We start from the raw sequence: 56,458 nt of genomic DNA, 5'->3' as shown, positions 1-56,458 counted from the left end.
CTCGAGAAGTCGTCGCTGAACGGCAAGCTCAACAAGGACATGGTCGAATCGCTGAAGGCCGCCGGCGGCGGGGACGACAAGCTGTACTCGATCCCGACCTCCGCGAACAACGGTGTGCTGTACTACCGCACCGATCTGTTCAAGAAGGCGGGGCTCGAAGAGCCCACGACGTGGGATCGGTTCTACAAGGCCGCTCAGAAGCTGACGAAATCGGGCAAGAACGAGTTCGGCTACACCATTCGCGGTGGTTCGGGTTCCATCGCCCAGGCGCTGGACGCCATGTACGGGCAGTCCGGCATCACGTCGTTCTGGGACTCCAGTGGTGAGAAGACCACGGTCAACGACCCCAAGAACGTGGCGGCGCTGGAGAAGTACGCGGCGCTGTACAAGAAGGTCACTCCGGCCGCCGACCTCAACAACGACTTCACGAAGATGGTCGCGCAGTGGGACTCCGGCACGATCGGGATGCTGAACCACAATCTCGGGTCGTACCAGGACCATGTGAAGGCGCTCGGGGTCGAGAAGTTCCGGGGCATTCCGCAACCGGTCGGCTCTTCCGGCAAGCGGGTGCAGGTGTCCAACCCGGTGGACGGGCTGGGGCTGTTCAAGAGCGGCAAGAACAAGGACGCCGCCTGGAAGTTCATCGAGTTCGCCACGTCCAAGGCGGAGAACTCCAAGTTCAACGAGGCGGCGGGGCAGGTGCCGTCGAACACGGACGCGGCGAAGGACGCGTGGATTTCGAAGGCCGAGCCCACGAAGCTGGCCGCTGACGCGTTGTCGGACGGGTCGACGACGATTGTGCAGCTGCCGTACTACCTGCCGGACTGGAACACGATTTCCAAGGCGGACAACGAGCCGAACTTCCAGAAGGTCCTGCTGGGGAAGATGAGCGCGAAGGAATTCCTGGACACGATGGCTGAGCAGTTGAACGCCGCGCAGGAGGAGTGGAACCAGCAGAACGGGTAGTTCTGGATTTCGCCGTGGGGCGGCCTGTGGTTCGCAGGCTGCGGGCCGTCCCGTGGCTTGTCGCGCCCACGCGGCGGAGCCGCATATCGATACAGCCCCGCGCCCCTGAGGTAGGACAAACACCGCCCCCTAGATAGGAACTTCGCGTGTCTCTGAGTCGTAGACAGGTTGCTGTAGCCGCGGCCACCGTGCCGTTGGCGTTCTCCATGGCCGGGACCGCTCACGCCACCGGCCGTCGTACGCCCACGCTCTACATCGCCGGTGATTCCACCGCCGCCCAGAAGTACAGGAACGCCGCGCCCGAGACCGGCTGGGGAATGGCTTTCCCCTTCTTTTTGCAGACCTCCCGGCTCGCCGTCTCCAATCACGCCGTGAACGGGCGGAGTTCGAAGAGTTTCGTCGACGAGGGGCGGCTGAAGGGGATTCTCTCCGTGATCCGGCCCGGGGACCTGCTTCTCGTGCAGTTCGCCCACAACGACGAGAAGGCGGAGGACCCCACCCGGTACACCGAGCCCTGGTCGACGTATCAGGAGTATCTGCGGATGTACCTCGACGGCGCCCGGGCCCGTGGGGCGCGGCCGGTGCTCGCCACCTCCGTGGAGCGCCGGCGGTTCGACGCCGCCGGGAAGGCCCTGCCGACGCACGGGGAGTACCCGGCGGCCATGCGGGCCCTCGCCGCCGAGGAGCGGGTCGCGCTGCTCGACGTCCAGGCGCTGTCGCTCGCCCTGTGGCAGCGGCTCGGCGTCGAGGAGACCAAGAAGTACTTCAACTGGACGGCGACCGAGCAGGACAACACGCACTTCAACCCGCCCGGGGCCATCGAGGTGGCCCGGCTCGTGGCGCGGGAGCTGCTGCGTACCCGGGTGCTCGGGCCGCGAGATGTGCGGCGGCTGGACGAGCGGATTCCCGAGTCCTGGATCACCTGGCCGGAGTCCGCCGCGTAACACCCCCCGACGAAGAAGGAAGAGAGCCGCACCATGAACGCACAGAAGTGTCATGATCATGCCATGGCGAGGGCCGCCGTGCTCATCGGCTGCACCGCGCTCGTGCTGTCCCTGAGCGGCACCGGCGCCCAGGCCCAGCCCCGGGACATCGCGCGCCAGACCCTCGGCGCCGGCGACGGATGGGGCTCCCACGGCACCGGCACCACCGGCGGAGCGAGCGCCGACGCGCAGCACGTCTACACCGTCACCACCTGGGAGCAGTTCCGGGCCGCCCTGAAGGACGGCGGGTCCGCGCCCAGGATCATCAAGGTCAAGGGCGTCATCGACGCCGTCTCCCAGGGCTGCGACGCGTTCGCGGCCGCGGGGTACGACTTCCAGAAGTACCTCGCCGCCTACGACCCCGCCGTCTGGGGCCACGACAAGCCGGTCAGCGGTGAACAGGAGGACCTGCGGGCCGCGTCGGCCGCCGCGCAGGACAAGACCATCAAGGCGAGCGTGCCCGCCAACACCACCATCGTGGGCGTGGGCAAGGGCTCCGGGATCCGCGGCGGCAGCCTGCAGATCAGGGGCGTGGACAACGTCATCGTCCGCAACCTCGCCTTCGAGGCCCCGATCGACTGCTTCCCGCAGTGGGACCCGACCGACGACAACAAGACCGGCGCCTGGAACAGCGAGTACGACGGGATCGTGGTGTACGGCTCCACCCACGTGTGGGTCGACCACAACACGCTGACCGACGGCCGCTACCCCGACAGCGCGCTGCCGTCCTACTTCGGCAAGACCTACCAGCAGCACGACGGGCTGCTCGACGTCGTGCGCGGCTCCGACCACGTCACCGTGTCCTGGAACTCGTTCAAGGACCACGACAAGACCATGCTGATCGGCAACAGCGACAGCGCCACCGCCGACGACACGGGGAAGCTGAAGGTCACGCTGCACCACAACCGCTTCGAGGGCATCGTCGAGCGGGCGCCGCGGGTGCGGTTCGGGCAGGTCGACTCGTACAACAACCACTTCGTGGTCACCAAGGGCCAGAAGTGGGGCTACGTCTACGGCATCGGCAAGGAGTCCCGGCTCGTCGCCGAGCACAACGCGTTCACGCTGGCCCAGGGCATCAGCCCGGCGAAGATCCTCAAGAAGTGGAACGAGGCGCCGGTCACCGCGGGTTCCAACCTCGTCAACGGCAAGGCGGTCGACCTGATCGCCGTGCACAACGCGGAGATCCCCGGGGAGACGCTCCAGTCGGGCGCCGGCTGGACGCCGACCCTGCGCGCGGACGTCGACCCGGCGAAGGCCGTCCCGGGCATCGTCGACGCACGGGCGGGCGCCGGCCGCCTCTGCTGACCCGACCAGCCCCGAACCGGCCGGGGCGGCCCGCATCGCACCCCCGCCCCGGGGTGCGCCCGCCCCGGCCACTTCCCCTCCGCACCCGCCCCACCGCGAAGGAGCGGCCGTATGCTCTCGCAGCCCGACCATTCCCCCCTCTCCCGCCGGGGGTTCCTCGCCGCGAGCGCCGCGGCGGGCACCCTCCTCGGCCTCGCCCCCGGCCCCGCGCGGGCCGGTACCCGGTCGCGGCCGTTCGGCCGGTACGGATCGCCCGCCGCGCGCCGCGATCCCCGGACCTTGTACGTCCACCCGGGCGGCGCCGGTGACTTCACCACCGTCCGCGATGCCGTGGCCGCCGCCGGAGGCAGCGGATACACGCTGGTCATCGCGCCGGGCACCTACCGGGAGACGGTCGCCGTCGACCGCGCCCGTACCGAGATGACCTGGATCGGGGCGAGCGAGAACCCCCGTGACGTCGTGATCGTGTACGACAACGCGGCCGGAACCCCCAAGCCCGGCGGCGGCACCCACGGCACCACCGGCTCGGCCACCACCACGGTGCAGGCCGACGGGTTCACCGCCCGCCGGATCACCTTCGCCAACGACTGGCTGCGGGCCGACCACCCCGACATCACCGGCACCCAGGCCGTCGCCCTCAAGGTCCAGGGCGACCGCTCCGCCTTCCACCACTGCCGCTTCCTCGGCCACCAGGACACCCTGTACGCCGACTCCATGGCCCTCGGCACCTTCGCCCGCCAGTACTTCGCCCACTGCTACGCGGAGGGTGACGTCGACTTCGTCTTCGGCCGGGCCACCGCCGTCTTCGAGCAGTGCCACTTCCGGACCCTGACGCGGACCGACGTGGCCGGCGCCCCCTACGGGTTCGTCTTCGCGCCGTCGACCGCCGGTGCCAATCCGCTCGGCTACTTGGTGACCCGCAGCCGCGTCGGCAGCGAGGCACCCGACGGCTACTACAAGCTGGCCCGGCCCTGGGTGCCCAGCTCCGACACCACCGCCCGACCCATGCTCGTCGTGCGGGACACCCGGCTCGGCCCGGGCATCGACGCGGTCGCGCCCTACGCCTCCATGTCGGACTCGTATCCCTGGCAGGAGCAGCGCTTCGCCGAGTACGGCAACACCGGCCCGGGGGCCACGATCACGGTCCCGGAGAACCGGCCCCAGCTCACCTCCCGGCAGGCCCGGTCCGCGACCCGCGCCGCCTGGCTCGGCGACTGGGAGCCGTGGAAGGAGGTGTGCTGAGTGCACCGGCGCACCCTGCTCACCGGAATCACCGCCGGGCTGGTCGCCGCGGGCGCCGCACCCGCCTTCGCCGCGGCAGGCCGCCGCGTCCTGCACGTCCGCCCCGGTGACTCCGTCCAGGCCGCCGTGGACGCCGTGGACGGCTCCGGCTGGACCGTAGTCGTGCACCCGGGGACGTACCGCGAGGTCGTCAGCGTCCCGGCGGGGAAGGAGGGGCTGACCCTCAGGGGCGCCACCCGGGACCCGCGTGACGCCGTCATCGTGTTCGGCAACGCCAATGGCACGCCCAGGCCGGACGGCTCGGGCACCTACGGCACGGCAGGCTCCGCGACCTTCACCTCCGCGGCCCCCGGGCTGACCGTCCGCGACCTGACCCTGGCCAACGACTGGCTGCGTGCCGACCACCCCGGCATCACCGGGACGCAGGCCGTCGCGGCGTACACGTACGGCGACCGGACCCTTTTCGAGAACGTCCGGCTCTTGGCCCATCAGGACACCCTCTTCGTCGAGACCGGCGCCCTGGACACCTTCGATCGGCAGTACTTCCGCGACTGCTACATCGAGGGCGACGTGGACTTCGTCTTCGGGCGGGCCACGGCCGTGTTCGAGCACTGTCACTTCCGCACGCTGGCGCGGGACGTGGACTTCACGCCCAAGGGCATGGTCTTCGCCCCCTCCACGGCCCGGGCGAACCCGCACGGCATCCTCGCCGTGCGCTGCCGGATCACCTCCGGCGCGGAGGACGCGGCGTACAAGCTGGCCCGGCCCTGGGTGCCGTCGTACGAGACCACGGCGTGGCCGTCGCTGGTCGTGCGGGAGACCCGGATCGGGCCCGGTATCGACGCGGTGGCCCCGTACACGAACATGCGGGAGGCCCACCCCTGGCAGAGCATGCGGTTCGCCGAGTACCGGAACACGGGGCCGGGCGCGGCGGTCCATGTCCCCGAGAACCGGCCCCGGCTGAGCGTCGCGCAGGCCCGGTCGCACACCAGGGAGACCTACCTCGGCGACTGGCGGCCGTATGCGTAGGGCCGCCGCGCTCCTCCTCGGCCTCTGCCTGCTCTGGCCGGCCGCACCGGCCTCCGCCGCCGAACGCGCCCCCACCGGCTGGGCCTCGACCGGCCCCGGCACCACCGGCGGGGCGGGCGGCCGGACCTGGACGGTGGACACACGCGTCGAGCTCAAGGCCGCGCTCGCGAACGACGGCGAGCCGAACGCGCCCAAGGTGATCCGGGTCGTCGGCGCCGTCGACGGCCACGAGAGCGACGACGGTTCCCTGCTCGGCGAGCAGGACTACGCGCCCGGATACGACCTCGGCCGCTACATGTCCTGCTTCGGCGAGGACGGATCCGCCTGGTCCGACACCCGATACGACCACTGCAGAAAGCAGCGGCAGCTGCGCCAGACCGGGTCGAACAACGAGAAGGCGCAGATCCAGCTCACCGTGCCGAGCAACACCACCCTCGTCGGCGTGGGCCGCGACGCCCGGCTGCTCGGGGTGTTCCTCACCGTCAACACCGGCAGCAACATCATCCTGCGCAACCTGCGTCTGGAGGCGCCCGTCGACCACTTCACCAGCTGGTCCCCGGACGACGGCACCCGGGGCAACTGGAACGCCCGTTTCGACGCGCTGACCGTGATCACCGGCCGGAACATCTGGATCGACCACTGCACCTTCACCGACGGCCGCTTCCCGGACCGCGCGGCTCCCCTCGGCTTCCACGGCGAGCGTGTGCAGCGGCACGACGGGCTGCTGGACATCGAGGACGGCTCCGACTTCGTCACCGTCTCCGACAGCCGGTTCGAGGATCACGACAAGGCGATCCTCGTCGGGTCGGGCGACGGGCGCGGCGACCGCGACCGGGGGCATCTCAAGGTGACCTTCGCCCGCAACCTGTTCACCGGCATCGCGCAGCGCGCCCCGCGGGTCCGCTTCGGGCAGGTGCACGTCGTCAACAACGTCCACCGGGGGCGGGCACCGTTGTACGCCCTGGGCGTCGGCGTGGAGTCCGCCGTCTTCTCCGAGCGCAACGTCTTCCGCCACCCCGGGGGAGAGCCGTCGCTCGCCGTCGCGGCCTACGGGGGCGAGGAGTTCCACGACACCGGCTCCTGGTTCAACGGCCGGCCCGCCCGCCTGAACGCCGTGGCGAGGGGCCTCGGTCTCGGGAACGACGTCGGCTGGGACCCCGCCGACGTGTACGACTACCGTGCCCTGACCTCCCCGGCGGCGGTCGAGCGGTACGTACTGCGGCACGCCGGAGCCGGGAGGCCGCATGGACGCGCATGAAGCGCTGGGGCGACGGACGTTCGTGGTCGGGGCGGGGACGGCGCTGCTGGGCGGGGGAGCGGTGAGCGGGGCGGAGGCGGCGGTCGTGGACGGCCCGCTGCCCGACTTCCACCCGGCGCTGAAGAACGCCCTGACCTTTCCGCTGGCCTGGGGGAAGTCCCCGATCCGTGACTTCCGCGCCTGGCGGCGTGCCGCCCGGGCCACGGTCGAGGAGCACCTCCTGGTCGAGCGGCAGGACGGGACACCGTACGCGCCGGAGTTCACCGGCCGGGCTCAAGAGCCCGACTTCACCCGCGAGTTGGTGACCGTCTCCCTCACCCGTTACGAACGGGTCCGCGGCGCCCTGCTCACCCCGCACGGCGACGGCCCCTTCCCCGCCGTGCTCCTCCTGCACGACCACGGTGCCAGGTTCGACATCGGCAAGGAGAAGCTCGTCCGGCCCTGGTACGACGACACGCGCCTCGCCTCCGCCCGGGCGTGGGCCGACACGTACTTCAGCGGGCGGTTCGTCGGCGACGAACTGGCCCGGCGCGGCTACGTGGTGCTGTGCCTGGACGCGCTCGGCTGGGGTGATCGCGGGCCGCTCGCCTACGAGCAGCAGCAGGCCCTCGCCTCCAACCTCTACCACCTCGGCTCCTCGCTCGCCGGGCTCATGGCCCGGGAGGACCAGCGGGCCGCCGCCTTCCTGGCGGGGCTCGACCGGGTGGACGCCAGGCGGGTAGCGGCCGTCGGCTTCTCCATGGGCGCCTACCGCGCCTGGCAGACCGCCGCCCTGGACGACCATGTCGCGGCCGCCGCGAGCGTGTGCTGGATGACCGGCCTGAAGGACATGATGGTGCCCGGCAACAACACGCTGCGCGGGCAGTCGGCGTACTACATGCTCCACCCGGGGCTCGCCCGGCATCTCGACATCCCCGACGTGGCGAGCATCGCCGCACCGAAACCGATGCTCTTCCTCAACGGCGGGCTCGACCGGCTGTTCCCCGCAGCAGGCGTACGCGTCGCCCACGACAAGCTGCGCGCCGTCTGGCGGTCCCGCCGCGCCGAGGACCGGCTGCGGCTGAGCACCTGGCCGGAGCTCGGCCACGTCTTCACCGAGCCCATGCAGGACGAGGTCTTCGGCTGGCTCGACTCCGTCCTGTGAACGACCCCCCCCGTACGAGAAAGGAACCGCTCTCCCATGTCTCGTCGTACCGCACTCGCCGCCCTGGCGGCCCTCACCCTGGGCACCGGCCTCGCCGTGCTCCCCACCCAGGCCCAGGCCGCCACCGTGGTCGTCAGCAACTCGACCGACCTGGCCAACGCGATCAAGAACGCCACACCGGGGACCGTCATCCAGGTGCGCGGTGGCACCTACTACCCGACGGCCACCCTCCAGACCACGGCCAACGGCACGTCCTCGTCGCCGGTCACGCTCACCGCGTACGGCTCGGAGACCGTCAAGATCGACGGCTCGAACCTGCCCGACGGCGACTGGATCTTCAAGCTCACCGCCGACTACTGGAACGTCTCGAAGATCACCTTCCAGAACTCCCCGGACAGCGCGGTCGTCTGCCAGTCCTGCACCGGCACCAACTGGAACAACATCAAGACCATCGACGGCGGCGACTCCGGCTTCACGCTCACCGGCGACGGCACCGTGAACAACACCGTGCGGAACATCGACTCCTACGGCCACTACGACGCGGCCACGCACGGCGAGAACGCGGACGGCATCGCCGTGAAGTTCGGCTCCGGCACAGGCAACCTCATCACCGGGGCCCGGCTGTACAACAACTCCGACGACGGCCTCGACTTCTGGTCGTTCTCCTCGCCGGTCACCGTCGAGCACACCTGGGCGTTCGGCAACGGCAAGAACCGCTGGAGCGACTCCGCCTTCACGGGCGACGGCAACGGCTACAAACTCGGCGGTGACGGGGAGGTGGTCGCCCACGTCCTCAACAACTCGGCCGCCTGGGACAACGCCGGCAACGGCTTCACGGAGAACAGCAACAAGGGCGCCATCGTCGTCAACCGGACCACGGCGTACGCCAACGCCAAGTGGGGCTACTACTTCGCGACCGGCTCGGCGCGGCTCGGCAAGAACCTCGCCGTGAGCAACGGCGGGGGATCGGTCAGCAAGGGCTCGTCGGTCGTGTCGGCCGGCAACAACTGGGACTCCGGGATCGCGACCCCGGCCTTCCGGTCCACCAACGCCTCGACGACCTACAACGCCCGCCAGTCCAGCGGCGCGCTGCCCGTGACCACGTTCCTGACCACGGGCAGCACCACCATCGGAGCGACGATGGACTGACGAACCCGGCCTGCGCTCTCAGCCGGGGCCCGGCGGTGTCACCGCCGTACCGGCTCGATCCCCTCCAGCGTCGGTGTCACCGGCAGGATCGTGCCGTCGGCCGCGAACTCCATGCGGTCGACGGTGGTCTCGCGGTGCATGCCGTCGCCGCCCGGCAGACCGGGGCCGTTGAGGGCGAAGCGGTGGTAGACGGCGTACCAGTCGTCGGTGCCGGGGGTGTTCACCACCGAGTGGTGGCCGGTGCCGAGGATGCCGTACTCGGGCCGCTTCTGAAGGATCGTCCCGCGCTTGGTCCACGGGCCGAGCGGGGACGGTCCCGTCGCGTACGCCACGTGGTAGTTCTCGCTGCGGGTGTCGTCCTCCGACCACATGAAGTAGTACGTGCCCTTCCGCTTGATCACGAAGGAGCCCTCGCGGAAGTTGTCCGGGGTGATGTCCTTCACCTTCGACGCGTCGAAGGACACCATGTCGTCGTTGAGCGGCACCACGTACCCGTGCCCGTTGCCCCAGTACAGGTAGGCCTGACCGTCGTCGTCCGTGAAGACCGCCGGGTCGATCATCTGGCCCTTCAGCGATCCGCCCTTGGCGACCAGCGGCTTGCCGAGCGCGTCCTTGAAGGGGCCTGCGGGGGAGTCCGCAACGGCCACGCCGATCTGCTGCTCGGCGCAGAAGTAGAAGTAGTACTTGCCGTTTCGCTCGGCGATCGCGGGCGCCCAGGCGTTCTTGTCGGCCCAGCTCACGTCCGGCCCGAGGTCGACGATGACGCCGTGGTCCTTCCAGTGGACCAGGTCCTTCGACGAGTACGCCTTGAACTTGGTGCCGCTCCAGCCCTGGAAGCCGTCCGTCGTCGGATAGATCCAGTACCGGCCGTTCAGGTAGTGCACGTCGGGGTCGGCGTTCAGGCCCGGCAGGAGCGGGCTGCGCGTGCGGACCGCCTCGACCGTCCAGGTGCGCTTCGTCCCGTCGGCGGCCGTCACCGTGTACTTCTGCGGCTTGCGGAAGTCACGGCGGGTGCCGGACTTCGGGCTCAGCTTCGCGCCCTCGCCCACCCACAGCTTCGGGGCGAGGTCCCGCAGATCGGCGTCCGGCTGCATGGGCAGGACGACCTTCGAGGCACTGTCCGTGACGATCGACCAGCCCTTCTGGTGCTTCGCCGTCGCGTCCACGACCGAGGTGGAGCCGGCCGGGTAGGCGGCCAGCAGGCGGTCGTACTCCTTCTGGGTCACCGGCAGGACGGTGCCGTGCCGGGGGCTCGCCGGGAGCTGGTAGTTCACCGACGGGGTCCACTTGCCGGAGGCGAGGTCGGTGGTCTCGAAGGGCACGTAGCCGCGGCCGCCGTACTCGTCGATGAACAGGTACCACTTCTTCTCGGTGTTCGACTTGAACACCGTCGGGCCCTCACCGCGGTCCATCGCGCCCTTGCCGATGCAGTCGGCCACGAGGTCGTACTTCGTCGAGGTCAGGGAGGTGGACTTCTCCCCGGTGATGAACTTCGAGCACGGGCTGGAGGAGCTGGGGTCCCGCTCGTCCTTGGTGTAGCGGTAGTACTCGTCCTTGTACTGCACGACCGTGGAGTCGATGACCGAGTAGCCGGGGTCGTTCCAGACCTTCGGCTCGCTGAAGGTCCGGAAGTCCTTGGTGGTCGCGTACATCATCTTGTTGTACGTGTCGCCCTTGTGGTCCGGGTCGTCGTCGGCGTACAGCTTCGACGCCCAGAAGACGACGTACTCTCCGAGCTTGTCGTCCCAGTAGGCCTCCGGGGCCCAGGTGTTGCCCGCGCTGTCCGGGGAGACCTTCACCAGGCGCTGGTCGGTCCAGTGGACCAGGTCGGTGGACTCCCAGACCATGATCGACTTGCTGCCGTGCCGCTGGACGTCGTCCCAGCTGCCGCTGGAGTTCTGGTACATCCTCAGGTCGGTGGCGATCAGGTAGAACTTGTCGCCCTTCGGGGAGCGGATCACGAACGGGTCGCGCAGCCCCTTCTCGCCGATCGTCGACGTCAGGACCGGCTTGCCGGCGTTCAGCTCACGCCAGTGCAGCGCGTTGTTGCCCCGGCTGAGGGCGTAGCGGATCTGCTCGCCGTCGGCGGTTCCCTCGCCGGTGAAGTAGGCGAAGAGGTAGCCGGCGTACTTGCTCTGCTTCACGGGTGGGGCTCCGGGGTCTGCGGTGCTGGGCGGTGCGGTGAGGAGGGCCAGAAGGAGGCCGGTCAGGGCCAGGAAGGGGAGCAGGAGCGTGCGGGCGATGCGGGGGCGCATGACACTTCCTGTCGGAGTGTGGGGGATTCTGTTGGATGAGGCCTTCGGAGTTTCACCGGAGGGGCGCAGGGCGTCAACGGGTCCGCGTGAGGCCGGTGGTTCCGAAACTTTCGGAACATCGAGATCTCCGGCGCACGTCACAGCGGCAACCCTTTCCGGCGCGGCGGCGACTGGTGGACGGAAACGGGCCGGAGCGGGCCCCTCCGAGCCGTTTCCGTCATCGATCCCCTAGGAAAGGAACGCTCCGTGCTGCCGAGCACCGGACGTCATCGCAGGACCCGTACGCTCTCCATCGCCGCAGCCGTGGCCTGTGCCGCGGGGGCCGGCGGCGTCTACCTCGGACTGTCGAGCGGCGGCGCGCAGGCCGCCTCGACCACGGTCACCGTCTCCACCGCCGCCCAGCTCGAAGAGGCCGTGAAGAAGGCCACCGCCGGCACCACGATCCAGGTCCGCGGCGGCACCTACCATCCGTCCGCCACCCTCAAGTCCACCGCGAACGGCACCAGTTCCGCGCCCATCACCCTGCGGGCGTACGCCGGTGAGAAGGTGCGCATCGACGGGTCCAAGCTGCCCGCCGGCTCCTGGCTGGCCGGGATCCACGGCGACCACTGGACCGTCCAGGACCTGGCCTTCGTCAACTCCCCGGCCCAGGGTTTCGTCGCCACGTCCTCCGTCGGCGGCATCTTCAGGAACCTCGTCACCGCGGACAACGGCGACTCCGGCTTCACCCTGCGCGGCGACGGCACCACCGGCAACCTCGTGGAGAACCTGGACAGTCACGGCAACTACGACCCGGCCGGGCACGGCCAGAACGCCGACGGCATCGCCGTCAAGTTCGGCTCGGGGACCGGGAACAGGATCATCGGAGCCCGGCTGTACAACAACTCCGACGACGGCCTCGACCTGTGGCAGTTCTCCTCGCCGGTCACCATCGAGCACTCCTGGGCCTTCGGCAACGGCGAGAACCGCTGGAACGACGCGGCCTTCGAGGGCAACGGCAACGGCTTCAAGCTGGGCGGCGGGGGCGCGTCCGTCGCCCACGTCGTCAACAACAACGCGGCCTGGGACAACACGCTGCACGGGTTCACCGAGAACTCCAACTCCGGCGCCATCGCCCTGAACCGCAACACCGCGTACGCCAACGCCGAGAGCGGGTTCTACTTCGCGACCGGCACGGCCCGCCTCGGCAGGAACCTCGCCGTCGGCGACAAGGGCGGAGCGGTCAAGCGCGGCTCCGCGACGGTCTCAGCCGGCAACAACTGGGACAGCGGTATCGCCACGCCGCCCTTCAGATCGACGGACGCGACCGGCGCGTACGGAGCCCGCCGGGCGGACGGCTCCCTGCCCGCGACGACGTTCCTGACGACCGGCTCCACGACCATCGGCTCGACGATGGACTAGGGCCTGCCCAGGGCGGAAAGGCGACGCCCCCGCCGGTGCGAAACGGCGGGGGCGTCTTGCCGACCGGCCGAGGGGGGCTCGGCCGGTACCGTCCGGCCGTCCGGAGGGGGGCTCCGGAGGGCCGAGGTGCCGGGACGTCCGACTGGGGGGCCGGACATCCGGCGTCCGGCCGGCCCAAGGGGGGACCAGGGCCAACCGGAGTCACAGGGGGGCAGGGCCTACTGGTAGCTGATGTCGGAGGCCTTGAACTTGCAGCTCTTGCCGTCCGGACCGGGCGGCGTCAGCTCCTTGGGCTCCTTGCCGGTGTTGTTGCCCTCGAAGCGCACACACGTCTTGATCTTCTTCTTGCTGTCGCCGTGGATGCGGATCTTCGACAGCGTCGCCGTGTCGCCGAGGTTGGCGTTCACGCCGACGATCGAGTTCATCGGCGCCGTCACGTCGATGTCGCTGAGCACGATCGTGCGCTTGTGCTGCGTCTTGCAGTTGCCGCAGGAGCGGACCAGCTTGCCGGCGTTCTGCACCTGGAAGCCCGACACGTTCAGCGTGCCGGCGCCGTTGAACTGCAGCACCTTGTCGTCGGCGTTCTTCGCGCCGCCGCCGATCACCTTGTACACGGCGGACGAGGACTTGCCCTTGAAGCTGGCCGCGTCCTCGCCGACGTCCGTCCACCAGACGTTCTGCAGCGTGCAGCTGCCCTTGCAGTGCACGCCGTCCGCCGCCGGGGTGCCGATGATGACGTTCTTGAGGACCGCGCCGTCGGCCAGCTCGAAGAGCGGGGCCTGCCCCTCGTCCTGGCTGCCGCCGCCGAGCGCGCCGGCGCCGTAGAACATCTTCATCCCGCCGTCGCGCACCCCGGAGACCGGGATGGTCTTCGACACGGGCGTCTTGCCCTTGTCCGTGGGCCAGGAGGACGCCGCGCCCGCCGTCGACAGCATCGACGTGGTGACGATCGCCGCACCCGTGATCCCGAACGCGGACACCGCGGCGATCACCGCCCGCCGCTTGGTGACGCTGCGGCGGTGACGGACGCGCTGTTCTGCTGGTGCAGTCATGTACCGATTCCTCAGATGGGGGGTGGTTCTTGCGCTTAGTGGTCGCCACCGATGAGGAAAGGGTTGCCGCCTCTTCAGAAATTTTTCACGAGTCGCCGTCGCCGTCGTCGACCGCCGCGAAATCGCCGCCCACCGACAGCTGCCGCGAACCGGCGGTGGCCGTCACCTCGTAGCGGTCCTCGCCCGCGTCGCGGCCGCCGCGGGCATGGTCGAACTGCCCGGCGAACACCCACTCGCCCGCCGGGACCGTACGGCCCGCCTTGAGGGTCCAGGTGTAGACGAGGAAGCCGTCCTGCTCGGCGACCGTGAGGGTGAAGTCGTTCTCGGGCAGGGAGCGCCAGGCGCCCGAGTCGGAGACCCCGCCGCTCTGGACGACCTTCAGCCGCACGGTCAGCGCGGTCAGTTGCTCGCGGGTCTTGAGGGTGACGTTGCTCTGCGCCCAGAACTCGTTGCTGTGCGGGTCGACCGAGCCGTCCGACCACAACGGCCCGTCCTCGGTGGCGGGCGGCCGCCCGGCGGCCGGGGCGCTCGGCGTCCCCGAGGGCGGGGGGCTGGACTCGCGGCGCTCCGGCGACCGGCTCGGTGCCGGCTCCACCGGAGGCGGAGGCACGGGGGCCCGGCTCGTCGCGTCCGGGGACGGCGTGGGCGTCGGCGACGTCGCCACTTCCTGCTGCTGAGGTGCGGCTTCGTCCTTCACCGCGGACGCCACCGCGTAACCGCCCACCGCCAGAACGCCGGCGACCGCGGCCGTCGCACCGGCCACCCGCATCCAGCCGAACACCGGCGGACGCGTCGCCCGGTGGCCGGAACCGGCCGGCCCGGCCATGCCGCGCTCGAGCCGGGCCAGCATGCGCTCCCGGTCGGGCTCGTGCGCCCCGGCCGCCTCGTGCAGCCGTGTGCGCAGCTCCTCGTGCACGTCCCGCCGCATGGTCATCGGTCCCTCCCTCCGCCCTCACCGGTGCGCACGCCCTCCACGGCGGGCGAGCAGCGGGGAGCGCCCAGCGCCGCGTGCATCCGCTGCGGCACTCCCTGCACCCCCAGCAACCGCTGGAGTTCGGCCATTCCCTTCGAGGTCTGGCTCTTCACCGTACCCACCGACACGCCCAGCGCCAGGGCGGTGTCCTTCTCCGACAGGTCGAACGCGTGCCGCAGCACCACACAGGCCCGCTTGCGGAACGGCAGCCTGCGCAGCGCCTCCTGCACGTCGACCACGCCCGCGACGTCCGGGTTCTCGGTGTTCTCCTCGCGCTGCGACCAGAACAGGGCGATGCGCCGCCGCTCGCGCACCGCGCTGCGGATGCGGGTACGGGCCAGATTGGCGACCACCCCGCGCGCGTACGCCGCCGGATGGTCGGCCGCGCGCACCCGGTCCCAGCGGTGCCACAGCGCCAGCAACGCGTCCGCCGCCAGATCGTCGGCGGCGTCCGACTCGCCCGTCAGCAGGTAGGCGAGGCGGGACAGTTCGGCGTAGTGGCGCTCGAAGAAGGCGTGGAACTCCACGGAGGCGGCGTCGTCGACGACTGTGCCCACGGGGCGACCTCTCCTCGCAGCGGCTACGGGCGCTCCCGGCCGGGGCGCCCTGTGGCTGTCATGTAGATGACATGTGATTGTCCGGGGGAGGCCCGGACGAGATCGGGAAGCGTAGCAGCGATCGTCGAACGGTTCGTACGGGGCTTCGAACGGCGTATGGCAGGCCGGACTCTGATTCCGTAACACGGAGAAAACCTGAACAGGGTTCGCGGCAGGCACAATCCGGCCAGCATCCGCACACCGATCACCCAGACATCCAGGAGCACGCGCCATGTCCGAACCGCAGCAGGCCACCGACCGGCCTCCCGTCAAGGAGCCCCCGGCGAACAGCGTCGACCGGTTCTTCCGGATCTCCGAGCGGGGCTCCACCTTCGGCCGGGAGATTCGCGGCGGCTTCGCCACGTTCTTCACGATGGCCTACATCCTTGTCCTGAATCCCATCATCCTGGGCAGCGCCAGGGACAAGTTCGGGCACCAGCTGGACGCCGTCCAGCTCACCACCGCCACCGCCCTGGTGGCCGCGGTCATGACGATCATCATGGGCGTGGGCGGCAACCTGCCCCTCGCGCTGGCCGCCGGACTCGGCCTGAACGCCGTGGTCGCCTTCCAGATCGCCCCGCTGATGAGCTGGGACGACGCGATGGGCCTGATCGTCCTCGAAGGCCTGCTGATCTGCGTGCTGGTGGTGACCGGTCTGCGCGAGGCCGTCATGCACGCGATACCCCAGCCGCTCAAGCAGGCGATCAGCGTCGGCATCGGCCTGTTCATCGCCTTCATCGGCTTCGTCGACGCCGGCTTCGTCAGCCGCATCCCGGACGCCGCGAACACCACCGTGCCCGTTCAGCTGGGCGGCACCGGCACCCTCGTCGGCTGGCCGATGCTCGTCTTCTGCCTCGGCGTGCTGCTGACGATCGGGCTGCTCGCCCGCAAGGTCAAGGGCGCCATCCTGATCAGCATCGTCACCATGACCGCGCTGGCGATCGTGATCAACTCCACAGCCGACATCAAGAGCTGGGGCCTGACCACACCGTCCTGGCCGGACCAGCTCGTCGACGCCCCCGACTTCGGGCTCATCGGCGACTTCGACCTGTTCGGCGCCTTCAGCGCCCCCGGCGTCGGCGTCATCACCGTCGTCCTGCTGATCTTCACGCTGATCCTGTCCGACTTCTTCGACACCATGGGCACCGTCGTCGGCATCAGCGCCGAGGCCGGCCTGCTGGACGAGGACGGCAAGGTCCCCAACCTCGGCCGGGTGCTGCTCATCGACGGTGCCGCCGCCGTCGCGGGCGGCGCCGCCTCCGCCTCCTCCGCGACCTCCTACATCGAGTCCGCGGCCGGTGTCGGCGAGGGCTCGCGCACCGGCTTCTCCAACCTCGTCACCGGTGGCCTGTTCGGCCTCGCGCTGTTCCTGACCCCGCTGCTCACCATCGTCCCGCTCCAGGCCGCCGCCCCGGCCCTGGTCGCCGTCGGCTTCCTGATGATGACCCAGGTCAAGCACATCGACTGGGACCGCTACGACATCGCCATCCCCGCGTTCCTCACCATCGCCGTGATGCCGTTCACCTACTCCATCACCAACGGCATCGGGGCCGGCTTCCTCGCCTACGTCGTCATCAAGACCGTGCTCGGCCGGGCGAAGGAGGTCCACTGGCTGCTGTGGGGGACCTCGGCGCTGTTCCTCGTGTACTTCGCGATCGACCCGATCGAGCAGCTCCTGGGAGCGAAGTGACACCGGGCGTGCGGTGACACGAGGACGGGCCGCCCCCGGGGGGAAGGGGGCGGCCCGTCTCGTCTGTACAGACGGATTGTCGGCGGCTGAGGTTCAGTCCTTGAGCGCGGCTTGCATCATGGCCTTGGCGACCGGCGCCGCCAGGCCGTTGCCGCTGACCTCCGAGCGGGCGGCGTTCGACTGCTCGACCATGACCGCCACGGCGACCTCCTTGCCCGACGAGTCGGACTTGCCGTACGAGGTGAACCAGGCGTACGGCACCTGGCTGTTGTTCTCGCCGTGCTGGGCCGTACCCGTCTTGCCGCCCACGGTGGCGCCGGGGACCTGGGCGTTCGTGCCCGTGCCCTTGTTCACGACCGTCTCCATCGCCGACTGCAGCTGCTCGGCGGTCGAGGAGCTGACGATCTCCTTCGTGCCCGCCTGGTCGTCGTAGTCCTCCAGCACATCACCGCCGTTGTCGGTGACCTGCGAGACCATGTGAGGCGACACCAGCTTGCCGCCGTTGGCGATGGCCGCCGACACCATGGCCATCTGCAGCGGCGTCGCGGTGACGTCGAACTGGCCGATGCCCGTCAGGGCCGTCTGCGACGGGTCCATGTCCGACGGGTACGCGCTGGTGTAGGCCCGGACCGGCACGTCCAGCTTGTCGTCGTTGAAGCCGAACTTCTCGGCCATCGCCTTCACCTTGTCCTGGCCCAGCTTCACGGCCATCTTCGCGAAGACGTTGTTGCACGAGTACTCCAGCGCCGTGCGGATGGTCGCGTTCGTGCAGGGCGCGTTCGGGTTCTCGTTCGTCAGGTCCCGGCTGGTGCCCGGCAGCGTGTACGGGTCCGGGCTGTCCGTCTTCTCGTCCACCGACGAGTACAGCCCGTCCTCCAGCGCGGCCGCCGCCACGACCAGCTTGAACGTCGAACCGGGCGGCAGCGGCTGCCGCAGCGCACGGTTGACCAGCGGCTTCTCCGGGTCGGACGTGAGCTTCTGCCAGGCCGCCCCCGCGGTGTTGGCGTCGGTCAGCGAGGAGGGGTTGTACGACGGCGTCGACACGACCGCGAGGATCTTCCCGGTCTTCGGGTCGACGGCGACGGCACCGCCCTTCTTGTCGCCGAGCGCCTCGTAGGCCGCCTTCTGCACGTCCGGGTCGATGGTCGTGACCACGTTGCCCGGCTCGGCCCGCTGGTTGGTGAGCGTGTCCATCACGGACTTCAGCCGGCTGTCCGTGCCGTTGAGCAGGTCGGTGTAGATGCCCTCCAACTGGGTCGGGGCGTACGCCTGCGACGCGTAACCCGTCACCGCCGCGTACAACGCGCCGTCGGTGTACGTCCGCTTGTACCTGAGGTCGCCCGTCTTCGTCGGCGCCGAGCCGGTGACCGACCGGCCGCCCACGATGATGTTGCCGAGCGGCGCCGAGTACGTCTCGATCGCGTTCCGCCGGTTGTCCTTGTCGTCTGCCAGCGCCCGGCCCTCGTAGAACTGCACCCAGGTCGCCCTGACCAGCAGAGCCAACACCAGGAGCAGCGCGAAGACCGAGGCGCGCCTGATCGTCTTGTTCATTCCGCACAGGAGGACGAACCACGGCGGGCGGATCGTTCCCGTCCGTCCGTATTCTCATCCGGCGTTCAGAAAGCCCGCTTCGTACGCGGCGATCACCGCCTGCGTACGGTCCCGGGTGCCCGTCTTGGCCAGGACCGCCGCGACGTGCGATTTCACCGTGGCCGGGCCGACCTCCATCCGGCGGGCGATCTCCGCGTTGGTCAGCCCCTGCGCCATGAGCCGCAGCACCTCCCGCTCGCGGCCCGTGAGCTTCGCCACCCACGCGGGCGGCGCCGGGCGGGCCCGGGCGTGCTCGGTCGCGAGGGTGCGGACGGCCGCGGGGAACAGCAGGCTGTCGCTGCGCGCCACCAGCCGCACCGCCTGCACGAGCGCGTCGGCGTCCGACCGCTTCAGCAGGAACCCGGCGGCTCCGGCCCGCAGCGCGTCGTACACGTAGGAGTCGTTCTCGAACGTCGTCACGACGACGATCCGCGGCGGCTCGTCCAGCGTGGCGAGGATCTGCTCGGTGGCACGGATCCCGTCGGTCTCCGGCATCCGGACGTCCATGAGGACGACGTCCGGCCGCAGCTCCCGCACGACCGACACCGCCTCGGCACCGGTGGCCGCCTCGCCCACCACCTCCAGGTCCGGCTCGGCGGAGAGGATGGCGCGCAGTGCGGTGCGCACCATGCGCTCGTCGTCGGCGAGGACGACACGGATCGGGGCCGGGCGGGTCATGCGGGTCCTCTCATCGGCAGGCGTGCGTGCAGCCGCCAGGTCTGTGCCGCGGTCGGGCCCGCCGTCGCGGTCCCGCCCAGCAGCCTGGCCCGGTCCGCGATGCCCCGCAGTCCGTGGCCGCCACCGGTGCGGGAGGGAGCGGGGCCGGTCACCGGATTCTCCACGGTGATCTCCAGCTCCCCGCCCGTCACCGCGATCCGCACCTCCACGGCCGCCCGCTCACCGGCGTGCTTGAGGGCGTTGCTCAGCCCCTCCTGCACGATGCGGTAGGCCTCGCGGGACAGCAGCGGGGGCAGCGCCTCGGGGTCGGCCTCCACGGTGGCCCGCACGCGCTGTCCGCCCGCCCGGGTGCGCCTCAGCAGTGCGTCGAGGTCGGCGGCGAGGGTGGGCGCCGGCGCCGTGCCCGGGGCGTCGCCCTCGCGCAGCACGCCCAGGACGGCGTCGAGTTCACCGACCGTGCGCCGGGTCGTGTCCTCGATCGCCGCGAGGGCCTCGCGGACGAACTCCGGGTCGGAGTCGAGGACCCGGCGGGCCGCACTCGCCTGCAGCGTGACCGCGCTCAGGGCGTGGCCGACCGAGTCGTGCAGCTCCCGCGCCAGCCGGTTGCGCACGGCCAGGTCGGCTGCGCGGGCCTCGGCTGCGGCGAGCCGCTCCCGGGGCGTGGGGCCGAGCAGCGGGGGCGCCCAGCGGGCCAGCAGCGCACCGCAGCCGGCCGCACAGCCGGCGAGGGCGACGAGCGACGCCACGCCCGCGAACGGGGCGAGCGCCAGAACCCAGGTGTGGTCGAAGGCTTCGGGCAGACCGAGTCGGCCGCCGCGCAGCCCCGCGAGGAGCGGCAGCACGATCAGCGCGGCGGCGAACGGCGGCAGCGCCAGCGACATCCCCGCGATGATCCCGCCGAACCCGAGATGCAGCGTGAACCAGGCAGCCGTACGGCCCTTCTCGCCCCGCGTCCGTGCGGGCCCGAGGGCGAGCCGGTCCGCCTCCACACCGCACAGCCAGCGCACGGCGGCCGATTCCAGCGGCCGGGTCAGCGGGAACAGCGAGGTGACGGCCGCGAGCGGCAGACCCACGCCGAACGAGGCGAGCTGGAGGGGGAAGGAGCCGAAGACGTCCGCCGAGCCGGTGACCGGGCCGATCACCACCGAACCGACCAGGACGTACGGCATGGCCAGCGCACCACCGAGGATCAGATGGATCCAGCGCAGGCGCGCCCGACGGCCGAACAGCGACCGGGCGACCGTGCTCACGCCGCCCGCCGCGCGGCCCTGGCCGAGCGCTCCGCGAAGAAGTAGGCGCAGAGGGCGGCGACGAGCAGGCCGACGAGCATCTGCCCAGCGTAGGCGAGGTGCATCGGCGGCGTGGGGCGGTCGGCGAGGTCCGCCACCCCGCCGGCGGAGGCCAGCGACAGCCAGCCGCCCCAGCAGGCCACGGCACCCGAGCCGACCCAGGCGAGAGAGAGCGGGACCGACACGGGCAGGGCCCGGCCGCGCCGGAAGGCCAGCAGCACGGCACCGGCGACCGCCGCGAGGAGGAACACGACGAACAGGGCCTCCAGGACGTAGAACTCACCGCCCCGGTCCGCCGCCCGGCCCTCGCTGAGTCCGGCGGAGACGCCGCAGGCCCAGAGGGCGTGGAGCGTGAGCGGCGGCAGGGCGAGCACGGCGGCGGCCACGGCGAGGGCCCGGTGGGCCGGGCCGACGGCACCGACGGGCAGGTCCCACACCCGCCCGCGCCACAGGTGCCCCCAGCGGTCCCGCGCGTAGAGCACGAAGAGGCCGCCCAGGGCGAGCCCTTGGGCGATGAACCCGGTGTACACGACGGCGAACACCCACTCGTCCAGGAAGGCCTCCCGGCCCGCGGACGAGGCGCCGCCTCCGCCGAACGCCCTCACCACCAGCTGCGCCGGGAACCCGGCCATGATGGGCGCGAGCAGCCCGGTCGCGACCCACACCGGGAACGCCGGCAGCCACGCGGGCACCCGCAGCCCCCACGGCCGGGTCAGCACCAGCGCCAGCACGATCACCGCGCTGTCCAGCAGCATCGACAGACCGTTGACCACGGCCATCGTGAGGCGGTCGTCGAGCAGCGAGCTGCCCTCGGGTATCCCGACGTGACTCCCGGCGACCCAGGCGGCCTTGAGGGCGAGGTACGGCACGCAGGAGACGACGGCGACGGCACGGAGGATCCGCCGCGTGCGGCCGGCACGGACGGCGGGGCCGGGAGCGGCGGGGGGAGCAATCGACTGCGTCATGCGATCAGGCTCCCGCGGGGGAGGCCGCCGGCACCTCCTGCCCGGCGACGATCCGCCTCCGCCGGGCGGGGGAGAGGCCCCTCAGTCCTCCAGGATGAGCACCGTCTCGTCGATCTCGGCACCCCGGGCCGGGGCATATCCCCGGGCCGCCGCCGCCACGCGGAACCCGCACTTCTCCAGCACGCGCAGCGACCCCGTGTTGTCCGACGCCGCACGCGCGTACAGCGGGCGCTCGGGCACCTCGGCGAGCAGCGCCCGCAGCGCCTGCGTGGCGATGCCCTTGCCCCAGTACGCGCGGTCGACCCAGTACGTCACCTCGCGCTCGCCCGGCACCCCGTACACCCCCGCGCTGCCGACCACGTCGCCGTCGGCCAGGACCGTACGGACGACGACATCGGGCGAGGAGCGCATCCGGGACCAGCGGGTGTCGAAGGCGGCCCGGTCGGCCGGATCCTCCGGGGTGAAGGCCGCCATGCTCAAGGACTCGGGGTCGTTCATCTGCCGGAAGAAGACCGGCAGATCACTGTCGTGGACCTGGCGCAGCTCGACGTTCATGCCTCAGAGCCTACGAGTCGCCAGTGTCAGCCGGTCCCGCGCGTCGAAGAGCGCGTCCTTCACCAGCTGTTCGTGCGCCGGGGTCAGCCGGGCCACCGGCACTGAGCAGCTGATCGCGTCCCGCGCCGGGGTGCGGTACGGGATCGCCACGCCGAAGCAGCGCAGCCCCAGCGTGTTCTCCTCGCGGTCCACGGCGAAGCCCTGCTCCCGCACCTGGCGCAGCTCCTCGATGAGCTTCTCCCGGTCGGTGATGGTGTGCTCGGTCAGCGCGGGCAGCGTCTCCGGGAGCATCTTGCGGACCTGCTCGTCCGAGTAAGTGCTCAGCAGCGCCTTGCCGAGGGACGTGGAGTGCGCGGGCAGCCGGCGGCCGACCCGGGTGAAGGGGCGCAGGTAGTGCTGCGACTGGCGGGTGGCCAGGTAGACGACGTTCGTGCCGTCGAGGCGGGCGAGGTGGATGGTCTCGGTCGTGTCGTCCGAGAGCCGGTCCAGGGTCGGGCGGGCCGCCGCGACGACCTCGTCGCCGTCGATGTACGACGTGCCGACCAGCAGGGCCCGCACCCCGATGCCGTACCGCGTGCCCGTCGCGTCCGTCTCCACCCAGCCCAGCTCGACCAGGGTGCGCAGCAGCATGTAGAGGCTGGACTTGGGATACCCGACGGCCTCCTGGACCGCCGCGAGGGAGTGCATGCCGGGGCGTCCGGCGAAGTATTCGAGCAGTTCAACCGTTCGCACCGCGGACTTGACCTGCGCCCCGCCGCCCGTCTCGCCAGCCGACATCGCCCTTGACCCCTTCGTTGGACGCGAAATAGTCTCCACAGCATATTCATCATCAGAGACAGCGTTCAGTATATCGAACGCCCCTGGTGGATGACCCAGTACTGCGGCATTACATGTGTGGAGGGACCCGCGGTGGCAGCAGCACCAGTCTGGAGTGTCGACCCCCGAACCGGGAAGCAGCGCGAGCAGGTTGCGGTGGAGGCCACAGCCCAGGAGGTGGACGTCGCCGTCCGCGCCGCGCACGAGTCGCGCGGCGCCCTCGCCGACCGCGCGGTCCGCGCGGCCTTCCTGCGCACCGTCGCGGACGAGCTGGAGGCGGCCAGGGACGGTCTCGTCGACGCCGCCGACGCGGAGACCGCGCTCGGCCCGGTCCGGCTGACCGGCGAGCTCGCCCGCACCTGCTACCAGCTGCGCGCCTTCGCGGACATCGTCGACGAGGGCGCCTTCCTCGACGTCGTCATCAACCACCCCGACGACACCGCGACCCCGCCGATCCCGGACCTGCGCCGCTACAAGGTGCCGCTCGGCGTCGTCGCCGTCTACTCGGCGTCGAACTTCCCGTTCGCCTTCTCGGTCGCGGGCGGCGACACCGCGAGCGCCCTCGCGGCCGGCTGCCCCGTCGTCGTCAAGTCCCACCCGGACCACCCGGCGCTGTCCGAGTACGTCGCCAAGGTGCTGCGCCGCGCCGCCGCCCGGCACGACATCCCCGAGGGCGTCGTGGGCCTGGTCCACGGCTTCGAGGCGGGCGTCGAGCTGATCAAGCACCCGCTGGTCGCGGCGGCCGGCTTCACCGGTTCCGTGCGCGGTGGCCGTGCCCTCTTCGACGCGGCGGCGGCCCGCCCCGTCCCGATCCCCTTCCACGGCGAGCTGGGCTCCCTGAACCCGGTCGTCGTCACCGAGGCCGCGGCCGCCGAGCGGGCCGAGGCGATCGGCGCGGGTCTCGCCGGTTCGATGACGCTGGGCGTCGGCCAGTTCTGTGTGAAGCCGGGCCTCGTCCTCGCGCCGGCCGGTGCCGCCGGTGACGCCCTGCTGAAGTCCCTGACCGACGCCGTCAGCGACACCGACGCCGGGGTCCTGCTCGACCACCGCATGCGCGACAACTTCGTCGCCGGGGTCGCCGAGCGGGCCGAGCTGCCCGACGTCGAGTCCCCGGTCACCCCGGGCGCGGGCGGCGAGCACACGGTCAGCGCGGGCTTCCTCACGGTGCCGGCGAGCAGGCTGGCCGCCGAGGGCGAGCACGACCTGCTCCTGGAGGAGTGCTTCGGGCCGGTCACCGTGGTGGCCCGCTACGAGGACGAGACCGAGGTGAAGTCGGTGCTGTCGCGACTGCCGGGCAACCTCACGGCGACGGTGCAACTGTCCGAGGAGGAGGCGGCGGGCGAGGGCCGCGGCGCGGAGATCCTCGCGGAGCTGACGCCGCTGGCCGGGCGGGTGCTGGTGAACGGCTGGCCGACGGGTGTCGCCGTCGCGCCGGCTCAGCACCACGGCGGGCCGTACCCGGCCACGACGTCGACGTCCACGTCGGTGGGCGGGACGGCGATCGAGCGGTGGATGCGGCCGGTCGCTTATCAGAACGCCCCCGAGGCGTTGCTGCCGCAGGAGCTGCGGGACGAGAACCCCTTGGGGCTGCCTCGTAGGTTCAACGGGCGTTTGGAGCGCTGAGCGCCGTAGGGGCGTGGTGGGTTGCCGACTCGCGGTTCGCTGTGGCTTGTCGCGCAGTTCCCCGCGCCCCCGAGGGGCGGACCTGAAAGACTTGGTCGAATGGATCTCGAACTTCCCGAACTTCCTTTCGGTCTGCGCACATATGGCCCCGAAGCCCATTGGTCCTACGAGGACGGTGTGCTCACCGCTTGGGCCGGGGCGCGGCAGGATCGGTTCGTGCCGCCCACCGGGGAAGGGCTGGACCCCGCTTCCGACGCGCCCCGGCTGCTCGGGGCGCCCGAAGGGGACTTCCAGCTGATCGCCAAGGTCACCGTCGGGTTCGGCGCGGCCTTCGACGCCGGGGTGCTCTACGTCCACGTGGGGGAGCGGGCCTGGGCCAAGCTCTGCCTGGAGTACTCCCCGGACGTCCCCACCGTCTGCACCGTGGTAACCCGGGGCCACTCCGACGACACCAACTCCTTCACGGTGGACGGCAGTTCGGTCTGGCTCCGGGTCAGCCGCACCGGCCGCGCCTTCGCCTTCCACGCCTCCCGCGACGGCGAACGCTGGACCTTCGTCCGCCTGTTCACCCTCGGCGACGAGAAGGAGACCGGCGCGGCCCTGGTCGGCTTCATGGCCCAGTCCCCGATGGGCGAGGGCTGCGTGGTGACGTACGACCACGTCGAGTTCAGGCCGAGCTGGCCGGACGATCTGCGCGACGGCAGCTGAGGGCGGGCCGGGAACCGCGTCCCGGCCCGGTCTCGTCCTCCGTTCCATGATCAGCAACCGAGTGATTCCGGGCCGTGTGATCCGTACCGTCCTGCCCGCCGAGGTGGCGGACGTCGTCGCGCTGCACGCGCGGGCCAGGGCGACGTACTACCCCGACGGGCTGCCGCAGGACGGCACGGACTGGACCGCCTCCTGGCGCGGCGCCCTCGCCCGGCCGGACGGCCGTGTGCTGTGCGTCGTGGAGGCGGGCCGCATCATCGGCCTCGCCTCCTTCCGCACCCCTGAGGGCGCCCCGGCGGACTCGGTGAAGCTGTTCCAGTTCCACGTCGACCCCGAGCACTGGCGTCGCGGTGTCGGCGCCGCCCTGCACACCGCGTGCGTGGAGGAGTGGCAGGCCGACGGCAGGCGTACGGCCGTCCTCGACGTGCACGTCGACAACCGGCGGGCACAGGCGTTCTACCGGCGGCAGGGCTGGGTCCCGGAGCCGGCCGCGCCGGGGGATCACCATCTGCGCATGCGGCTCGCCCTGGCCGGGGAATGAAGACCGCTGCTTGAACGTTCATGCACTCGGCGGAGGGAGTCTCCGCACCCGTACGACCTGGAGAGAGCCGAGACATGCGCGTCGAGATCTGGAGCGACATCGCCTGCCCCTGGTGCTACGTGGGCAAGGCCCGCTTCGAGAAGGCGCTGCGGGACTTCCCGCACCGCGACGAGGTCGAGGTGGTGCACCGCTCCTTCGAGCTGGACCCGGGCCGCGCCAAGGACGACATCCAGCCCGTGATCACGATGCTCACCAAGAAGTACGGGATGAGTGCAGCGCAGGCCGAGGCCGGGGAGGACAACCTCGGGGCCCAGGCCGCCGCCGAGGGGCTCGACTACCGCACCCGGGGCCGCGACCACGGCAGCACCTTCGACATGCACCGCCTGCTGCACTTCGCCAAGGAGCAGGGCCGCCAGGAGCAGCTGCTCGACCTGCTCTACCGGGCCAACTTCGCCGAGGAGCGGTCCGTCTTCAACGACGACGAGCGGCTGGTGGAGCTCGCCTCGGCCGCAGGTCTCGACACGGAGGCCGTGCGCGCGGTGCTCGCCGACCCGGGAGCGTATGCCGATGACGTACGCGCCGACGAGCGCGAGGCCGCACAGCTCGGGGCGAACGGCGTGCCGTTCTTCGTCCTCGACCGCAAGTACGGCGTCTCCGGCGCCCAGCCCGCCGAGGTCTTCGCCCAGGCCCTCACCCAGGCGTACGGCGAGGCCTCGCCCCTGAAGATCGTCGACAGCGGCGACGGCGCGGACGCCTGCGGCCCGGACGGCTGCGCCGTGCCCCAGCACTGAAACGCCCAGGTCGGTGCGCACCCATAAGCGCTCCTTAGCGACATCACGCAGAAAGCGGCAATGGACGGGGAGATCCCGGGGACGCAGAGTGGTTCCATGGAGACCTTCGAGAACCTCGTCCGTGCCGAGTTCACCCCGAAGCACACCTACCTCAACACCGCGAGCAACGGGCTCCTGCCCGCCCGCACCGTCAGCGCCGTGCAGCAGGCGGTGCGGATGCGCGCCGAGGGCACGCCCCTGGGTCCCCTGTACGAGGACGTGGAGGCCGCCCGTGCCTCCTTCGCCCGGCTGGCCGGCGTTCCGGCCGAGCGCGTCGCGACCGGAGCCTCGGTCGCCGAGTACGGCGGGCTGATCGCCGCCTCGCTGCCCGCCGGTGCCGAAGTCCTCACGGCGGAGGGCGACTTCTCCTCGCTGGTGAACCCGTTCCACGCGCGCGGCGACCTCAAGGTGCGCGCCGTGCCCCTGGAGCGGCTCGCCGAGTCCGTCCGTCCCGGCACCGCGCTGGTCGCGGTCAGCGCCGCCCAGTCCGCCGACGGCCGCCTCGCCGACCTGCCCGCCGTGCGCGAGGCGGCCCGGGCCCACGGCGCCCGTACCTACGTCGACGCCTCGCAGTCCGCAGGCTGGCTGCCGATGGAGGCCGCCGCGGACGACTTCCTCGCCGCCGTCGGATTCAAGTGGCTGCTGGGCCCGCACGGGGCCTCGTTCTTCGTCGCCCCGCAGGACTTCGGCGGACTCACGCCGCTGCTCGCGGGCTGGGTCGCCGGGGAACGCCCCTGGGACAGCTGCTACGGCCCCGTCGAGGAACTCGCCCACTCCGCACGGCGGTTCGACGTCAGCCCGGCCCTCTTCACCTACGCCGGGCTGCGCGCCTCACTGGAACTGCTGGAGGAGATCGGCGTCGACGTGGTGCACGCCCACGACGTCGGCCTCGCGGACCGCTTCCGTGCCGGGCTCGCCGCGCTGGGCCACGAGCCGGTGCCCGCGCCCGGCTCGGCGATCGTGTCGGTGCCGGGGCTCGGCGACCGGCAGGGCGAACTTAGCCGGGCGGGCATCGAGGTCTCCGACCGGGCCGGGAACCTGCGGGCCGCGTTCCACCTCTACAACACGCCCGCGGACGTGGACCGGCTCCTCGAGGTCCTGGCGGCATGACACAACCGGGTGGGGCCTCCCGTCCCACACGAGGAGGCCCCACCCGGCAGCTCTGTCACACGGTCACTTCACCGCTGACCAGCGGTCACCTCACGGGCGTGAAGTCCCGCGCACCGATGAACTCCGGCCGCCGCACCGGCGCCGCGAACGGTTCCACCGCCGTGTTCTCCACGCTGTTGAACACGATGAACACGTTGCTGCGCGGGAACGGCGTGATGTTGTCGCCGGAACCGTGCATGGCGTTGCAGTCGAACCAGGTCGCCGAACCGGCCTTGCCGGTGAACAACCTGATGCCGTGCTGCGTGGCCATCTGGGTCAGCGCCTCGTCGGACGGCGTGCCCGCGTCCTGCATCTGCAGCGACTTCTTGTAGTTGTCCTTCGGGGTTTCCCCCGCGCACCCGAGGAACGTCTTGTGCGACCCCGGCATGATCATGAGTCCGCCGTTGGTGTCGAAGTTCTCGGTCAGCGCGATCGAGACCGACACCGTGCGCATCCGCGGCAGACCGTCCTCGGCGTGCCACGTCTCGAAGTCCGAGTGCCAGTAGAAACCACTGGCGCCGAACCCCGGCTTGACGTTGATCCGCGACTGGTGGACGTACACGTCCGAGCCGAGGATCTGCCGCGCCCGTCCGACGACCCGCTCGTCGCGGACCAGCCGGGCGAACACCTCGCTGATCTTGTGCACCTCGAAGACCGTGCGGATCTCCTTGGACTTCGGCTCGACGATCGACCGCTCGTCGGCACGCATGTCCGGGTCGTGCACCAGCCGGTTCAGCTCGTTCCGGTAGACCGCGACCTCGTCCGCGCTGATGAGCTCGTCGATGGCCAGGAAGCCGTCACGCTCGAAGGACAGCAGATCGGCCGGCGCGACCGGGCCCGGGGCGTCGGGCGCGCCCCAGACGACCGGGTCCTGGCGCGGGGTGAGCACCTCGGCGGCGCCGCGACTGGGATAGAGGTCGGGGATACCGGTGGTGGTCTCGGTGGTGGCGGTCATGGAAACGTCACACCTCCTCGGTGAGCAGCGGGTATACGCCGTTCTCGTCGTGGTCCTCCCGTCCGGTCACGGGCGGGTTGAACACGCAGAGGCAGCGGAAGTCCTGCTTGACCCGCAGCGTGTGCCTCTCGTGCCCGTCCAGGAGGTACATGGTGCCGGGCGTGATCGTGTGGGTCAGCCCGGTCTCGTGGTCGGTCAGCTCGGCCTCGCCCTCCACACAGACGACGGCCTCGATGTGGTTCGCGTACCACATCGACGTCTCCGTACCCGCGTAGAGGACCGTCTCGTGCAGGGAGAAACCGACTTTCTCCTTGGCGAGGACGATGCGCTTGCTCTCCCACGTACCGGACGCCGCCTTCACGTGCCGGTCGGTACCTTCGATCTCCTTGAACGAACGGACAATCACGGTGCTGCGATGCCTCCTAGATGAGTGATGCTCGGTTGGTCAGGCGGTCTCTCGGACGGCGCGCGCCAGCGTCGACAGGCCCTCGTCCAGTTCCTCGGGGGTGATGGTGAGCGCCGGGAGCAGCTTCACGACCTCGCTCTCCGGGCCGGACGTCTCGATGAGCAGTCCGAGCTCGAAGGCACGCTTGGCGACCTTGCCGGCACGCTCCTTGTCGTGGAACTCCAGGCCCCAGACCAGGCCGCGGCCCCGGTACTCCTTGACGTCGGCCAGGTTCTCCTCGGTGATGGAGATCATGGCCTGCTCGACCTGCTCGCCGCGCTTGCGGGTCTGCTTCTCCATCGCGGAACCGTCGGCCCAGTACGTCTCCAGGGTCGCGGTGGCCGTGACGAAGGCGGGGTTGTTGCCGCGGAAGGTGCCGTTGTGCTCGCCGGGCTCCCAGACGTCGAGCTCGGGCTTGAACAGGCACAGCGACATGGGCATGCCGTAACCGCTGATCGACTTCGAGACGGTGACGATGTCCGGCACGATGCCCGCCTCCTCGAAGGAGAAGAACGCGCCGGTGCGGCCGCAGCCCATCTGGATGTCGTCGACGATCAGCAGCATGTCCTGCCGCTCGCACAGCTCGGACAGGGCGCGCAGCCACTCGGGCCGGGCCACGTTGATGCCGCCCTCGCCCTGCACGGTCTCGACGATCACGGCGGCCGGCTTGTTCAGGCCGGAGCCCTGGTCCTCCAGCAGCCGCTCGAACCACAGGAAGTCCTCGACGGTGCCGTCGAAGTAGTTGTCGAACGGCATCGGGGTGCCGTGCACCAGCGGGATACCGGCGCCGGCCCGCTTGAAGGCGTTGCCGGTCACGGCCAGCGAGCCCAGCGACATGCCGTGGAAGGCGTTGGTGAACGACACGATCGACTCGCGCCCCTTCACCTTCCGCGCCAGCTTCAGCGCGGCCTCCACGGCGTTGGTGCCGGTCGGGCCGGGGAACATGACCTTGTACGGCAGGTCGCGCGGGCGCAGCAGCAGGTTCTGGAAGGCCTCCAGGAACGTGCGCTTGGCGGTGGTCGACATGTCGAGCCCGTGCGTGACGCCGTCGCGCTCCAGGTAGTCGATGAGCGCGCGTTTCAGGACGGGGTTGTTGTGCCCGTAGTTCAGTGACCCCGCTCCGGCGAAGAAGTCGAGGTACTCATGGCCGTCCTCGTCGTACATGCGGCTGCCCACCGCACGGTCGAAGACGGTGGGCCAGCCGCGGCAGTAGCTGCGTACCTCGGACTCGACGGTCTCGAAGACACTCAGGTCGGGCTGGGTGATGGTCACGACGAATCGCTCCTCGGTGCGTGGGGGAAGTCTGCGGGAGTCGGGCGGGAACCCGGAAAGTCAGTGGGGCAGGGGGCCGATGCGGTACAGCACCTCTGCGTCGTGCGGCCCGTCGGGGAACAGGCCCGTGTCGAACAGCACCTCGCGCTCCAGCCGAGCGCCGTGACGCTCGGCGAACGACGTGAACAGGCGCTCCGAGGCCGTGTTGCCCGGGGTGATGGTGGTCTCCACCGTCGTCACCCCGCGCTCGGCCACGGTTCGCGCGACGAGGCCGTCGAGCAGGGCGGCGGCCAGTCCGCGCCCGCGGTGGGCCTCGTCCACCGCCACCTGCCAGACCAGCAGGGTGCGCGGGCTGTCCGGCCGCGCGTACCCGGTGATGAAACCCATCGGCTCGCCGTGCTCGTCACGGGCGACGGCCGAGGTGGCGGCGAAGTCCCGGCACCACAGCAGATAGCTGTAGGACGAGTTCAGGTCGAGAACCTTCGAGTCCTTCGCCATCCGCCAGAGTGCGGCTCCGTCAGCCACCGTGGGGCGGTCGATTTGCGGATCTGCTTGTACGGCAGTCATGGAAATCGAACTTACCCAGCGAAATTCAAAATTGCATCGCCGAGCGGGGTTACATATGGAACCCGTCTGTGTTATCGCGCGGGCGCGCAGATTCACGTATCAAGGTACCAGGATGCCCGATATTGTCCGGTAATTACCGGACAAAACGATCACGATGTGTAACGCGTCACAGCCATGTAAGCCTCACGAAACCCCCCAGAAATTCCCCTCCAGGTGTCCTCAAAATCTGCGTGTTTAGGACCGGGAAAAGCGGGCAGAAGAATAGGGCTGGCTGTTTTTGAAAGAATTCAATTCCTAATTGTGTGCCACCTTACATGTGAGATGTCTCGGATAGCACGTGGAATTCAGGCCCCGGTCACTCCGTCGATGCGTTCCCGCAGGAGATCGGCATGACCGTTGTGCCGTGCGTACTCCTCGATCATGTGGATGAGCACCCAGCGCAGGCTGACCTCCATCCCGGGCATCGGCCCCTCGGCGACCCGCCCGATGTGGTCCAGCGGGAGCCCGGCGCACAGCTCCCGCCCCCGGGCGATCTCCCGCCGCCAGATCCCGAGCGACTCGTCCAGCCCGCGCGCCGGCTCCAGCGCGTAGCCGGTGGCGTCCTCGAACACGGGCGGTACGGCGAGCCCGCCGGCCACCCGCTGGAACCAGTTCCGCTCGACCTCGGCGAGGTGCTGCACGAGCCCGAGCAGGGTCAGCGAGGACGGCTCGGCCGCCGCGATCCGCACCTGCGCGTCGTCCAGCCCGGCGCACTTCAGCTCCAGCGTGGCCCGGTGGAAGTCCAGCCAGCTCTCGAGCATGGCCCGCTCGTCGCCCGTGAGGTGCGGGACGGGGCGGCCGTCGGGGAGGGTGGGAGTGTCGGAAGATGTGTTGGCGGTCATACGGGGAGCATGGCAGGGGGCACTGACAGCGGTGCCCCGGTGCGTCCTGGCCGAGAACTACCGCCACGCCTCCTCGGCGGCCCGCAGCGCGCCCTCCACATCCACGGACAGCCCCTGCTCGGAGAGCGCCGCCCCCAGTGCCGCCAGACTCGCCCGCACCGCACCCGGCGTCGCCTCCGCGCCGTAGTGGTTGACCCGGATCATCTCCTTGGCCAGCGCGCCCCCGCCGGCGGCGACCGGCACCGCCGGATCGGCCTCCAGTGCCCGCCGGACCAGCTCCGACGCGACCACCCCGGACGGTGCCCGCAGCGTCGTGGCGACGGGCGCCGCGTCCCGCGCCTCGTACACGTACGGCTCCAGTCCGCCACCGAGCGCGACCGCCCCGGCCCGGGTCGCCGCCGCGGCGGACGCGTGCCGGGCCATCACGGCCTCCAGCCCCGCCGACTCGATCCGCTCCACACACGCCTCCAGCGCCAGCATCTCCAGCTGCGCGGGCGCATGCAGCAGCGCCTTGCGGCCGCCGTCGATCCAACGCTCCTTCCAGTCGAGGAGCGACAGGTACGACCGGCGGGGCGCCTTCGGGTTCGCCGCCATGCGGGCCCAGGCCCGCTCGCTCACCGACACCGCGGACACCCCGGCCGGACCGCCCATCGCCTTCTGCGCCCCGATCACGCACAGGTCCACGCCCCACGCGTCCGGCAGCACCGGCTCGGCCCCGATCGACGCCACGGCGTCCAGATAGAACAGCGCCCCGTGCGCCCGCACGACCTCGCCGATCTCGGCGACCGGGTTGGTGTTGCCGGTCGCCGCCTCCGCGTGCACCAGGGACACGAAGTCGATCTCCGGGTGGTCGGTGAAGGCCTGGCGGACCTCCCCGGCCGTGACCGCCGTGTGGAAGGGCACCGCCAGGTCGATCACCGTGGCACCGCAGTCCCGCAGCCAGTCGCCGAAGGTCTGCCCGTACGGCCCCGTGATGACGTTCAGCGCCGTCGTGCCCGGACCGGCCGCGGCGCGGATCGCGCCCTCCAGCGGCAGCAGCGCCTCGCCCTGCATGATCACGACGTCCTGCTCGGTGCTCAGCAGCCGGGCCACACGGTCCTCGATCGCGGCGAAGCGGTCCGCGCCGAGCGGGGCCAGGTCCAGAAACGGATGCGTCACGGCAAAGCTCTCTTCACTCACAGCAGGTTCGATCGCATCGAGGGTAACCGGCGGCCCTCACCCCCCTGCGCGCCGAGTCCCGCGCACACCGGCCCCCTTCGATTCCCGCCGGGCGGCTCATTAAGGTGCGGTGCATGAGCGATCGCACGGTGCTGCACGTGAAGGGACGGGTGCTCGTCGGGCCCGAGGATGTCCGGGACGAGCTGTGGGTGGTCGACGGCCGCATCTCCTACGACCGTCCCGCCGGCGCCCGCGACATCCGCACGGTCGCCGGCTGGGCCCTGCCCGGCCTCGTCGACGCGCACTGCCACGTGGGACTCGACCGGCACGGCCCGGTCCCCGAGGACGTCGCCGAGAAGCAGGCCCTGACCGACCGGGACGCCGGCACGCTGCTCATCCGCGACGCCGGCTCGCCCTCGGACACCCGCTGGATCGACGACCGCGAGGACCTGCCGAAGATCATCCGCGCCGGGCGGCACATCGCCCGCACCCGCCGCTACATCCGCAACTACGCCTGGGAGATCGAGCCGGAGGACCTGGTCGCCTACGTCGCCCAGGAGGCCCGCCGCGGTGACGGCTGGGTCAAGCTGGTCGGCGACTGGATCGACCGCGACCTCGGCGACCTGTCGGCCTGCTGGCCCCGCGAGGCCGTCGAGGCGGCGATCGCCGAGGCCCACCGCCTGGGCGCCCGCGTGACCGCGCACTGCTTCTCCGAGGACTCCCTCCAGGACCTCGTCGAGGCGGGGATCGACTGCATCGAACACGCGACGGGCCTGACCGAGGACCTCATCCCGCTGTTCGCCGAACGCGGCGTCGCCATCGTCCCGACCCTGGTCAACATCGCCACCTTCCCGCAGCTCGCGGACGGCGGCGAAGCCCGCTTCCCGCGCTGGTCGGCCCATATGCGCAGGCTCCACGAACGCCGCTACGACACCGTGCGGGGCGCCTACGACGCCGGGATCCCCGTCTTCGTCGGCACCGACGCCGGCGGCGGCCTCGCCCACGGCCTGGCCGCGGCCGAGGTGGGCGAACTCGTCACCGCCGGCATCCCGCCCGTCGAGGCCCTCGCCGCGGGCACCTGGACGGCCCGCGCCTGGCTCGGCCGCCCCGGCCTCGACGAGGGCGCCCCGGCCGACCTCCTCGTCTACGACGAGGACCCGCGGGCCGACGTACGGGTGCTGGCGTCGCCGCGCCGGGTGGTGCTGAACGGGCGCGTGGTCGGGTAGCCGCGAGGGTGACGGCGGGGAACGACTGTGCCGGTGGATTCGAATGGATCCACGGTCTCGCCACGTTGGAGTGAAGCGGCGTCAGATCGCTGACGCCGTATGCGCGGTGCGGCGATTCTTTCCGGGTCCCGAGCCTGTCTCTCCTGGAGTCCCCACCGTGAACAGCCCTGCCTTCCGCATGTCCGCACGCCGTCTGGCGACCGTCGCGACCGCCACGGCCCTCGCCACCGGGCCCGTGGCACTCACCGGCGTGAGCCCGGCGCACGCCACCGGCGACCACGGCCGCGCGAGCGCCGTCGTCCTGCGCACCGGCCTGGACGTCTCCCTGCTGAACAAGTCGGTGAACGTCCCCCTCGCCGTCTCCCTCAACGACGTCCGGGCCCCGCGGAGCGCCGGGAAGACCACGCTGACGGCCACCCTCGACGCGGTGGACGGCGGCCGGCCCTTCAGCGTGCTGCGCGCGGAGGCGGCCGAGGCGAGAGCCACGGCCACCGCCACGAAGGCCGAGGGGGCCACCACCCTGGCCCACGCCCGCCTCCATGTCCCCGGCCTGCCGCTGCTGCCGCTGATCGAGGTCGAGAAGGTCACGGCCAGGGCCACTTGCGAGGTCGGGAAGAAGCCGTTCGCCACGACCGGCCTGCCCGGCTCGGTGACGGTGCTCGGCAAGCGCGTGGCGCTGACCGCGGGCGGCCCGACGGACGTCAAGGTGCCGGGCGTCGGCGAGGTGCGCCTGGACCTCTCCAGCACCCGGACCACCGCCCGGACGGCCGCCGCCACCGCCCTCGAACTCAAGGTGTCCGTCAACCCGTTGAAGCTGAACGTCGCCGAGGTCGACGGCACCGTCACGCTGGCCGAGGCGACCTGCAGGACACCCCGGCCCGCAGCCGCGGCACAGCCCCCGGCCGAGCAGTCCACCCCGCCCGCCGACGTCAAGCCGCAGGGCGGACCCGCGGAGGCGGGCCTGGCCGAGACGGGCGGCGGCTCGACCACGCCGTACCTCATGGGCGCCGCGATCGTCCTGCTCGCGGCAGGCGCGGGAGCGGTGGTCCTGGCACGCCGCAAGGGCTGACCCCCCGGCGGTCTCAGTCCGTCAGCGCCCGCTCCAGCGCCCGCAGAAACCCGTCGGTCGTCCTGCGGTCCCGCACCGCCAGCCGCAGCCACTCCTCGTCCAACCCGGGGAACGTGTCCCCGCGGCGCACGGCGTAGCCGAGGTCGCGCAGGCGCCGGCGGACGGCGGACGCCCCCGGCAGGCGGACCAGGACGAACGGGCCCTGCGCGGGCCCGGCCACCCGCAGCCCGGCCGGGGCGAAGCGGGCGAGGCCGGCCGACAGGTGGGCGCGGTCCGCCGCGATGCGGTGCGCCGCGTGGGCCGCCTCCGCCAGCGCCCGCGGCCCCACGCACGCCTCGGCGGCGGCCAGCGCCGGGGTCGACACCGGCCACAGCGGCTGCGCCCGCTGGAGGTCCTCGATCGTCTCGGGCGCCGCCAGCACGTAGCCGATCCGCAGCCCGGCCAGCCCCCACGTCTTCGTCAGGCTGCGCAGTACCACGAGACCCGGCACGTCGACACGGCCCGCCAGGGCCTCGCGCTCGCCCGGCACCGCGTCCATGAACGCCTCGTCCACCACCAGCACCCGCCCGGGCCGGGCGAGTCCGGCGATCGCGTCCGCCGGGTGCAGCACCGACGTCGGGTTCGTCGGGTTGCCGATCACCACCAGGTCCGCGTCCTCGGGAACGGCCGCCGGGTCCAGCCGGAAACCGTCCTCCTCCCGCAGCAGCACCCGGCCGACCGCGTGCCCCGCGTCCCGCAGCGCCGCCTCCGGCTCCGTGAACTGGGGATGCACGACGACCGGCCGCCGCACCTTCAGCGCCCGCGCCAGCAGCACGAACGCCTCCGCCGCTCCCGCCGTCAGCAGCACCCGCTCCACCGGCAGCCCGTGCCGCGCGGCCACCGCCGCCCGCGCGGCACGCCCGTCCGGGTAGGCCGCGAGCCCGCCGAGCGACGCGGCGATGTGCTCCCGCAGCCAGACCGGCGGCGTGTCCGCGCGGACGTTCACGGCCAGGTCGACGAGCGAACCGCCGTCGTCCCGGACCTCCGCGTCCCCGTGGTGACGCAGATCGTGCCCGCTCTCAGTGCGCATGCGAATGAGCGCCGTGGTGGTGCCCGTGACCGTGCCCGTGGTGATGGTCGTCGTCGTCCGGGTGGAAGTGCGGCTGCTGCGGCATGCCCACCTTGTCCTCGAAGCCCGGCAGCGCGATGCGGTACACGCACGAGTCGCAGTTCATCCGCAGATCACCCTTGACGGCCTCCTCGTACCGCTCCCACACCAGGTCCAGCAGCTCCGGCTCCGGCCCGATGACGTCCGCCGACAACACCTCGACCTCCGGGTGCGCGGCGGCCCAGCCCTCCGTCTGGTGCCGCACCCGGTCCGGCAGGATGCCCGTGAACAGGAAGTAGGGCAGGACCACGATCCGGCGGGCGCCCAGCCGCACACAGCGGTCGAGCCCGCTCGGCACGTCCGGCGCGGCCAGCGACACGAACGCCGTCTCGACACCCGCGTACCCGCGCCCCTCCCACAGCAGCCGGGCCGCCTTGTGCACCTCGGCGTTGGCGTCCGGGTCCGTCGAGCCGCGCCCGACCAGCAGCACCGTCACGTCGGCCCGGTCCCCGGGCGTGCGGCCCGCCGACCCCAGGGCCTCGTCCAGCCGCCGCTCCAGCACGTTCAGCAGCGCCGGATGCGGGCCGAGCGGACGCCCGTACGTGTACGAGATGCCCGGGTGCCGCTCCTTCTCGCGGGCCAGGGCCGCCGGGATGTCGCCCTTGGCGTGCCCGGCGGACACCAGCATCAGCGGGACGGCGGCGAACCGACGCACGCCCTGCTCCACCAGCTCGGTGACGGCCTCGCCCAGCGGCGGCGGGGACAGCTCGATGAAGCCGCCCGCGACGGGCAGTTCGGGGTGCCGGGCCCCCAGCCGCCGTACGAAGTCGCGGAACGCCTCGGCTCCGGCGTCGTCCCGGGTGCCGTGGCCGGCGATGAGCAGGGCGGGCGGGGTGGTCACAGTTTCTCCTCGGCGGAAGTGGGGTGGTACAGCAGGGCGTTGAGCGCGGCGGCGGCGACCGCCGACCCGCCCTTCTCGGACACGTTGCTCACGGCGGGCAGTCCGCTCTCGCGCAGCGCGGCCTTCGACTCGACGGCTCCGACGAAACCGACGGGCAGTCCGATGACGAGCGCGGGGCGCGCGTCGAGTGTCAGCAGCTCCTCCAGCGCGGTCGGCGCGTTGCCGATCACCCAGAGGGCACCGGGGCCGACCTGCTCGTGGGCGAGCCGGATCGCGTGCGCGGAACGGGTCAGCCCGGGCCCGGACTCGGCGTCCCTGAGGCGGCAGACGGTCTCGCGCCGGGTGATACCGGCGCCCACCATCTCCACGTCCACGACCACGGGCGCCCCGGCGTGCAGCGCCGCGTGCGCCTTCTCCAGGTCGGCCTCGTCCATGACGAGGTCGGAGGCGTAGTCGAGGTCGGCGGCGGAGTGGACGACCCGCTCCACGACCGCCCGGGTCAGCGGCGGGAAGTGTGAGGTGTCCAGCCGGGCGCGCATGCGCCGGTACGACTCCACCTCGATGGGATGGACGACACGGTTCACTCGGAGCCCTCCTGCGCCGACTGCCAGCGGTAGCCGCGCGGCGTCACCATGCGCCCCGCGATGTCCCGGGTCGCCGTGTTGCCCACGGTCACGACCGTCATCATGTCGACCGTCGCCGGGTCGAGAGCACCCAGCGTCGTGAGCCGGCTGGACTCGTCCGGCCGCGAGGCGTTGCGTACGACACCGACCGGCGTCGCCGGTGTCCGGTGCTCGGCGAGGATGCCCAGCGCCTTGGGGAGCTGCCAGTCGCGGCCGCGCGAGCGCGGGTTGTAGAAGGTGACCACGAGGTCCGCCTCGGCCGCCGCCCGCACCCGCCGCTCGATGACCTCCCACGGCGTGTGCAGGTCGGACAGGCTGATCGACACGTGGTCGTGGCCCAGCGGGGCGCCCAGGATCGCACCGGCCGCGAGCGCCGCCGTCACGCCGGGCACACCGACCACGTCGATGTCGTCGGAGGCCTCGGCCAGCGCGGGGGAGGCCATGGCGTAGACGCCCGCGTCCCCGCTGCCGATCAGCGCGACGGCCTGCCCCTTGCGGGCCTCCTCGACGGCCGTGCGCGCCCGCTCCTCCTCGGCCCCGAGCCCCGATTCCAGGATCCGGGTGCCGGGCCGCAGCAGATCACGGATCTGGTCGACGTACTGGTCGAGTCCGACGAGCACGGAAGCCCGCCGCAGTTCGGCCTTGGCACGCGGCGTCAGCAGGTCCCGCGCGCCGGGCCCCAGCCCGACCACCGCGAGACGCCCGCGCCCCGGCCGCCGTACGACGGCACAGGTCGCCATCGCCGGGCTCGCGTCCGACTTGCGCTTGGGGACGAGCAGTTCGCCCCCGCCGACGAGCGCGGCGGCCTCCGCCACCGACGGGGTCCCGACGGCCGCGAGCGGCGCGTCGGACGGATTGGGCACGTCGACCCCGGCCAACTCCCCGGCGGAGTACGTCACCAGGGGCACGCCGAGCCGCCGGGCGGCCTCGACGATGCCGGGTTCGCCGGCCTTGGCGTCGACGGTGGCCAGTTCGGCGACGGACGCGACGGACAGCCCGGCCTCGCGCAGGGCGTCCTCGACGAGCCCGAGGACCTCCTCCACGGGGGCACCCTTCGACGCCCCGACCCCGACGACCAGCGTCGGCGGCCTCAGCACCACCTCGCGCCCGGCCGCCTCCACGAGCCGGTCGGTGAGCCGGATCGTGTACGCCCCCTCGTCCGCCGACGGCAGCGGCGGCAGCGGCCAGGCCACCTCGGCCCGCAGCGCCACGGCCTCGCCGTCCAGCAGGGCCCGCGACACCCCGGCGACGTCGCCCTCCACGGGCAGGCCGAGGGTGTCCAGGCCCGGCAGGTCCACGGCGTCCGTGGCCGTCGTCACGACCGGCTCGGCGCCCAGCAGGTCACCCACCTCGCGGGCCAGATCGTTGGCGCCGCCCCCGTGCCCGCCCAGCAGCGACACGGCGAACCGCCCGCCCTCGTCGACGCACACCACGCCCGGGTCCTCGGTCTTGCCGGACAGCAGCGGTGCCACCAGCCGTACCACCGCCCCCGTAGCCAGGAAGCACACGAGCTGCTCGCACTGCGCGAACGCGGTCCGTACGGCGTCCCCGACGGGACCCTCGTACACACGCGTGCGGTCCGGCCACGCGGCGGCCAGCCGGTCCCGCGCAGCCGCTCCCGCCGCGGTGGCGGAAATGAGGCCGATCACTGAGCAACTCCTTCATCGACAGCTGCCGGAGGCCGGACGCCCCACAGCAGGAAAACGGGGTTGGTCGCCGCGAGCCGGGTCACGTCCCCGGGCAGCGGCGCGAGCCGCGACGACTGCAGGAGCACGCCGTCGCAGGTGAGACCGGCGCTCGTCAGGGCCTCGCGCGCGGCCGGCACCCGGTCGAGCGCCGCCATGGCGACGACCACCGTGCGCCGGGCACGCCGCGCACACGCGGCGACGATGGCGGGCAGTTCGCGCCCGCCGCCCCCCACGAACACGGCGTCCGGGGTCTCGGCGAGCTCCGCCAGCGCGTCCGGTGCCGCGCCCCGCACCACCCGCACGTCCACACCGTGCGCGGCGGCGTTGGCGCGGACCCGCTGCACGCCGTCCGCGGTCTTCTCCACGGCGGTGACGGCCGCACCGAGCCGCGCACACTCCACGGCCACGGACCCCGACCCGGCGCCCACGTCCCACACCAGGTCGCCCGGGCGCGGCCCCAGCCGGGCCAGGGCCAGCGCCCGCACCTCGAACTTGGTGATCATCGAGTCCCGGTGGGTGAACTCCGCCTCCTCCAGGGCCCAGCCGGCGGGCCGCTCACCGGGCCCCGCGACCGTCCGTACAGGGCCGAGCGCACGCGCCTCGTCCAGGCACAGCACCACGTTCACCGCCGTACCCCAGTCCCGGGCGGCGGCCTCGGCGGGCGTCACCCGCTCCACGCGCTCCGCGTCCGAGCCGAGCCCGGACGCGACGACCAGCACCCGCGCCGCGTCCCGCAACGCCGCGCCCAGCTCCGCCGGACCCGCGCCCGGGCCGGTCAGCACGGCCGTCTTCGCCTGCGCCCGGCACACGTTGACGGCCGTCCGCAGCTCCCGCCCGTGGGCGCTCACCACCACGGCGTCGTCCCACGGCAGCCCGATCCGCGCGAACGCGGCGGCGACCGACGACACCCCGGGCCGCACATCCAGCCGCTCCGGCCCGAACCGCTCGGCCAGCACCCGCACGATCCCGAAGAACCCCGGATCCCCGGACGCCAGCACGACGACCCGGCCACCCTCGCCGACCTGCCGTTCGACGGCGTCGAGCGCGGGCGCCAGCGGCCCGAGCACGATCCGCTCGGCCGTCTCCGGCAGCCGTACGGCGTCCAGATGCCGCCGCCCGCCGACGACCAGCCCGGCCCCGGCCAGGACGTCCTCGCCCACCGGAACCCCCGTGCCGGTCCCGACCACGGTGATCATGTACTGGCACCCCGCTCACGCAGGGCTCTGCGGGCCTCCGGGTCGGCCTTGCGGTAGCCGTGGAAGTGACCCGGGTGATACAGGTGCGAGCGCGTGCCGTGCGCGTCGAGCGCCGGACCGACCAGGAACAGGGTGTGCTTCCAGAGCTTGTGCTCCTTGACCGTCTCCTCCAGCGTGCCGATCGTGCACTTCACGATCAGCTCCTCCGGCCAGGTCGCCTGGTACGCCACCACGACCGGGGTCGTCGTCGGGTAGCCGCCCTCCAGCAGCTCCCGCACGAGCTGCCCGCTGCGGGCGGCGGACAGGAACACCGCCATGGTGGTGCCGTGCTTGGCGAACTCCCGGACCTCCTCCCCGGGCGGCATGGGCGTCTTGCCGCCGCCGAGCCGGGTCAGCACGACCGACTGCGCGACCTCGGGGATGGTCAACTCGCGCTGCGCCAGGGCCGCCACGGCCGAGAAGGAGGAGACACCGGGCACGATCTCGGTGGCGATGCCGAGGTCGGCACACCGGTCGACCTGCTCCTGCGTACCGCCCCACAGGGCCGGGTCACCGGAATGAATACGGGCGACCTTGAGCCCCTCACCGCGGGCCCGCTCGTACACGGCGACGACGTCCTCCAGGGACATGGTCGCCGAGTCGAGGATCTCCGCGTCCTCGCGGGCGTGCTCGAGGACCTCCTCCTGGACCAGGCTGGCCGCCCAGATCACGACGTCGGCCTCGGCGATGGCGCGTGCGGCGCGGAACGTCAGCAGGTCGGCGGCGCCGGGGCCGGCACCGACGAAGGTCACTTTGCCGGCGGGGGCGTCGGCCATGGGATGGGTCCTCTCGTACAGGGGGTGGAACGGGGGCGGGGTGAGGGGCGGACGCGTCAGAGCTTTCCGCCCCGTCCGCCGTCGCGCCGGGCGGGTGCGATGAGCGTCGACAGATAGGGCAGGGGCGTGTCGTCGAGCTCGGCGGCCGGACGCACGGACTCCTCCGGCAGTCCGAGCGCCGACCCCCACACGGCGTCGGCGAGCCGCCCGGTCTCCCGCAGCGCCTCGGCGACCTCGTGCGCCTGCCGCCCGAACTTGTAGGCGACCACGGTCCCGGGCCCGGCCAGGGCGTCCTTCAGCACGGCCGCCCCGGCGGTGACGGGCACGAGCGTGAGCGGCTCGGTGCCTTCGGTCAGCACGGCACCCGACCGGGCGGCGAGGTCCTGCATGGCGGTGATCCCGGGCACGGTCTCGACGACGGTCCCCGGCACCAGCTCGGTGATGGTCTGCGCGAGGTAGGTGAACGTCGAGTAGACGTTGGGGTCCCCGATGGTCGCGAAGGCCACCGACGGGTGCCGCCGCAGCAGCGCGGCGACCCGCTCCCCGGCCGCGTCCCAGGCGGCCTCGCGCCGCCCCCGGTCGCTGCGCTCGTTCAGCGCGAACACCACCCGGACGACCTTCTCCTCGGGCACGTAGTGCAACACCGTCGCCTCGGCCCGGCCGCGCTCCCCGCTGTCCATCACGGGGACCACCACGACATCGGCTTCCCGCAGGGCGTTCACGCCCTTGACGGTCACCAGCTCCGGATCCCCGGGCCCCACCCCGACTCCGACCAGCCTGCTGCTCATGACGTCCGGCACCTCTCCACGAACCGATGGGCGACACCGGGCTCGGACGCCCAGTGCGTGTGCAGATAGCTCGCGTGCACACCACGCTGTACGAAACCTTCGACCCGCGGCCGGGGGCTGCGGACCCCCCAGGCGGGCTCCGTCCCCGAGCCGGGCTCCACGACGGTCCGGTGGAACTCGTGCCCCCGCATCCGGGTCCCGGCCTCCGCGAGCACACTGTCGCTCACGGCCACGGCGTCCCGGTAGCCCAGAGTGAGCCGCTCGGTCATCCGCGCCCCGGCGTCCAGCACCCCGCACATCGGCAGCCCGTCCAACTCCCGGCACAGATACAGCAGCCCGGCACACTCGGCGGCGACGGGAGCGCCGCTCTCCGCCAGCTCGGCGACGGCCTTGCGCAGGGGTTCGTTGGCGGACAGCTCGGAGGCGTACACCTCGGGGAACCCGCCCCCGATCACCAACCCGGCGGTGCCGTCGGGCAGTTCCTCGTCCCGCAGGGGGTCGAAGGTGACGACCTCGGCCCCGGCGGCGGCGAGCAGTTCGGTGTGCTCGGCGTAGGAGAAGGTGAAGGCGGCCCCACCGGCAACGGCGACGACGGGCGCGCGCTGCTCGTCCGACAGAGCCGGGCCGGAGGGGGGCGTCAGCCTTTCGTCCGACCGAGTCGGGTGGTGGGCGGGCGAGGCGGGGGTCCAGGGGGCGGAGCCCCCCGGTACGGCTCCGGCAGCACGCGCCAGTGCCTCCAACGCCCCGAGGTCACACCCGTCGGAGACCTGCGCGGCCATCGCCGCCACGGCCTCCACCGCGGCGGCGTGCCGCTCGGCAACCGGCACCAGCCCCAGATGCCGCGACGGCGTGTCCACCTGCGGAGCCCGCCGCAGCACCCCGAGCACCGGCACCCCCGCCTGCTCCAGGGCCTCCCGCAGCAACTCCTCGTGCCGGTCCGAGGCGACCTTGTTCAGGATCACGCCCCCGACCCGCACCTCGGGATCCCATGACGCGAACCCGTGCACCAGAGCCGCCACCGACCGCGACTGCGACGACGCGTCGACGACCAGCACCACCGGCGCCCGCAGCAGTTTCGCGACATGCGCCGTGGACGCGAGTTCACCCTCGCCCGCGGCCCCGTCGTACAGCCCCATCACGCCCTCGACGACGGCGATGTCGCACCCCCGCGCCCCGTGCAGGAACAGCGGCCCGACCAGCTCCGGCCCGCACAGGTACGCGTCGAGGTTCCGTCCCACCCGCCCGGTCGCGAGCGCGTGGTACCCGGGGTCGATGTAGTCCGGCCCGACCTTGTGCGGAGACACGGCGAGCCCCCGCGCGGCGAACGCGGCCATCAACCCCGTGGCAACGGTGGTCTTGCCGCTGCCCGACGAGGGCGCGGCGATGACCAGCCGAGGGACGGAAGCACTCACCACTCGATGCCCCTCTGGCCCTTCTGGCCCGCGTCCATCGGATGCTTGACCTTGGACATGTCGGTCACGAGATCGGCGAAGTCCACGAGCTTCTCGGGCGCGTTCCGCCCGGTGATGACGACATGCTGGGTCCCGGGCCGGTCCCGCAGCACGGAGATCACCTCGTCCGTGTCCACCCACCCCCAGTGCATCGGGTAGGCGAACTCGTCGAGCACGTACAGCTTGTACGTCTCGGCCGCCAGGTCCCGCTTGACCTGCTCCCAGCCCTCGCGGGCCTTCTCCTCGTTGTCCATCTGCTGATCACGCTGGACCCAGGACCAGCCCTCGCCCATCTTGTGCCAGTCGACGGACCCGCCCTCGCCGGAGGCGCCGAGCACCCGCAGCGCGTTCTCCTCGCCGACCTTCCACTTCGCCGACTTGACGAACTGGAACACCCCGATCGGCCATCCCTGGTTCCAGGCCCGCAGCGCGAGCCCGAAGGCGGCGGTGGACTTGCCCTTGCCGACGCCCGTGTGGACGACGACCAGCGGCCGGTTCCGGCGCTGCCTCGTGGTCAGTCCGTCGTCCGGCACCACACTCGGCTGTCCCTGCGGCATTACGCGGCCCTCCTCTGCACGTCCTTCACGAGCCCGGCGATGCTGTCCGCCCGCAGCTCGTCCAATGTCACGGCCGTACCGCCCAGCTCACCCGCGAGCTGCCCGGCGAGCCCCAGCCGCACCGGCCCCGACTCGCAGTCCACGACGACCGAGGCGACCCCGTCGGCCGCGAACAGCCGCGCCGCACGCCCGGCCAGGGCGACCGGCTCCGGGCCACCGGTGGCCCGACCGTCCGTCACCAGCACGACCAGCGGCCGCCGCGCGGGATCGCGCAGCCGCTCCACGCGCAGCACGTCGTGCGCGCGCAGCAGCCCCGCGGCGAGCGGCGTGCGCCCGCCGGTCGGCAGCGTCTCCAGCCGGGCCGCCGCCGCGTCCACCGACGAGGTCGGCGGCAGCGCGACGTCCGCGCCGGTGCCCCGGAAGGTCACCAGGCCCACCTTGTCCCGCCGCTGGTAGGCGTCCAGCAGCAGCGACAGCACGGCGCCCTTCACGGCGCTCATCCGCTGCCGTGCCGCCATCGACCCGGACGCGTCCACGACGAACAGCACGAGATTGCCCTCGCGCCCCTCGCGGGTGGCCTGCCGCAGGTCGTCCCGGCGCACGACCAGGCCCGGCCCGGACCGTCCGCGCGCCCGCTGGTGCGGCGCCGCCGCCTGCACGGTCGCCGCCAGGTGCAGCTTGGTGAGCGCGCCCCGGGGCCGCCGGGCCCCGGTCGTCCGCCCGTGCTCGGTCCGCGCCCGCGAACGCCGCCCGGCGGCACCCTCGCCGATCCCGGGCACGCTCAGCACCTTGGTGCGGAACGGCTCGGAAGCCCGTACGGCCGACTGCTCGCCGGCCCCCGAGGGCTGCGGCTGCCCGTCCTCACCGGCCTCGGGCCGGGCCGCGGTGTCGTCGCCGCCCTCGGGCGCGTCGTCGGGTTCCGGCTGTCCGCCGCCCCCGCCGGGCCCGCCCGGGCCGGGGTCCGGATCCGGGTCGTCGTCGTCCGAACCGCCGAACTCCTCCAGGGTCTCGTCCAGCTTGTCCTCGTCCAGCCCCGGCGCGTCGAAGGGGTTGCGCCGCCGCCGGTGCGGCAGCGCGAGCAGCGCCGCCTGCCGGACGTCCTCCGCGAGCACGTCCGTGCGCCCGGCCCAGGCCGCCAGCGCGGTGGCGGTCCTCGCCATCACGATGTCGGCGCGCATGCCGTCGACCTCGAAGGCCGCACAGGTCGCCGCGATCTGCCGCAGCGCCCCGTCGCCCAGCCGCACCGACGGCAGCAGCTCCCGCGCGGCGATGATCCGCGCCCGTACGTCGGCCTCCTCCTCGGCCCAGCGCGCGGCGAACCCGGCCGGGTCGTCGTCGTAGGCCAGCCGCCGCCGGACGACCTCCACCCGCTGGTCCGGCTCCCGCGAGGCCGCGACCTCCACGGTCAGCCCGAACCGGTCGAGCAACTGCGGCCGCAGCTCGCCCTCTTCGGGGTTCATGGTGCCGACGAGCAGGAACCGCGCGGCGTGCCGGACGGAGACGCCCTCGCGTTCGACGTACGAGGCGCCCATCGCGGCGGCGTCCAGCAGCAGGTCGACCAGGTGGTCGTGGAGGAGGTTGACCTCGTCGACGTAGAGGATCCCGCGGTGCGCGGCGGCCAGCAGGCCCGGCTCGAAGGCCTTCACGCCCTCCGAGAGGGCCCGCTCGATGTCCAGTGCGCCCACGAGCCGGTCCTCGGAGGCGCCGACGGGCAGTTCGACCATGCGCGCGGCCCGGGTCTCGAACGCGCCCGGCTCGTGCGGCCCGTCCGGGCAGCCGGGGTCGGGGGAGCCGGGGTCGCAGGAGAAGCGGCAGCCGGAGACGGCGTCCAGCGTGGGCATGAGCGCCGACAGCGCCCGCACCGCGGTCGACTTGGCCGTGCCCTTCTCGCCGCGCACCAGCACACCGCCGACCGCGGGTGACACCGCGTTCAGCAGCAACGCGAGCCGCAGGTCGTCCTGGCCCACGACGGCCGTGAACGGAAAGGGGGTGGTCACTTCTCGTCGCCCTCCAAGTCGCCTTCGAGCTCCAGATAGGTGGCCCGCAGCCGTTCCAGCGTCTCCGCGTCCGGCTCGGCCCACAGTCCGCGGTCGGCGGCCTCCAGCAGCCGCTCGGTGATGCCGCGCAGCGCCCAGGGGTTGGACTTCTTCATGAAGTCCCGGTTCTCCGGGTCGAAGACGTACTCGGCGCTGAGCTTCTCGTACATCCAGTCGTCCACGACCCCGGCCGTGGCGTCGTACCCGAACAGGTAGTCCACGGTCGCCGCCATCTCGAAGGCGCCCTTGTAGCCGTGCCGCCGCATCGCCGCCATCCAGCGCGGGTTGACCACCCGGGCGCGGAAGACGCGGTGCGTCTCCTCGCCGAGCGTGCGGGTCTTCACCTGGTCCGGGGTGGCCGAGTCGCCGACGTACGCCTCGGGGCTCGCGCCCGTCAGGTGCCGCACCATGGCGACCATGCCGCCGTGGTACTGGAAGTAGTCGTCGGCGTCGACGAGGTCGTGCTCACGGGTGTCGACGTTCTTCGCGGCGACGGCGATCCGCTTGAACGCCGTCTCCATGTCCCCGCGTGCGGCCCGCCCGTCGAGGCCCCGGCCGTAGGCGTAGCCGCCCCACACCGCGTACACCTCGGCGAGGTCCGCGTCGGAGCGCCAGTTGCGGGCGTCGATCAGCGGCAGCAGACCGGCCCCGTAGGCCCCCGGCTTGGAGCCGAAGATGCGGGCCGTGGCCCGGCGGCGGTCGCCGTGCTCGGCGGTGTCCTGGTCGGCGTGGGCCCGGACGTAGTTGGACTCCGCCGGCTCGTCCAGCTCGGCGACTGTGCGCACGGCGTCGTCGATCAGCCCCACCACGTGCGGGAACGCGTCCCGGAAGAAGCCCGAGATGCGGACCGTGACGTCGATGCGCGGCCGGCCGAGTTCGGCCAGGGGGATCACCTCGAACCCGGTCACGCGCCGCGAGGCGTCGTCCCACACCGGCCGGCAGCCCAGCAGCGCCAGGATCTCGGCGATGTCGTCGCCCTGGGTGCGCATCGCCGAGGTGCCCCACACCGTCAGGCCGACGGACGTGGGGTACTCGCCGGTGTCCTGCAGATACCGCTGCACCAGCGAGTCCGCGAGCGACTGCCCGACCTCCCAGCTCAGCCGGGACGGAATGGCCTTGGGGTCGACGGAGTAGAAGTTCCGGCCCGTAGGCAGGACGTTGACGAGACCGCGGGTCGGCGAGCCGGACGGACCGGCCGGGACGTAGCCGCCGTTCAGCGCCCGCAGGATGTGCCCGATCTCGTCGGTGGTCTTCTCCAGCCGGGGCACGACCTCGGTGCAGGCGAACTCCAGCACGGCGACGGCGTCGGGCAGTTCGGTGCCGAGGACCTCCCGGACCAGCGGCGCGCTCTCGGCGACCGCCCAGCCGCGCTCCTCCATGCCCTCCGCGAGCCGCCGGCACAGCTGCTCCAGCAGGTCGATCGCGTCGGCGGCGCTGCGCGACGGGCCGTCCACCAGGTCCGTCAGCTCGACGGGCACCTTCACCGGAGCGCCCGGCTCGGCCAGCAGCTCCTTCTCGACCAGCCCGAAGTGCTGCGCCAGCGACGCCCTGAGGCCCGGCAGCGCGTTGGCCTGCCCGCCCCACACCTGCGAGGCGCGCAGCACGGCCAGCACGAGGTTGACGCGCGGCTCGGCGACCGGCCCGCCGCCCAGGATGTGCAGGCCGTCGCGGATCTGCACGTCCTTGATCTCGCACAGATAGCCGTCGATGTGCATGACGAACTCGTCGAACGCCTCGTCGTCCGGCTGCTCGTCGACGTGCAGGTCGTGGTGGAGTTCGGCCGCCTTGACCAGCGTCCAGATCTGGGCGCGCACGGTCGGGGCCTTCGTCGGGTCCAGGTCCGAGACGAGCGCGTACTCGTCGAGGAGCTGCTCCAGCTTGGCCAGGTCGCCGTAGGTGTCGGCGCGGGCCATCGGCGGCACGAGGTGGTCGACGACCGTGGCATGCCCGCGCCGCTTGGCCTGGGTGCCCTCGCCCGGGTCGTTGACGATGAACGGGTAGATCAGCGGCAGGTCCCCGAGGACCGCGTCCGGGGCGCAGCCCCCGCTGAGCCCGAGGCCCTTGCCCGGCAGCCACTCCATGGTGCCGTGCTTGCCCATGTGGACGATGGCGTCGGCGCCGAAACTGTTCTCCAGCCAGCGGTAGGCCGCCATGTAGTGGTGGGACGGCGGCATGTCCGGGTCGTGGTAGATCGCGATCGGGTTCTCGCCGAAGCCGCGCGGCGGCTGGATCATCACGACGACGTTCCCGAACTGCAGGGAGGCCAGCACGATGTCGTCCCCGTCGACGTACAACGAGCCAGGCGGCTCGCCCCACGCCTCGGTCATGGCGTCCTTCAGCTCCGGGTCGAGCTTCTCGAACCACGCCCGGTAGTCCGCCAGCGGCACCCGCGCGGGCGCGGCGGCCAACTGCTCCTCCGTCAGCCACTCCACGTCGTGCCCGCCGGCGTTGATGAGCCGGTGGATCAGCTCGTCACCCTCGTCCGGGTGCCCCTCGACGACGTACCCGGCGTCCCGCAGTGCGTCCAGCACCCGCACCGCCGAGGCCGGGGTGTCGAGCCCGACCGCGTTGCCGACCCGCGAGTGCTTGGTCGGGTACGCGGTGAAGACCAGCGCGAGCTTCTTGTCGGCGTTCTCCTTGTGCTTCAGCCGCGCGTGCCGTACGGCGATGCCGGCGACGCGTGAGGCACGCTCCGGGTCCGCGACGTAGACGGGCACGTCGTCGGGGCCCTGCTCCTTGAAGGAGAACGGCACGGTGATCAGCCGCCCGTCGAACTCCGGGATCGCCACCTGCATCGCGGCGTCCATGGGGGAGAGGGCGGCGTCCGAGTCCTCCCAGGCCTGCCGCGACGACGTCAGGCACAGGCCCTGCAGCACGGGGATGTCCAGCTCGGCGAGGGCGCCGATGTCCCAGGCCTCCTCGTCGCCGCCCGCCGAGGCCTGCGAGGCGTGCGTGCCGCCGGCGGCGAGGACGGTGGCGACCAGGGTGTCCGCCTGCCCGAGGATCTCGTACAGCCCCGCGTCCGCCCCGCGCAGCGAACCGCAGTACACGGGCAGCGCGTTGGCGCCCCGCGCCTCGATCGCGTCGCACAGGGTGTCGACGAAGGCGGTGTTGCCGCTGAGGTGGTGGGCCCGGTAGAAGAGCACGCCGACGGTCGGACGGCCCTCCACACGGGCGCGTTCGCCGTGGACGCCGTACTCCGGCATCTTGCGCGGCTCGACGAACCCCTCGCCCGTCAGCAGCACGGTGTCGGAGAGGAACCGGGCGAGTTCGGTGAGGTTGTCCGGCCCGCCCTCCACGAGGTACTTCAGCGCCTCGGCCACGACACCGGCCGGGACGGACGACTCGGCCATCAGCTCCGCGTCCGGCACGGCCTCGCCGCCGAGCAGCACGGTGGGGACGCCGGAGGCCTTCAGCGCGGCGAGACCGTCCTCCCAGGCCCGCTTGCCGCCGAGCAGCCGGACGACGGCGATGCCGGCCCCGTCCAGCAGGGCCGGAAGCTCCTCCCGGACGTCCACGCGGGTCGGGTTGCCGATCCGGTAGTCGGCACCGGAGGCGGCCCGGGCCGCCAGCAGGTCCGTGTCGGCGGTCGACAACAACAACACTGTGCTCATGCGGGCGCTCCCGGTGGAATGAAGGGCAGTCCTTGCGGCGCGCCGGACTCGATGAGCCGCCACAGCGCGTCCGTGTCCGCGTGCTGTTCGATCAGGTCGCCGAGCCGGTCGAGTTGCTCCTCGCGCAGCGCGGCGAACGAGGTCTCCGGCGCGGGCACGAAGCGGCGGCCCGCGGCGGCCGCCACCTCGCGCAGAAAGGCCCGCCGGAAGCCGTCCGACTCCAGTGAGCCGTGCCAGTGCGTGCCCCAGGTCTGGCCGACCCGGCAGCCGTCCAGGAAGGGGACTCCTCCGGTGACGTCGGCGACGCCGTGGTGGATCTCGTAACCCTCGACGCGCTCCCCGAGGGCCTCGCCCACCGGCCGCGTGAGGGTCTTCTCGCGGGCGAACCGCACCCGCACGGGCAGGATCCCGAGCCCGTCGACGTGGCCCCGGCGGCTCTCGACGTCGTCCTCGATGTGCTCGCCGAGGATCTGGAAACCGCCGCAGATGCCGAGGACCGGCCGCTGCTCGGCGGCCCTGCGGGCCAGGGCGTCGGCGAGCCCCCGCTCGCGCAGCCACTCCAGCGCACGGACCGTCCCGCGGGTGCCGGGCACGACGACGAGGTCGGCGTCGGACAGTTCCTCCGGCCGGTCCACGAACCGCACCACGACGCCCGGTTCGGCGGCCAGGGCGTCCACGTCGGTGAAGTTGGACATGAGCGGCACGGCACAGACCGCGACGCGCAGCACGTCCTCGCCGACCGGCGGGGCGACGACGGACTCCCGGACCGCTCCCCGCAGGGAGACCCGCAGCCCGTCCTCCTCGTCGATCCCGAGGCCGTGCCGGAAGGGCAGCACGCCGTACGTACGCCGCCCGGTGAGCCCGTGCAGCATGTCCAGGCCCGGCTCCAGCAGGGAGACGTCCCCGCGGAACTTGTTGACGAGGAACCCGGCGACACACTCCTGGTCCTCGGGCGACAGCAGCGCCACCGTCCCGAAGAACGAGGCGAACACACCGCCCCGGTCGATGTCGCCGACGACGAGCACGGGCAGCCCGGCGTTACGGGCGATCCCCATGTTCACGATGTCCGTCCGCCGCAGATTGATCTCGGCGGGAGAACCGGCCCCCTCACAGATCACCGCGTCATACGTGCCCCGCAACTGCTCCAGACAGTCCAGCACCGTCCCCAGCAGCTTCTGCTGCCGCCCGCCGTGGTACCCGCGCGCGCTCAGCTCCCCGACCGGCTTGCCCAGCAGCACGACCTGACTGCTCTGCTCGCCACCGGGCTTGAGGAGCACGGGATTCATCAGCGCGGTCGGCTCGACCCGGCAGGCCTGCGCCTGCATGGCCTGCGCCCGGCCGATCTCGGCGCCCTCCTTCGTCACGAAGGAGTTCAGGGACATGTTCTGCGCCTTGAAGGGCGCGACCTTGACGCCCTGCCGCACCAGCCACCGGCAGATCCCGGCCGTCACGACGCTCTTGCCGGCGTCGGAGGTGGTACCGGCGACGAGAAGCCCACCGCTCATGTCATTTCCCCCTCTTCAGCAACCGCGCACTCTTGAGCAACCGCGCACCGGCGCACACCCCGAGCGCGAGCCAGGTGACGCGCCTCGACAGCCGCACGGCCCGTGCGACGTCGTGCGTGCCGACGGCACGCCCCTGCGTGTTCAGCACGGGCCGGTGCTCCACCCGCCCGCCGTACGAGAGCGTCCCGCCGAGCCGCACCCCGAGCGCCCCCGCGAACGAGGCCTCCACAGGACCGGCGTTGGGACTCGGATGCTGCGCCGCGTCGGCCCGCCAGGCCCGGACGGCCCCCCGCGGATCCGGCCCGGCCAGGACGGCGAGGACGGCGGTCAGCCGCGCTCCCGGCCACCCCGCGACATCGTCCAGCCGCGCGGAAGCCCACCCGTACCGGCGGTAGCGGGCCGACTTGTGCCCGACCATGGCGTCCAGGGTGTTGACCGCCCGGAACCCGAGCAGCCCCGGCACCCCGCCGACGGCCCCCCACACCAGCGCCCCCACCACCGCGTCGGAGGTGTTCTCGGCGACGGACTCGACCACGGCCCGGGCCATGCCGTCGGCATCGAGGGCCTGCGGATCCCGCCCGCACAGATGCGGCAGCCGGGCCCGGGCCGCCTCGACGTCCCCGGCCTCCAGGGCACGCCCGATGGCCTGGGCCTCCCGGGCCAGCGAAGTCCCCCCGACGACGGCCCAGGTGGCGGCACCGGTCAGCGCGACGGAGGCGACGGCGGACGTCCGCACGGCACGCGCGGCGACGGAACCGAGGGCGACGGCCCCCGACGTACACACGACGGTGTGCAGCGCGCCCCACCCGCGGTGGTCCCGCCACAACACCCGCTCCACGGCACCCGCGGCCCGCCCGAACGCGGCGACCGGATGCCCCCGGCGAGGATCACCGAGCAGCAGGTCACCGATCAGACCGGCGGCGGCGCCGTACGCGAAGACGCGACCGGCACCCATGGGCTCAGCCGGCCAGGAGGGCGGGCAGGGGTGGGGTGTTGAACCTCGATCGGCAGCCGCGCATGGCGATATATGTCCTCACTCAGGGTGTCCACGCCCTGGTTCGACGAGACCGGCGGTGAGAGTTCCTGGCTCCCGGGGATTGCTACCCCGGTGACAGTGGCGGGACCGCGCCGGACTTGCACCGGCTTCCTCTCCTGCCGCCGTACTGGCCCCGGCAGTCCACCACGGCCGGGAACCGCCGTCAACTTGCCGTTGACCTGCGAGGGGAGAGTGTGGAGAACCCCACATCGACCCCTGCGCACACACGACGACCGGGCGGCACAGGACTTGAGGTCCCATGCCGCCCGGCGGACGATGTGCGATCGGGCCGTCAGGCCACGATCAGGTAGATCCCGTACCCGACAGCCGCCGCACACGCCGCGAAGCACGCGTACGCACCGGTGACCGCGAGGCCCGCGGACCCGCCCTGGGCCACCGCCCGCTCGCGGCGGGACAGGCCGGTGATGCCGAGGGTGAACAGGCCCACGAGAGCCACGGTGACCACGAGGCTGACGCCGAACACGGAGCCGAGGGCCGCCCAGTCGATCTTCATCTCAGAGATTCTTCCTTGTTACCGGTGGGCGGGGTCAGACCGTGGTGGTCGTGGTCGGCGTGCGCTCGGCGGTGGCCTGCGACGGGAACGCGGGGACCGGGTCCTCCGACGCCGCAGCCGTACCACCCGCCGGGGGCGGTGTCACCGCGGCCATCGCCGTGGTCACCACACCGGCCGGCTCCGCCTCGTCGGTGTCGTTGACGTTGGTGTGGTCGACGACCTCACGCCGGGACAGCTTCCAGATCGCCGCGCTGGAGGCGACGAGGAAGACGGCCACCACCGCGGTGCCCCAGTTGCCGAAACCGGTGACGTACTCGGCGAGCGCGGCCACCAGCGCGGCCGCCGGCAGCGTCAGGCCCCACGCGACGAACATGCGCGTCGCGGTCGACCAGCGGACGACACCGCCCTTGCGGCCGAGCCCCGCGCCCATCACCGAGCCGGACACGGAGTGGGTGGTGGACAGGGAGAAACCGATGTGGGAGGAGGCCAGGATGACCGTGGCCGCGGAGGTCTGGGCGGCGAAGCCCTGCTGCGGCTGAAGGTCGGTCAGGCCCTTGCCCATGGTGCGGATGATGCGCCAGCCACCCAGGTACGTGCCCAGCGCGATCGCGATGCCCGCGGAGAGGATGACCCACATGGGCGGGTCGGAGTCGGGGGCGACGGCGCCGCCGGCGACCAGGGCGAGGGTGATGACACCCATCGTCTTCTGCGCGTCGTTCGTGCCGTGCGCCAGGGAGACCAGGCCCGCGGAGGCGATCTGGCCGGACCGGTAGCCCTTCTTGGAGGCCTCGCCGTCGGCCTTCCTGCCGAGGGAGTACGTCAGCCGCGTGGCCAGCATCGCCGCGATGCCCGCGACCAGCGGGGCGGCGATCGCCGGGATCAGCACCTTGGTGACCAGCACGTCACCGTGCACCGCGCCGACGCCCGCCGAGGCGATCGTGGCACCGATGAGACCGCCCATGAGGGCGTGGGAGGAGCTGGACGGCAGTCCGACCAGCCAGGTCAGCAGGTTCCAGAGGATCGCGCCGACCAAGGCGGCGAAGATGACCTCGGGGCGGATGCCGGCCTCGTCGACGAGGCCTTTGGAGATCGTGTTGGCGACTTCGACGGACAGGAAGGCGCCGACCAGGTTGAGGACCGCGGACATGGCCACCGCGACCTTGGGCTTCATGGCGCCCGTGGAAATGGTCGTGGCCATCGCGTTCGCGGTGTCGTGGAAACCGTTCGTGAAATCGAACGCGAGTGCGGTTACCACCACAATCGCGAGGATCAGCGAGAAGCTTTCCATTTACCCAGGCAATCGTTCGAGGTCGTTGGCGCGACGAACGTAGGCAACCTGAGTGAACGGAAGATGAACTGGGAGGGGCGCAGGGGTGACTGCAACGGGGGGTCCTCGTTCCGCCCCGGAGCGGCGGCCCGGCGCCCCGGCGGCTAGGCGCCTCGCGCGAAGCGCTTCAGTCGATCGAGTGACCCGTTGAAGAGATTCTGGTCACCCGGCAGGGCCCCGCCGCCGTTGTCGAACTGCCAGAAGGTCCAGGAGGACCAGCCGGCCGGCAGCGCCCCCGGGCCCGCCGCGTCGTAGCGGGCGATCCACAGGTCGTGGCCTGCGGCGAAGGCGCGACTGCCGCCCGTGCACGTGTTCCACCAGTGGGTCGTCGTGTAGATCACCGGGCGGCGGCCGGTGATCCGCTTGATCTCGTCGCTGAACGACGCGATCCAGCCGACCATCCCCGCCCTGCTCAGGCCGTAGCACTTGTGCTTCTTGTCGTACGGGTTGTATTCGATGTCGAGCGCGGGCGGCAGCGTCCAGCCGTCCGCCGTCCAGCCGCCGCCGTTGCGTACGAAGTGCGCCGCCTGCGCCCGGCCCGAGGACCGGTCCGGCAGCGCGAAGTGGTAGGCGCCGCGCACCAGGCCCGCCGCGCGCGAGTCGTTGAACTGCCGGTCGAAGTAGGGGTTGCGGTAGGTGGTGGACTCGGTCGCCTTGACGTAGACGAACCGGGCGCCCTTCGCCTTCGCGCTCCGCCAGTCGACGTTCTTCTGGTGGGACGAGACGTCGTGCCCCTCGGGGCGGCTCGCCGCCGAGGCCGGAACCTCGGCGAGTGCGGTCCCGCCCAGGGCGAGTGCCGCCGCTGATGCCGCCAGTAAGCGGCCGCGGCGTCGGGTCGGTGTGCGGTCACGGGCCATGTGCTTCCCCCCGGAATGGCGACGTGCACGGCAAATCTCCCAGAGCGTACTGGAAGATCGTTGAATACCCGAAGATCTCCGGCCACGAGAGATCCGCCGGGCTTTGTGCCGGAAGACGCCTTTACGGGCGGTCGGCTTCCGGCCTGAAGTGGCCCCGCGCGGCGGCGCGTTGAGCCACTCCCTGGCAGGATCGCGGTATGGCTGAGCAGCGAGGAGACGACCGGGGCACGAGGGACGTACGGGAGGGCGAACCGGGTGCGGGGGAGCCGCGGCGCAGGAGCTCCCGCCCCGAGGAGGCGCGCGCCTGGGAGGACCTCGTCGCCACGGCCCGCCGGACGGTCGCGGACGGACTCGTCGTCGGCACGTCCGGCAACGTCTCGGTGCGCGTCGGGGAGACCGTCCTGGTCACGCCGTCGGGCGTCCCCTACGACCGGCTGACGCCGGACGACGTGACCGGCGTCGGCCTCGACGGCCGGCAGGTCCTCGGCACCCTCGTCCCGACCAGCGAGCTGCCCATGCACCTCGCGGTCTACCGCACGACCGGCGCCCTGGCCGTCGTCCACACCCACGCCGTGCACGCGACGGCCGTCTCGACGCTCGTGAGCGAGCTCCCGCTGGTCCACTACATGGCCGCCGCGCTCGGCGGCCCCGTCCGGGTCGCCCCGTATGCCACGTACGGCACCGACGAGTTGGCCGGGAACATGCTCCGCGCCCTCGCCGACCGCTCCGGCTGCCTCCTCCAGAACCACGGCACCCTCACCCACGGCACCACCCTCGCCCAGGCCTACGACCGCACCGCCCAGCTGGAGTGGATGTGCCGCCTGTGGTTGACCGCCGCCTCGGTGCCCGGCCTGACCCCGAGCCTGCTGTCCCGGGAGCAGCTGACCGAGGTGGAGGAGCGCCTGCGCGGCTACGGCCAGCGGGGCTGAGCCGGCCCGCGGCCGCCGCGGACGTCACCCCGCCGATCCCTCCCACTGGTCGCCCGCGGAATCCGCCGGGACACTGGAACGGTGCGCACTGCCAAAGCGACGGCCGCTGCCGTCACCGCCGTGATCGGGGCCGGTGTCGCCGCGGTGGCCGCCGGCCGGCTCGCCAGCGACGCC

General features: G+C 72.1%; 51 protein-coding genes and 1 riboswitch (2 of these 52 cut by a window edge). Of the genes, 19 read left to right on the top strand and 32 right to left on the bottom strand.

Features of this window, described 5'->3' with window-relative positions; translation table 11 throughout:
• The 8 genes from AB0G20_RS34875 to AB0G20_RS34840 all read left to right on the top strand — a co-directional run.
• Positions 1 to 966, top strand: the 3' portion of a protein-coding gene (locus AB0G20_RS34875) for a sugar ABC transporter substrate-binding protein (protein ID WP_361309559.1). The gene continues 396 nt to the left of window position 1, outside the view; the window shows 966 of its 1,362 coding nt (coding positions 397–1,362); its start codon lies off the left edge, out of view; the stop codon is at positions 964 to 966.
• Positions 967 to 1,112: 146 nt separating this feature from the next.
• On the top strand, positions 1,113 to 1,910 hold the full coding sequence (locus tag AB0G20_RS34870) for a rhamnogalacturonan acetylesterase (protein ID WP_361309557.1): 798 nt from the start codon (positions 1,113 to 1,115) through the stop codon (positions 1,908 to 1,910).
• Between the two features lie 33 nt (positions 1,911 to 1,943).
• Entirely contained in the window at positions 1,944 to 3,254 is a 1,311-nt protein-coding gene (locus AB0G20_RS34865) for a pectate lyase (RefSeq protein WP_361309555.1), read from the top strand.
• A gap of 111 nt (positions 3,255 to 3,365) precedes the next feature.
• Positions 3,366 to 4,496: a pectinesterase family protein gene (locus tag AB0G20_RS34860; RefSeq protein WP_361309553.1), complete on the top strand. Its 1,131-nt coding sequence runs from the start codon at positions 3,366 to 3,368 to the stop codon at positions 4,494 to 4,496.
• Positions 4,497 to 5,525, top strand: a complete 1,029-nt coding sequence (locus tag AB0G20_RS34855) for a pectinesterase family protein (protein WP_361309550.1) — start codon at positions 4,497 to 4,499, stop codon at positions 5,523 to 5,525.
• On the top strand, positions 5,518 to 6,783 hold the full coding sequence (locus tag AB0G20_RS34850; RefSeq protein ID WP_361309549.1) for a pectate lyase: 1,266 nt from the start codon (positions 5,518 to 5,520) through the stop codon (positions 6,781 to 6,783). The genes AB0G20_RS34855 and AB0G20_RS34850 overlap by 8 nt, the downstream gene beginning before the upstream one ends.
• Positions 6,770 to 7,927, top strand: a complete 1,158-nt coding sequence (locus AB0G20_RS34845; protein WP_361309546.1) for a dienelactone hydrolase family protein — start codon at positions 6,770 to 6,772, stop codon at positions 7,925 to 7,927. The genes AB0G20_RS34850 and AB0G20_RS34845 overlap by 14 nt, the downstream gene beginning before the upstream one ends.
• A gap of 36 nt (positions 7,928 to 7,963) precedes the next feature.
• Complete coding sequence (locus AB0G20_RS34840) at positions 7,964 to 9,076, top strand: chondroitinase-B domain-containing protein (RefSeq protein ID WP_361309544.1); 1,113 nt, start codon at positions 7,964 to 7,966, stop codon at positions 9,074 to 9,076.
• Between the two features lie 38 nt (positions 9,077 to 9,114).
• Here the strand turns inward: AB0G20_RS34840 and AB0G20_RS34835 are convergent, their stop codons facing one another.
• Positions 9,115 to 11,331 (bottom strand): family 43 glycosylhydrolase, encoded by a 2,217-nt coding sequence (locus AB0G20_RS34835; protein WP_361309542.1) that lies wholly within the window; start codon positions 11,329 to 11,331, stop codon positions 9,115 to 9,117.
• A 246-nt stretch (positions 11,332 to 11,577) separates the two neighbouring features.
• Here AB0G20_RS34835 and AB0G20_RS34830 point away from each other — a divergent pair, with 246 nt between their 5' ends.
• A complete protein-coding gene (locus AB0G20_RS34830; protein WP_361309539.1) occupies positions 11,578 to 12,732 on the top strand; it encodes a right-handed parallel beta-helix repeat-containing protein in 1,155 nt (384 codons plus the stop codon).
• A gap of 218 nt (positions 12,733 to 12,950) precedes the next feature.
• Here the strand turns inward: AB0G20_RS34830 and AB0G20_RS34825 are convergent, their stop codons facing one another.
• The 3 genes from AB0G20_RS34825 to AB0G20_RS34815 all read right to left on the bottom strand — a co-directional run bounded on the left by AB0G20_RS34825 (position 12,951) and on the right by AB0G20_RS34815 (position 15,314).
• A complete protein-coding gene (locus AB0G20_RS34825; protein WP_361309536.1) occupies positions 12,951 to 13,784 on the bottom strand; it encodes a pectate lyase in 834 nt (277 codons plus the stop codon).
• 85 nt (positions 13,785 to 13,869) lie between these two features.
• Positions 13,870 to 14,718 carry a hypothetical protein gene (locus AB0G20_RS34820; RefSeq protein WP_361309534.1) on the bottom strand — a complete coding sequence of 283 codons (849 nt, stop codon included), beginning with the start codon at positions 14,716 to 14,718 and terminating at the stop codon, positions 13,870 to 13,872.
• Positions 14,715 to 15,314: a SigE family RNA polymerase sigma factor gene (locus AB0G20_RS34815; protein ID WP_361309531.1), complete on the bottom strand. Its 600-nt coding sequence runs from the start codon at positions 15,312 to 15,314 to the stop codon at positions 14,715 to 14,717. The genes AB0G20_RS34820 and AB0G20_RS34815 overlap by 4 nt, the downstream gene beginning before the upstream one ends.
• A 271-nt stretch (positions 15,315 to 15,585) precedes the next feature.
• Between AB0G20_RS34815 and AB0G20_RS34810 the strand changes: the two genes are divergently transcribed.
• Positions 15,586 to 17,043: an NCS2 family permease gene (locus AB0G20_RS34810; RefSeq protein WP_361309528.1), complete on the top strand. Its 1,458-nt coding sequence runs from the start codon at positions 15,586 to 15,588 to the stop codon at positions 17,041 to 17,043.
• A gap of 93 nt (positions 17,044 to 17,136) precedes the next feature.
• On the opposite strand, the gene AB0G20_RS34805 is transcribed toward AB0G20_RS34810, so the two are convergent.
• From AB0G20_RS34805 to AB0G20_RS34780, 6 genes are all read right to left on the bottom strand, one after another.
• On the bottom strand, positions 17,137 to 18,594 hold the full coding sequence (locus AB0G20_RS34805) for a penicillin-binding transpeptidase domain-containing protein (protein ID WP_361309525.1): 1,458 nt from the start codon (positions 18,592 to 18,594) through the stop codon (positions 17,137 to 17,139).
• A 54-nt stretch (positions 18,595 to 18,648) separates the two neighbouring features.
• Positions 18,649 to 19,311 (bottom strand): response regulator transcription factor, encoded by a 663-nt coding sequence (locus AB0G20_RS34800; RefSeq protein ID WP_361309523.1) that lies wholly within the window; start codon positions 19,309 to 19,311, stop codon positions 18,649 to 18,651.
• Positions 19,308 to 20,561, bottom strand: coding sequence for a histidine kinase (locus AB0G20_RS34795; RefSeq protein WP_361309520.1), 1,254 nt, complete (start codon positions 20,559 to 20,561; stop codon positions 19,308 to 19,310). The genes AB0G20_RS34800 and AB0G20_RS34795 overlap by 4 nt, the downstream gene beginning before the upstream one ends.
• Positions 20,558 to 21,565: a hypothetical protein gene (locus tag AB0G20_RS34790; RefSeq protein WP_361309517.1), complete on the bottom strand. Its 1,008-nt coding sequence runs from the start codon at positions 21,563 to 21,565 to the stop codon at positions 20,558 to 20,560. Before AB0G20_RS34790 ends, AB0G20_RS34795 begins: the two co-directional genes overlap by 4 nt.
• A gap of 81 nt (positions 21,566 to 21,646) precedes the next feature.
• Complete coding sequence (locus AB0G20_RS34785) at positions 21,647 to 22,120, bottom strand: GNAT family N-acetyltransferase (RefSeq protein WP_361309515.1); 474 nt, start codon at positions 22,118 to 22,120, stop codon at positions 21,647 to 21,649.
• Between the two features lie 3 nt (positions 22,121 to 22,123).
• On the bottom strand, positions 22,124 to 22,897 hold the full coding sequence (locus AB0G20_RS34780; RefSeq protein ID WP_031109054.1) for an IclR family transcriptional regulator: 774 nt from the start codon (positions 22,895 to 22,897) through the stop codon (positions 22,124 to 22,126).
• Positions 22,898 to 23,029: 132 nt separating this feature from the next.
• Here AB0G20_RS34780 and AB0G20_RS34775 point away from each other — a divergent pair, with 132 nt between their 5' ends.
• From AB0G20_RS34775 to AB0G20_RS34755, 5 genes are all read left to right on the top strand, one after another.
• Positions 23,030 to 24,559 carry an aldehyde dehydrogenase (NADP(+)) gene (locus tag AB0G20_RS34775; RefSeq protein WP_361309513.1) on the top strand — a complete coding sequence of 510 codons (1,530 nt, stop codon included), beginning with the start codon at positions 23,030 to 23,032 and terminating at the stop codon, positions 24,557 to 24,559.
• A gap of 99 nt (positions 24,560 to 24,658) precedes the next feature.
• On the top strand, positions 24,659 to 25,267 hold the full coding sequence (locus AB0G20_RS34770) for a DUF1349 domain-containing protein (protein WP_361309511.1): 609 nt from the start codon (positions 24,659 to 24,661) through the stop codon (positions 25,265 to 25,267).
• Positions 25,268 to 25,313: 46 nt separating this feature from the next.
• A complete protein-coding gene (locus AB0G20_RS34765; protein ID WP_361309509.1) occupies positions 25,314 to 25,808 on the top strand; it encodes a GNAT family N-acetyltransferase in 495 nt (164 codons plus the stop codon).
• 74 nt (positions 25,809 to 25,882) lie between these two features.
• On the top strand, positions 25,883 to 26,599 hold the full coding sequence (locus AB0G20_RS34760; protein ID WP_361309507.1) for a DsbA family oxidoreductase: 717 nt from the start codon (positions 25,883 to 25,885) through the stop codon (positions 26,597 to 26,599).
• 96 nt (positions 26,600 to 26,695) lie between these two features.
• The gene (locus AB0G20_RS34755; protein ID WP_361309504.1) at positions 26,696 to 27,748 is read left to right on the top strand and encodes an aminotransferase class V-fold PLP-dependent enzyme; all 1,053 of its coding nucleotides are present in this window, start codon (positions 26,696 to 26,698) and stop codon (positions 27,746 to 27,748) included.
• A gap of 85 nt (positions 27,749 to 27,833) precedes the next feature.
• Here the strand turns inward: AB0G20_RS34755 and thpD are convergent, their stop codons facing one another.
• The 6 genes from thpD to AB0G20_RS34725 form a co-directional block, all read right to left on the bottom strand.
• Positions 27,834 to 28,742, bottom strand: coding sequence for an ectoine hydroxylase (thpD, locus tag AB0G20_RS34750; protein WP_361309501.1), 909 nt, complete (start codon positions 28,740 to 28,742; stop codon positions 27,834 to 27,836).
• 7 nt (positions 28,743 to 28,749) lie between these two features.
• Positions 28,750 to 29,148 carry an ectoine synthase gene (locus AB0G20_RS34745; protein WP_053670739.1) on the bottom strand — a complete coding sequence of 133 codons (399 nt, stop codon included), beginning with the start codon at positions 29,146 to 29,148 and terminating at the stop codon, positions 28,750 to 28,752.
• 39 nt (positions 29,149 to 29,187) lie between these two features.
• Positions 29,188 to 30,459 carry a diaminobutyrate--2-oxoglutarate transaminase gene (ectB, locus tag AB0G20_RS34740; RefSeq protein ID WP_361309499.1) on the bottom strand — a complete coding sequence of 424 codons (1,272 nt, stop codon included), beginning with the start codon at positions 30,457 to 30,459 and terminating at the stop codon, positions 29,188 to 29,190.
• Between the two features lie 60 nt (positions 30,460 to 30,519).
• On the bottom strand, positions 30,520 to 31,026 hold the full coding sequence (gene ectA, locus AB0G20_RS34735; RefSeq protein WP_248501545.1) for a diaminobutyrate acetyltransferase: 507 nt from the start codon (positions 31,024 to 31,026) through the stop codon (positions 30,520 to 30,522).
• A gap of 344 nt (positions 31,027 to 31,370) precedes the next feature.
• Positions 31,371 to 31,907: a DinB family protein gene (locus tag AB0G20_RS34730; RefSeq protein ID WP_361309496.1), complete on the bottom strand. Its 537-nt coding sequence runs from the start codon at positions 31,905 to 31,907 to the stop codon at positions 31,371 to 31,373.
• A 57-nt stretch (positions 31,908 to 31,964) separates the two neighbouring features.
• Positions 31,965 to 33,065, bottom strand: a complete 1,101-nt coding sequence (locus AB0G20_RS34725; RefSeq protein WP_361309494.1) for an aminotransferase class V-fold PLP-dependent enzyme — start codon at positions 33,063 to 33,065, stop codon at positions 31,965 to 31,967.
• Between the two features lie 134 nt (positions 33,066 to 33,199).
• Between AB0G20_RS34725 and AB0G20_RS34720 the strand changes: the two genes are divergently transcribed.
• Together AB0G20_RS34720 and AB0G20_RS34715 are read left to right on the top strand one after the other, a co-directional pair.
• Positions 33,200 to 34,291, top strand: a complete 1,092-nt coding sequence (locus AB0G20_RS34720) for an amidohydrolase family protein (protein ID WP_361309492.1) — start codon at positions 33,200 to 33,202, stop codon at positions 34,289 to 34,291.
• A gap of 157 nt (positions 34,292 to 34,448) precedes the next feature.
• Entirely contained in the window at positions 34,449 to 35,360 is a 912-nt protein-coding gene (locus AB0G20_RS34715) for an SCO1860 family LAETG-anchored protein (protein WP_361309490.1), read from the top strand.
• Between the two features lie 13 nt (positions 35,361 to 35,373).
• On the opposite strand, the gene cobC is transcribed toward AB0G20_RS34715, so the two are convergent.
• The 16 genes from cobC to AB0G20_RS34635 all read right to left on the bottom strand — a co-directional run bounded on the left by cobC (position 35,374) and on the right by AB0G20_RS34635 (position 55,355).
• Positions 35,374 to 36,429 carry an Rv2231c family pyridoxal phosphate-dependent protein CobC gene (gene cobC / locus AB0G20_RS34710; protein WP_361309488.1) on the bottom strand — a complete coding sequence of 352 codons (1,056 nt, stop codon included), beginning with the start codon at positions 36,427 to 36,429 and terminating at the stop codon, positions 35,374 to 35,376.
• The gene (locus AB0G20_RS34705) at positions 36,419 to 37,348 is read right to left on the bottom strand and encodes a sirohydrochlorin chelatase (RefSeq protein ID WP_189589933.1); all 930 of its coding nucleotides are present in this window, start codon (positions 37,346 to 37,348) and stop codon (positions 36,419 to 36,421) included. The genes cobC and AB0G20_RS34705 overlap by 11 nt, the downstream gene beginning before the upstream one ends.
• Positions 37,345 to 37,932 (bottom strand): precorrin-8X methylmutase, encoded by a 588-nt coding sequence (locus AB0G20_RS34700; RefSeq protein ID WP_361309485.1) that lies wholly within the window; start codon positions 37,930 to 37,932, stop codon positions 37,345 to 37,347. Before AB0G20_RS34700 ends, AB0G20_RS34705 begins: the two co-directional genes overlap by 4 nt.
• Positions 37,929 to 39,620, bottom strand: a complete 1,692-nt coding sequence (gene cobJ, locus AB0G20_RS34695) for a precorrin-3B C(17)-methyltransferase (RefSeq protein WP_361309482.1) — start codon at positions 39,618 to 39,620, stop codon at positions 37,929 to 37,931. Before cobJ ends, AB0G20_RS34700 begins: the two co-directional genes overlap by 4 nt.
• On the bottom strand, positions 39,617 to 40,855 hold the full coding sequence (cbiE, locus tag AB0G20_RS34690; RefSeq protein ID WP_361309479.1) for a precorrin-6y C5,15-methyltransferase (decarboxylating) subunit CbiE: 1,239 nt from the start codon (positions 40,853 to 40,855) through the stop codon (positions 39,617 to 39,619). The genes cobJ and cbiE overlap by 4 nt, the downstream gene beginning before the upstream one ends.
• Positions 40,852 to 41,670, bottom strand: a complete 819-nt coding sequence (gene cobM / locus AB0G20_RS34685) for a precorrin-4 C(11)-methyltransferase (protein WP_361309476.1) — start codon at positions 41,668 to 41,670, stop codon at positions 40,852 to 40,854. Before cobM ends, cbiE begins: the two co-directional genes overlap by 4 nt.
• Before the next feature lie 56 nt (positions 41,671 to 41,726).
• Entirely contained in the window at positions 41,727 to 42,458 is a 732-nt protein-coding gene (gene cobI, locus AB0G20_RS34680) for a precorrin-2 C(20)-methyltransferase (protein ID WP_361309474.1), read from the bottom strand.
• A complete protein-coding gene (locus tag AB0G20_RS34675) occupies positions 42,455 to 43,870 on the bottom strand; it encodes a cobyrinate a,c-diamide synthase (RefSeq protein ID WP_361309471.1) in 1,416 nt (471 codons plus the stop codon). The genes cobI and AB0G20_RS34675 overlap by 4 nt, the downstream gene beginning before the upstream one ends.
• Positions 43,867 to 44,466 (bottom strand): cob(I)yrinic acid a,c-diamide adenosyltransferase, encoded by a 600-nt coding sequence (cobO, locus tag AB0G20_RS34670; RefSeq protein WP_361309468.1) that lies wholly within the window; start codon positions 44,464 to 44,466, stop codon positions 43,867 to 43,869. Before cobO ends, AB0G20_RS34675 begins: the two co-directional genes overlap by 4 nt.
• Positions 44,466 to 46,463, bottom strand: coding sequence for a putative cobaltochelatase (locus AB0G20_RS34665; protein WP_361309465.1), 1,998 nt, complete (start codon positions 46,461 to 46,463; stop codon positions 44,466 to 44,468). Before AB0G20_RS34665 ends, cobO begins: the two co-directional genes overlap by 1 nt.
• Complete coding sequence (gene cobN / locus AB0G20_RS34660) at positions 46,460 to 50,116, bottom strand: cobaltochelatase subunit CobN (RefSeq protein ID WP_361309462.1); 3,657 nt, start codon at positions 50,114 to 50,116, stop codon at positions 46,460 to 46,462. Before cobN ends, AB0G20_RS34665 begins: the two co-directional genes overlap by 4 nt.
• Positions 50,113 to 51,621 (bottom strand): cobyric acid synthase, encoded by a 1,509-nt coding sequence (locus AB0G20_RS34655; protein WP_361309460.1) that lies wholly within the window; start codon positions 51,619 to 51,621, stop codon positions 50,113 to 50,115. The genes cobN and AB0G20_RS34655 overlap by 4 nt, the downstream gene beginning before the upstream one ends.
• Before the next feature lies 1 nt (position 51,622).
• Entirely contained in the window at positions 51,623 to 52,576 is a 954-nt protein-coding gene (locus tag AB0G20_RS34650; protein WP_361309458.1) for a cobalamin biosynthesis protein, read from the bottom strand.
• Between the two features lie 99 nt (positions 52,577 to 52,675).
• Positions 52,676 to 52,834, bottom strand: a riboswitch (cobalamin riboswitch).
• Positions 52,835 to 52,949: 115 nt separating this feature from the next.
• Positions 52,950 to 53,171: a hypothetical protein gene (locus AB0G20_RS34645; protein WP_059422310.1), complete on the bottom strand. Its 222-nt coding sequence runs from the start codon at positions 53,169 to 53,171 to the stop codon at positions 52,950 to 52,952.
• Positions 53,172 to 53,205: 34 nt separating this feature from the next.
• On the bottom strand, positions 53,206 to 54,459 hold the full coding sequence (locus tag AB0G20_RS34640) for an inorganic phosphate transporter (protein WP_361309455.1): 1,254 nt from the start codon (positions 54,457 to 54,459) through the stop codon (positions 53,206 to 53,208).
• A 143-nt stretch (positions 54,460 to 54,602) separates the two neighbouring features.
• Entirely contained in the window at positions 54,603 to 55,355 is a 753-nt protein-coding gene (locus tag AB0G20_RS34635; protein ID WP_361309453.1) for a lysozyme, read from the bottom strand.
• 197 nt (positions 55,356 to 55,552) lie between these two features.
• Between AB0G20_RS34635 and AB0G20_RS34630 the strand changes: the two genes are divergently transcribed.
• Both AB0G20_RS34630 and AB0G20_RS34625 read left to right on the top strand, forming a co-directional pair.
• On the top strand, positions 55,553 to 56,284 hold the full coding sequence (locus tag AB0G20_RS34630; protein WP_361309451.1) for a class II aldolase/adducin family protein: 732 nt from the start codon (positions 55,553 to 55,555) through the stop codon (positions 56,282 to 56,284).
• Between the two features lie 81 nt (positions 56,285 to 56,365).
• Positions 56,366 to 56,458, top strand: the start of a protein-coding gene (locus AB0G20_RS34625; protein WP_361309449.1) for an alpha/beta fold hydrolase. It continues 1,035 nt past the right edge of the window; the window shows 93 of its 1,128 coding nt (coding positions 1–93); the start codon lies at positions 56,366 to 56,368; the stop codon falls past the right edge of the window.

The organism is Streptomyces sp. NPDC024017 (assembly GCF_040638895.1).
GTDB lineage: Bacteria > Actinomycetota > Actinomycetes > Streptomycetales > Streptomycetaceae > Streptomyces.
This window is presented reverse-complemented; position numbering and strand designations above follow the sequence as displayed.

What these genes read in the sequence shown, in the direction of transcription:
- AB0G20_RS34865 (WP_361309555.1), top strand. Translation starts at nt 1,944, where the DNA reads ATGAACGCACAGAAGTGTCATGATCATGCCATGGCGAGGGCCGCCGTG.
- AB0G20_RS34860 (WP_361309553.1), top strand. Translation starts at nt 3,366, where the DNA reads ATGCTCTCGCAGCCCGACCATTCCCCCCTCTCCCGCCGGGGGTTCCTC.
- AB0G20_RS34850 (WP_361309549.1), top strand. Translation starts at nt 5,518, where the DNA reads ATGCGTAGGGCCGCCGCGCTCCTCCTCGGCCTCTGCCTGCTCTGGCCG.
- AB0G20_RS34845 (WP_361309546.1), top strand. Translation starts at nt 6,770, where the DNA reads ATGGACGCGCATGAAGCGCTGGGGCGACGGACGTTCGTGGTCGGGGCG.
- AB0G20_RS34840 (WP_361309544.1), top strand. Translation starts at nt 7,964, where the DNA reads ATGTCTCGTCGTACCGCACTCGCCGCCCTGGCGGCCCTCACCCTGGGC.
- AB0G20_RS34835 (WP_361309542.1), bottom strand. Translation starts at nt 11,331, where the DNA reads ATGCGCCCCCGCATCGCCCGCACGCTCCTGCTCCCCTTCCTGGCCCTG.
- AB0G20_RS34825 (WP_361309536.1), bottom strand. Translation starts at nt 13,784, where the DNA reads ATGACTGCACCAGCAGAACAGCGCGTCCGTCACCGCCGCAGCGTCACC.
- AB0G20_RS34820 (WP_361309534.1), bottom strand. Translation starts at nt 14,718, where the DNA reads ATGACCATGCGGCGGGACGTGCACGAGGAGCTGCGCACACGGCTGCAC.
- AB0G20_RS34810 (WP_361309528.1), top strand. Translation starts at nt 15,586, where the DNA reads ATGTCCGAACCGCAGCAGGCCACCGACCGGCCTCCCGTCAAGGAGCCC.
- AB0G20_RS34805 (WP_361309525.1), bottom strand. Translation starts at nt 18,594, where the DNA reads ATGAACAAGACGATCAGGCGCGCCTCGGTCTTCGCGCTGCTCCTGGTG.
- AB0G20_RS34800 (WP_361309523.1), bottom strand. Translation starts at nt 19,311, where the DNA reads ATGACCCGCCCGGCCCCGATCCGTGTCGTCCTCGCCGACGACGAGCGC.
- AB0G20_RS34790 (WP_361309517.1), bottom strand. Translation starts at nt 21,565, where the DNA reads ATGACGCAGTCGATTGCTCCCCCCGCCGCTCCCGGCCCCGCCGTCCGT.
- AB0G20_RS34785 (WP_361309515.1), bottom strand. Translation starts at nt 22,120, where the DNA reads ATGAACGTCGAGCTGCGCCAGGTCCACGACAGTGATCTGCCGGTCTTC.
- AB0G20_RS34780 (WP_031109054.1), bottom strand. Translation starts at nt 22,897, where the DNA reads ATGTCGGCTGGCGAGACGGGCGGCGGGGCGCAGGTCAAGTCCGCGGTG.
- AB0G20_RS34770 (WP_361309511.1), top strand. Translation starts at nt 24,659, where the DNA reads ATGGATCTCGAACTTCCCGAACTTCCTTTCGGTCTGCGCACATATGGC.
- AB0G20_RS34765 (WP_361309509.1), top strand. Translation starts at nt 25,314, where the DNA reads ATGATCAGCAACCGAGTGATTCCGGGCCGTGTGATCCGTACCGTCCTG.
- AB0G20_RS34760 (WP_361309507.1), top strand. Translation starts at nt 25,883, where the DNA reads ATGCGCGTCGAGATCTGGAGCGACATCGCCTGCCCCTGGTGCTACGTG.
- AB0G20_RS34755 (WP_361309504.1), top strand. Translation starts at nt 26,696, where the DNA reads ATGGAGACCTTCGAGAACCTCGTCCGTGCCGAGTTCACCCCGAAGCAC.
- thpD (WP_361309501.1), bottom strand. Translation starts at nt 28,742, where the DNA reads ATGACCGCCACCACCGAGACCACCACCGGTATCCCCGACCTCTATCCC.
- ectA (WP_248501545.1), bottom strand. Translation starts at nt 31,026, where the DNA reads ATGACTGCCGTACAAGCAGATCCGCAAATCGACCGCCCCACGGTGGCT.
- AB0G20_RS34730 (WP_361309496.1), bottom strand. Translation starts at nt 31,907, where the DNA reads ATGACCGCCAACACATCTTCCGACACTCCCACCCTCCCCGACGGCCGC.
- AB0G20_RS34720 (WP_361309492.1), top strand. Translation starts at nt 33,200, where the DNA reads ATGAGCGATCGCACGGTGCTGCACGTGAAGGGACGGGTGCTCGTCGGG.
- cobC (WP_361309488.1), bottom strand. Translation starts at nt 36,429, where the DNA reads ATGCGCACTGAGAGCGGGCACGATCTGCGTCACCACGGGGACGCGGAG.
- cbiE (WP_361309479.1), bottom strand. Translation starts at nt 40,855, where the DNA reads ATGATCACCGTGGTCGGGACCGGCACGGGGGTTCCGGTGGGCGAGGAC.
- cobM (WP_361309476.1), bottom strand. Translation starts at nt 41,670, where the DNA reads ATGGCCGACGCCCCCGCCGGCAAAGTGACCTTCGTCGGTGCCGGCCCC.
- cobI (WP_361309474.1), bottom strand. Translation starts at nt 42,458, where the DNA reads ATGAGCAGCAGGCTGGTCGGAGTCGGGGTGGGGCCCGGGGATCCGGAG.
- cobO (WP_361309468.1), bottom strand. Translation starts at nt 44,466, where the DNA reads ATGCCGCAGGGACAGCCGAGTGTGGTGCCGGACGACGGACTGACCACG.
- cobN (WP_361309462.1), bottom strand. Translation starts at nt 50,116, where the DNA reads ATGAGCACAGTGTTGTTGTTGTCGACCGCCGACACGGACCTGCTGGCG.
- AB0G20_RS34655 (WP_361309460.1), bottom strand. Translation starts at nt 51,621, where the DNA reads ATGAGCGGTGGGCTTCTCGTCGCCGGTACCACCTCCGACGCCGGCAAG.
- AB0G20_RS34650 (WP_361309458.1), bottom strand. Translation starts at nt 52,576, where the DNA reads ATGGGTGCCGGTCGCGTCTTCGCGTACGGCGCCGCCGCCGGTCTGATC.
- AB0G20_RS34645 (WP_059422310.1), bottom strand. Translation starts at nt 53,171, where the DNA reads ATGAAGATCGACTGGGCGGCCCTCGGCTCCGTGTTCGGCGTCAGCCTC.
- AB0G20_RS34640 (WP_361309455.1), bottom strand. Translation starts at nt 54,459, where the DNA reads ATGGAAAGCTTCTCGCTGATCCTCGCGATTGTGGTGGTAACCGCACTC.
- AB0G20_RS34635 (WP_361309453.1), bottom strand. Translation starts at nt 55,355, where the DNA reads ATGGCCCGTGACCGCACACCGACCCGACGCCGCGGCCGCTTACTGGCG.
- AB0G20_RS34630 (WP_361309451.1), top strand. Translation starts at nt 55,553, where the DNA reads ATGGCTGAGCAGCGAGGAGACGACCGGGGCACGAGGGACGTACGGGAG.